Raw genomic sequence first — 57002 nt, 5'->3', positions numbered from 1 at the left:
CGACCACGCGATGTGGTTCCACCGGCCCGGCCCCATGGACGAGTGGCTCCTCTACGTCCAAGAAGCCGTCGCCGCCGACGCCGGTCGCGGCCTCGCCGTCGGCCGGTTCTTCACCACCACCGGTACCCACCTGGCCACCGTCGTCCAGGAAGGCCTGATCCGCAGCTCCTGATCCCTGCACGGCCCGCCCCCGGCCTGCGGAAAGGAACCTCCCGATGGACCCGCTGGACCAGATGGACCTCTCGCCCTCCGCCTATCCGGACACGTTCGCCCGCGACCACCTCCCGCCACGCGCCCAGTGGCCGGTCCTGGAGTTCACCACCGACGAACTCCGGTACCCCGAGCGCCTCAACGCCGGCACCGAACTCATCGACGTACCCACCGCCCGCTTCGGCCCCGACCGCCCGGCCCTGCGCACCCCGGAGGGCGAGGTGTGGACCTACAGCGAGCTGCTGCGCCGCGCCAACCAGATCGCCCACGTCCTCACCGACGACCTCGGCCTGGTCCCCGGCAACCGGGTCCTCCTGCGCGCCCCCAACAACCCCTGGATCGTGGCGTGTTGGCTGGGCGTCCTCAAGGCCGGCGGCATCGTCGTCACCACCATGGCGGCCCTGCGCGCCCGCGAACTCACCCCCGTCGTCGAGAAGACCCGCCCGACCGTCGCCCTGGTCGACCACCGCTTCACCGCGGACGTCGAGGCCGTACGCGACTCCGTCCTGCCGGACCTCACGATCGTGGCGTACGGCGGCGACGCGCCCGACGACCTGACGCGCCAAGTGGCGGCGAAACCGGCCGAGTTCACCGCGGTCGACACCGCCGCCGACGACGTCACCCTCTTCGGCCCCACCTCGGGCAGCACCGGCGTACCGAAGATCACGACCCACTTCCACCGCGACATCCTGTCGATCGACAACACCTTCGGCCGGCACACACTGCGCCTACGGCCGGACGATCTGGTGTCGTGCACCGCGCCGCTCGCGTTCACCTTCGGGCTCGGCATCCTGGTCGTCTGCGCCCTGCGGGCCGGTGCGTGCGCGCTGCTGACGGAGGCCGTGGCGCCGGAGCCACTGGCCGAGCTGGTCGCCGAAGCGGGGGTCACCGTGCTGGCGACCGCGCCGACGGCGTACCGGCAGATCCTCAAGGCCGGCAAGGCGGACCGCCTGCACGGTCTGCGCGCCGCGGTCAGCGCCGGGGAGCACATACCGGAAGAGGTGTGGCAGCAGCTCCACGAGGAGACCGGGATCAAGGTCATCGACGGCATCGGCGCCACCGAGATGATCCACATCTTCATCTCCGCCGCCGGCGACGACATCCGCCCCGGCTCGACCGGCAGGCCCGTCCCCGGATACCGCGCCACCGTCCTCGACCTGGACGGCGAGGAGGTCGGCCCCGGTGTCGAGGGGCGGCTGGCCGTGATCGGCCCGGTCGGCTGCCGCTATCTCGACGACCGGCGCCAGGAGAACTACGTCGTGAACGGCTGGAACGTCACCGGCGACACCTTCGTCCGCGACGAGGACGGCTACTTCTACTACCGCACCCGCACGGACAACATGATCGTCTCCTCCGGGTACAACATCGGCGGCCCCGAGGTCGAGTCCGCGATCAACACCCACCCGGACGTCGTCGAATCGGCCGTGGTCGCCAAGCCCGACCCCGAACGCGGCTCCGTCGTCTGCGCGTTCGTCGTCCTGGCCGAGGGAGTCGTCGGCGACGACGCCAAGGTCAAGGACATCCAGGACCACGTCAAGGCGCACCTGGCGCCGTACAAGTACCCCCGCGCGGTGCGTTTTTGCGACGCGCTGCCCCGCAACACCAGCGGAAAGCTTCAGCACTTCCTGCTGCGTCAGATCGTCGAGAAGGAGAACCAGGCATGAGGATCGCGATCGTGGGCGGCGGGCCTGGTGGGCTGTACCTCGCCGCGCTGATGAAGCAGCTCGACCCCACCCATGAGATCACCGTGTGGGAGCGCAACGCACCCGACGACACCTTCGGCTTCGGCGTGGTCTTCTCCGACGAGACCCTCGGCGGCATCGAGAACGCGGACACCGTCGTCCACGACGCGATGGAGAGCCGGTTCGCCCGCTGGACCGACATCGACATCGAGTTCGACGGCCACCCCTTCACGGTCGGCGGCCAGGGCTTCGCGGCGATGGCCCGCAAGGACCTGTTGCACATCCTCCAGGAACGGGCCGCCGAACTCGGCGTCACCGTGCACTACCGAACCCTCGCCCCGGAAGTGGACGAACTGCGCGGCTCCTACGACCTCGTGGTCGCGGCGGACGGCATCAACTCGGCCGTGCGCACCAAGTACGCGGACGCCTTCGCCCCCTCCCTCGATCAGCGCACGAACAAGTACATGTGGCTGGGCACCGACCGGGTCTTCGAGGCGTTCCAATTCCTCGTCAAGCAGACCGAGTTCGGGACCATGCAGATCCACGGCTACCCCTTCTCGGACTCCGGTTCGACGTTCATCGTCGAGATGGCGGAGGACGTGTGGCGCAAGGCCGGCTTCGACGCGACGGAGGGTACGCAGTTCCCGCCCGGGATCAGCGACGAGGAGTCGGTGGCCCGGATCCGCGAGATCTTCGCCGGTGAACTCGCCGGACACGCGCTCCTGACGAACAACTCCCGTTGGCTGAACTTCACGACGGTCCGCAACGAGCGCTGGCACCACCACAACGTGGTCCTGCTCGGCGACGCGGCCCACACCGCGCACTTCTCGATCGGCTCCGGCACCAAGCTGGCCATGGAGGACGCCCTCGCGCTCGCCGCGTGTCTGCACGAACACCCCACCGTGGACGAGGCGTTGACGGCGTACGAGACCGAGCGCCGCCCCGTGGTGGAGTCCACCCAGCGCGCCGCCCAGGCCTCGCTCGAGTGGTTCGAGAACATCGGCCGCTACGCCGACCAGGACCCCGCGCAGTTCTGCTTCAACCTGCTCACGCGTTCCCGCCGGATCACCTTCGACAACCTCAAGGACCGCGACCCCGGCTTCGCCGACCTGATCCAACGCGGCTTCGCCGAAGCCCAGGGCCTCACCGAGTCGGTCCCGGCGATGTTCCAGCCGTTCTCCATCGGCGGCCTGGAGTTGAAGAACCGGATCGTGGTCTCGCCGATGGACATGTACTCCGCCGTCGACGGAGTGCCGGACGACTTCCACGTCGTCCACCTCGGCTCCAAGGCGCTAGGCGGAGCCGGCCTGGTGATGACCGAGATGGTCTGCGTCTCCCCCGAGGCCCGCATCACCCCGGGCTGCACGGGCCTGTGGAACGACACGCAGCGCGACGCGTGGATCCGGGTCACCGACTTCGTCCACGGGCGCAGCACGGCGAAGATCGGTCTCCAGCTGGGGCATTCGGGCCGCAAGGGCTCAACTCGGCTCATGTGGGAGGGCATTGACGAGCCTCTCACCGAGGGCAACTGGGAGGTCGTGGGCCCGTCCCCGCTGCCCTACGGCACGGGCTGCCACACACCGCGCGAGATGACGCGGGCCGACATGGACGCGGTCGTGGCCGACTTCGTGTCCGCCGCCCGCCGAGGCGCCGAAGCAGGCTTCGACCTCCTCGAAGTACACGCGGCCCACGGCTACTTGCTCTCCTCTTTCCTCTCCCCCGTCGCCAACCACCGCACCGACGAGTACGGCGGCGACCTGACGAACAGGCTGCGCTTCCCGCTGGAGGTCTTCGACGCCGTACGGTCCGCCTTCCCCGCCGACCGCCCGGTGACGGTGCGCATCTCCGCCACCGACTGGATCCCGGACGGCAACACCGAGCACGACGCGGTCGAGATCGCGCGGGCGTTCGTCGCGCACGGCGCCGCGGCCGTAGACGTGTCGTCGGGGCAGGTCACCAAGGACGAGAAGCCGGCGTACGGGCGCTCGTACCAGACGCCGTTCGCCGACCGTATCCGGCACGAGGTCGCCGCTCCGGCAGGGGCGGCCGTGATCGCCGTAGGAGCGATCTCGTCCTACGACGACGTCAACTCGATCCTGCTCGCCGGGCGGGCCGACCTGTGCGCGCTCGGCCGCACCCACCTCTACAACCCGCAGTGGACTCTTCAGGCAGCCGCCGAGCAGGAGTACCGCGGCCCGGGTGCCGACTGGCCGACGCAGTTCGCGGCGGGCCGCCGCAAGCCCCCCACGTCGCGCACCGACGCGGTCCGCCCGCGTCTCGCGCTGCTGCGGGAGACTCCGCGGGACGCCGTGCACCTGCGGTGGACGCCGGGCGGGGCAGCGGAATGAGCGTCCCGTACGGCGTCCATCGTGCCCGCGTGGAGTGGATCGACACCGACGCGGCCGGGATCTACCACAACACCACCGTCGTCCGGTTCGCCGAGGCGGCGGAGGCTGAACTGATGCGCAGGTACGACATCCCGGGCTACTTCCCGGTGGCACCGAGGGTGCGGTACGAGGTGGAGTTCGAGGCGTCGATCCGGTTCGGCGAGGAGGTCGAGACGCGGGTCGAGCTGATCCGCCTCGGCCGGTCCTCGATGACCTTCGGTTTCGAGGTGTGGCGGAGCACGGAGGACGGCAAGCCGGACCGGCGTGCCGCCCGGGGCAGCTATGTCACCGTGCACGTCCCCGACAAGGAGACCGGGGGCAGCGCGCCGTGGCCGGCCGCCTGGCGCGCGGCGCTGGACGCGGCGGGCGCCGCAGGCCGGGCGGAGCCGGACGGCGCCAGTGCGCACTAAAATAATCCGATCATGACGGCAAGCGATCTCGTTGACGACAGCCCGGGCCAGCCCGCACCGCCGCGATCCCTGATCGTGACGGTGTACGGCCTCTACGCGCGCGAGGTCGGCGGCTGGATCAGTGTGAGCACCCTGATCCGTCTGCTCGCCGAACTCGACGTCGACGCCCAGGCGGTCCGCTCGTCGATCTCCCGGCTGAAGCGCCGCGAGATTCTGGTGGCCGAGCGCCGGGAAGGCCGTGCGGGCTACGCGCTCTCGCCGTACGCCCGGTCCGTCCTGGAGACCGGTGACCGCCGTATCTTCGAACGCCACGCCGCCACCGACGACGGCTGGGTCATCGCCGTCTTCTCGGTGCCGGAGAGCGAGCGTCAGCACCGGCACCAACTCCGGTCACGGCTGGCGTGGTTGGGCTTCGGCACGGTGTCGTCGGGGGTGTGGATCGCCCCGGCCCACGCCCTCGACGACACCCGCGACCACCTGCTGCGACACGGCCTGGACCAGTACGTCGACCTGTTCCGCGCCGACTACGTGGCCTTCGGCGACCCTGCCGAACAGGTGGGCCACTGGTGGGACTTGGACGCGCTCCAGAAGCTCTACGACGATTTCGTCGCCGAGTTCACGCCGATGGCCGGGCGTTGGGCCGGGACCGGCGAGGTGTCCGACCGGGCCGCGTTCATCGACTACGTCCATGTCCTCACCGCCTGGCGCCGGTTGCCCTATCTCGACCCGGGGCTGCCCGGCACCCTCCTCCCCGCCACGTGGTCCGGCGCGACGGCGGCGGATCTCTTCGCCACCCTCCGGCAGGCCCTGGCGGACCCGGCGCACGGGTTCGCCCGGGGCCTGCTGGCCGAATCCCCTTGATCCGGTGGCGAGTTCATACGCTCACTTTCCGAATGCCTGACGGAACTCCCTGATGGTCGCGGCATCCGCGCCGTTCGCACCGCACGGCGGGACGACGCCGTCCTTGGTGGCGCCCACGATGTAGTGGTCGCCTTCCGAGAACGTCAGCGTCTCCGGGATGCTGGTGTCGCTGACGAGGACGACCGTGTCCGCGTCGCCGCCCTTCAACCACTGGTCGACACGGAAGGTGGTGGTCGAACCGTTGACGGAAGTGACCGTTCCTTCGAAGAGCGTGGGGTATTTGCCGAGGGTGTCGGGGCTGGGTTCCACGCACTTGGCGGAGCCGCCCTCGGCGGTGAGCCGCAGCGCACCGGCCGGGGTCGAAGGACCCTTGGCGACGCTGTTGTGGTCGTCGTTCGCCATGATTCCTCCGGCTACGCCGCCGCCGACCATCAGCAGGGCGGCAGCCGCCGCGAGACCCAGGAGATGACGGCGTGCCCATCCCACGGTCGTGGTGCCGGCGACGGCGGTCGCCGACTGCAGCGCGGTGTCGGTGTTCAAAGTGGCCTCCACAAGACGGTTGATGTCGGGCGGCGGAGCTTGGGTGGTCAGTGCGGGGTCCGCAGACTTCAGCCGGGCCAGCAGCTCGTCGTCATTCACTGACTGCTCCTTCCTTCATCCCTCTTGTGTCCGGTCGGTTCGGCATCCTTTCGCCCCAACTGTGCGGCGAGTTTCTTTTTCGCCCGGTGGAGCCGGATGCTCACCGCGTTGGAGGTCATCCCGGTCGCCTCCGCGATCTGACGCGGCGCCAGCCCCTCCCACGCCCACAGCTGGACCACCTCGCGGTCCTGCGGCGCGAGGGCGTCGAGCGCGGCGTGCAGCTCGCCGTGATCGGCGGCCTGGGCCGGTGACTGCTCGTGGCTCCGGATCAGCCGCTCCACCAGCCGGAGTCTGCGCCCGTCAGCCCGACGGGCGTTCGCCAGGCACCCCCGAGCCACCCCGTAGCACCACGGCAGCACGTCATCAGGATCAGGATCGGGCGCGGAACCCGTTCCCAGCCCGGGGACTTCGTCAATGCGACGCCACAGCACCAGCATCGTCTCGGACAGGATGTCCTCGACCGTGTCGGCGCTCGTCCGTCGCAGCAGATACCGGTGCAGCGGTTCCACCACCACGCGCGCCAGCCCTTCGAAGCGCGCCTGCTGCTTCCGGCGCGCCTCCTGTTCCGTCATGGATTCCACAACCCGTACTGTCCGGCACCCGCCGGTTCCTTTCAGCCCTCGATATTGATTCAAGCTACAGGTAAGTGCATAATGTCATTATGCATAAGCGCGTTATGGATCTGTCGGCCTCCGAGGCCTCCCCGGAGGACCTGATCGTCGCCGTCGAGAAGATGGTCCGCTACGTCCGCCAGAGCGCCGTCACCGGCGGTCTGAGCATGGCGGCCTCCGCCGTCCTCGGCCGCCTGGGACGCGAGGGCCCGTGCCGACTGACCGATCTGGCCCGCGCGGAGGGCGCCTCCCAGCCGAACATGACGCAGCTCGTCACCCGGCTGGAGCGCGCGGACCTGGTACGGCGCACCGCGGACCGCAGCGACGGCCGAGGCGTACTCGTGGAGGTGACTGACACGGGACGAGAGGTCTCCCGACAGCGGCGCGCCGAACGCGCCCAGGCCCTCCACCTCCTCATCGAGGAACTGACCGAGCCGGAGCAGCAGGCGGTGAAGGTCGCCCTCCCGGCCCTGGCCCGAGCGATCGAGGACCGTCAGTCGCACTCCTGAGGTCGCCGCCTCACCCTTCAACTCCCTGGAGGAAAAGCACACATGAGCTCACCACACGGAAATGCCGCAAGCCCGTTCCGGCAGCCCAGGGCCGTCTGGGCCGTCGCGTTCGCCTGCGTCATCTCCTTCATGGGGATCGGGCTCGTCGACCCGATCCTCCCCGCCCTGGCGAAGAACCTGCACGCCACACCGAGCCAGGTCTCCCTGCTGTTCAGCAGCTATCTGATCGTGACGGCGGTGGCGATGCTGTTCGTGGGCTGGTTCTCGAGCCGGTTCGGCGCCAAGCGCACCCTCGTCATAGGCTTGGCGGTCATCGTGGTCTTCGCCGCCCTGGCCGGCACCTCCGGTTCCATCAACGGCATCGTCGGCTTCCGCGCGGGCTGGGGGCTGGGCAACGCCCTGTTCATCGCCACCTCCCTGGCCGTCATCGTGGCCTCGGCCAGCGGCGGGTTCGGTGGCGCGATCATCCTGTACGAGACGGCGCTGGGCCTCGGTATCGCCGTAGGGCCGCTGCTCGGCGGTGAGTTGGGCGGCATCAGCTGGCGCGGCCCGTTCTTCGGCGTCGCGGTCCTGATGGCCATCGCGCTCGTCGCCACGGCCGTGTTCGTGCCGGACCTGCCCAAGCCGAAGCACGTCACCTCGCCCCTCGCGCCGCTGAAGGCACTGCGCCATCGCGGTCTGCTGACGATGGGCATCATGGCGCTGCTGTACAACTGGGGCTTCTTCACCATGCTGGGCTACGCCCCTTACCCCATGGAACTGAACGCCCATCAGCTCGGTCTCGTGTTCACCGGCTGGGGTCTGCTCGTGGCCGCGTTCAGTGTCTTCTTCGCCCCGCGCCTGCAGGCCCGGTACGGCACCGCGCCGGTCCTGTACGTCAATCTGGCCGGTCTCTCCGTCGTGATGGCCGTGATCGCCGCGGGCGTCGCCACGCCGACCGTGGTGATCGTGGCGGTCATCGTCAGCGGCGCGTTCATCGGCATCAACAACACCCTGACCACCCAGGCCGTCATGCTCGTCTCGCCGGTGGAGCGACCCGTCGCCTCGTCCGCGTACGGCTTCCTGCGCTTCATCGGCGGCGGCCTCGCCCCGTACGCGGCCGGCAAGCTCGCCGACGCCACCGACCTCAGCGTCCCCTTCTACCTGGGCGCCGCCACCTTCCTGCTCGCCATCCCGGTCCTGGCCAGCGGACACCGGCTGCTCCGCGAGGCCGAACAGCACACCGGCGAGGGCGAGTCCGTCGCCCCGACGCTCATCCCGGTCGGCAAGGCCGCGAGCGGGAGCGCACCCGCGGTCATCGTCGCCGTCGCCGCCCATGACGAAGCCCCCGCCATCGTCGACGCGGCGGCCCGCATCGCCCGCGACACGCGCAGCCCGCTGGAGGTCGTACACGTCCAACTGACCGCAGTGGTCGAGGAATTGGCCGCTGACACAGAGACGCGCGACCAGGCCCGCGCCGCCGTGACCGCCCACCTCGACCGTCTCGCGGAGCGGGGCGTCCAGGCGACCGGCCAGATCCTCACCACCGTCGGCGACCACGCCGCCGCCGGCCGCGTACTGGCCCGGCACGCCGCCGACACGGGTGCGCGCGCCATCGCCGTCGGCCGCTCACCGCACGGCCCGCTCACCCAGTTCGCGGAAGGCAGCTTCACCACTGCCCTCACCCACGCGGCCACCTGCACCGTCGTCCTTGTCGCCCCCGACAACGCACCACGGCAACTGACGTCGGCCAGCCTGCCGGCGCTGCGCGACGGGGCGGCCTGACTGCCACCGCACACCGGCAACGACACGTGGCGGGCCCGACAACCGACGGGCCCGCCACAGTCGTATGCAGATCCTCTCGACAAGCGCCCTTCAGCGATCGACATACGAAGCCGAGGTCAGGTCGTAAGTTCGCGATTTCCCCGACGGGTCGTCATGAAATAAGCGTGTTAACTCGGCGGCCGCCCCCTTGCCAAGCCGAGATAGTACGTGCTCGGATTATCTCTGTCGGGCGGTACCCCACCGCCGCGAATCCGCTGCTCAACCATGCACCGCGGGGCCTGTTCGCCCTGCCTCCGCTCCCCGACTCCCCCCTCTCGCCTCCTCTCCTCGCTCCCCTTCCGTCGCCGTGCCCGGAGCGTGTCTGCGTCATGCCCGCAGCCCGTCGAAGCATGCGATCGGTACCCCTCAGCGATATCTGGAGAAGCCCGTGTTCGATCTTTCGTCCGTCGACCTGCTCGACGCCTTCACCCGCGAACTGAAGCTCTGCAAGCTGCGCAGCGGCGAGCACGTCGTGGTGCTGTCCGAACCAGGCAGCCGAGGCGATTACGTCGCCGCCGCCTTCGGTGCCGCCAAGGCGTGCGGGGCGCATGTCATCTCCGCGACCGTGCCGGGCGGCAGCCCCGCGCCGATGCCGAGCACCCACACCGGTGCGGGTCCCGGCCTGGTCTCGGTGCTCAACGACAGCACCGCGCAAGACCTGTTGAAGTCCGCCGACCTCGTCGTCGACCTGACCCGCGAGGGATTCATCCACGCACCGGTCCAGCAGGAGATCCTGCGCGCCGGCACCCGCATCATCTTCGTCTGCGACGCCCCCGACGTGCTGATCCGCAACCTCCCCAAGGAGGGCGACAAAGCAGAGGTGTTGGAGGGCGTCGACCTGCTTGAGCGGTCGTCCGTCATGCGGGTCACCTCGGACGCGGGAACCGACCTCACCGTCCAACTCGCAGGCGCCAAGCCGGAGTTCCAGTGCGGCTTCGCCGACGACCCGGGCCGCTGGGACCACTGGCCGAGCACGATGGTGCTGTGCTGGCCGGAGATCTCCGACGGGCAGATCGTGCTCGCCGAGGGCGACATCCTGCTGCCCTTCAAGGAGTACGTCCGCTCCCCCGTCACCCTCCAGATCGCGGGCGGGCACATCGAGAAGGTGTCCGGCGGCGCCGAGGCCGAACTGCTGTCGACCTTTTTCGAGGACGCCCGGGACCAGTGGGCGCGCAGCCTCTCCCACATGGGCTGGGGTCTGATGCGCACGGCCGACTGGTTCGCCACGGCGATGTACGGCAAGGACGACCTGATGGGCATGGACGCCCGCGCCTTCGCCGGCAACTTCCTCTGGTCGACAGGCCCGCACCCGGTCCTCGGACGTGAGTCGTACGCCCACCTCGACATCGCGATGCGCGGCTGCACCGTCACGGTCGACGACGTCGAGGTCGTCACCGCCGGGAAGCTGACCGGCGACTGAGCACGCCGCTTCGCTCCCCCGAACCACCCGTACCCGCACGCGAGTTGGAGGAAGTGTGGCGCCCAGCCAGTCGTACGAAGTCACCGTCGTCGGAGGAGGTCTCGGCGGGCTCACCACCGCGTTGGCACTGCGGCAGCGCGGTCTGCGGGTCACCGTCCTGGAGCAGGCGTCCGAACTCGGCGAGGCCGGCGCGGGCATCCAGACGGCCCCCAACGCGAGCCGCGTCCTGATGGGACTCGGGCTGCGCCCGCAGTTGGAGGCCATCCACACCGAGCCGCTCGACCAGGTGCGACGGCGGTGGCAGGACGGCCGCATCATCGGGCTGACCTCGCTCGGGCAGCGCTGCAAGGACCAGTTCAACGCCCCGTACTGGCACTACCACCGGGCCGACCTCCATCGCATCCTGCTGGACGCGTGCGTCGACCCGGCCGGCCCCGGCCCCGTCGTCCAGGTGCACACCGGGAGCAAGATCGTCGAGCTGGACCGCACCGACCCCGAACGTCCCGTCGCGCTCACCGAGGACGGTCACCGGTACGCCGGCGACGTGCTCATCGGCGCCGACGGCATCCGCTCGCGGACCCGCGATCTCATGGGCGCCCCCGACACTCTGCAGTTCTCCGGCGAGATGGCCTACCGGGCCCTGATCCCAGGGGAGTTGATCGCCGCCGACCCGGCGACACGCTGGCTCGTGGACCGCTTCCAGAGCACCATCTGGTACGGCCCCGACCGGCACCTCGTGCACTACATGATCCGTGGCGGCGAGTACCTCAACGTCGTGGCCTGCGTGCCCTGCACGGACGAGGTCGCCGAGAAGTGGAGCCTGTCCGCGACCGCACAGGATCTCGTCGACGCGTTTCCCGGCTGGGACGACCGCGTACCGGCCATGCTGTCCAAGGCGAAGGAGGACGTCTCCGCCTTCGCACTCCACCACCGGCGCCGCGACCCGGTGTGGACCGACGGCCGGGTCGCCCTCCTCGGCGACGCCTGCCACGCGATGCTCCCCTACCAGGCACAGGGCGCCTCCCAGGCCATGGAGGACGCCGCCGTACTGGCCGAGGAACTCGGCGCGGTCACGTCCGCCGGCGTCGAGGGAGCGCTGCGCCGCTACGTCGACCGGCGCGCCAAGCACGCCGGCATGGTCCAGGACGCGTCCCTGCGCAACAAGACCTTCTACCACCTGCCCGACGGCCCCGAACAACGGGCCAGGGACGAGAAGTTGAGGACCTTCGACGGCGAGTCGGACCTCTCCTACGACTGGCTGTGGTCGGGCACGCCGCTCAACGACCCGGATCTCGGCGCGTTCTCCTACCAGTTCGCCCGCTGAGTCTCTCCGCCCTTCCCCTCAAGAACGTCAACGCGACCCCGTGGAGCGCACGTGAAAACAGGCGATCAAATCGTTCAGGAACTGCCCTGGAGATGGCCGGTCCAGGGAAAGATCTTCATCATCGGCGGCCTCGGCTACCTCTTCGACGCGTACGACATCGCCCTCAACGGCTTCCTGATGCCGCTGGTGGGTGAGCACTTCGACCTCTCGCTGAGTGATCGCGGGTACGTGGCCACCGCCAACCTCGTCGGCATGGCCGTGGGCGCCGTCGCCTGGGGCTCGGTCGCGGACCGGATCGGCCGGAAGAAGGCCTTCAGCGTCACGTTGCTGATCTTCGCCGTCTTCTCCGTCCTGGGTGCGCTCTCGCCGACGTATCCCGTGTTCCTCGCGCTGCGCTTCCTCGCGGGTATCGGCCTCGGCGGTTGCATCCCCGTGGACTACGCGCTGGTCAGCGAGTTCTCGCCGCGCAAGTACCGGGGCCGGGTGCTGACCGGGCTCGATGTGTGGTGGCCGGTGGGCGTCACGCTGTGCGGGTTCGTGTCGACGGCGCTGCTGTCAGTCGACGGGAACTGGCGCTGGATGCTGACGACGATGGTCGTGCCCGCGCTGCTGCTGTTCTGGGCCCGCCGAGGCATCCCGGAGTCGCCCGTCTACCTGGCGAAGAAGGGCCGCGAGGTGGAGGCCAGGCAGGTCATCGACGACCTGGTCGCCCGCACCGGCACGCCCGCCGTGCTGTACACGATCCCGGAACCCGTCGCCGAGACCGGCCCGCGCGGAGTGGCCGCAGCGGCCGAACAACTGCGCCGCGTATGGAAGTTCAGCCCGCGCATCACCTCTGCCGCCTGGTTGTTGTTCGCCACGATCATGCTGGTCTACTACGCGGCCCTGAGCTGGATGCCGACGATCCTCAAGGACGAGGGCCTCGGTGACACGGCGGCCTTCATGAAGACCACCCTGATGAGCGGGGTCGGCATCATCGGCGTGCTGGTCTCCACGGCACTCGTCGACATCGTCGGCCGCAAGTGGCTCCTCGGGGTCTCGGCGCCGGTCGCCTCGCTCGCGCTGGTCGTGTTCGCGCTGGTGATGGACATGCCGACCGGGTCCGTCGTGGCGATCGCCGTCTTCGGCTTCCTGATCCAGCTCACGATCCCCGCCTTGTACGCGTACGCCTCGGAGCTGTACCCCACCGAAGTACGGGCCAGCGGTTTCGGCTGGGCCTCGTCGGTCAGCCGGGCGCTCACCGGGTTCGCCCCGATGCTGTTCGGCTCGCTGATGTGGCCCGCGCTGGGGCTGCCGACGACCTTCGCGGTGCTGGGAGTCGCGGTCCTGCTGGCCGTCGTATGGATGGCGTTCGCGGCACCGGAGACGAAGGGCCGGGTCCTGGACGCCGACGAGGAGGAGCCGCCGGTCCTCACGCGGCTGAGCGTCGCCGAGCAACCGGCCCTCTGAAGCACGGCCCTCCCAGGCCGCCTGACTACATACGGAGGACCATGAAGCCCGCCCCCTTCCAGTACCACCGGGCCCGCGACGTCGACGGAGCCGCACGGCTGCTCGCCGAACTCGGCGACGACGCCAAGGTCATCGCCGGCGGCCAGAGCCTCGTCGCGATGATGAACTACCGGCTGGCCCGGCCGCGCCACCTCGTCGACATAGGCGGCCTGCGCGAACTGGACCGGATGCACCGGGACGCCGCAGGCGGACTGCACATCGGGGCGCTCACCACCCACCACACGGTGGAGACCGACCCGGCCGGGGTACTGAGGGCGGGCTTCGAGGTCCTGAAGAAGGCCATGACCTGGATCGGGCACCTCCCGATCCGCACCCGTGGCACGGTCGGCGGCAGCATGACGCACGGCGACGCCACCGCCGAGTGGTGCCTGCTCGCGGTGGTGCTTGACGCGGAGTTCGTGGCGCGTGGGCCGCAGGGTGAACGCACCATCCCCGCTGGGGACTTCTTCCACGGCTACTACACAACGGCCCTCGACCCGGACGAGATCCTCGTCGAGATCGTCTTCCCCCGTCCCGCACCGCACGCCGCCCTCACCGAATTCGCCGAACGTCGCGGGGACTTCGCCCTCGTGGCCGCCGCCGTCGACCTCGATGTGGCGGAGGGCGAGGTGCGCGGGGGCCGGGTGGCACTCGGCGGGGTGGCGGCCGCCGCCGTCCGAGTGCCGGAGGCGGAGGCCGTGTTGACAGGCGGGGGCTCCTTCGAGGCGTGTGCGTCGGCTGCGGCGGAGGCCGTGGAGCCGCCCGCCGACGCGTCCGGCAGCACGCACTACCGCAAGGAACTCGTCCGGACCCTCGTCCGGCGCGCCTGCGAGGAGGCGGTCTCCCGATGAGTGATGTCCCCATGAATGAACGGAAGTTGGTGGGCAAGGCGGTTCGCCGTCGCGAGGATCCGCGCCTGCTCGCCGGGCGCGGCCGGTTCGTCGACGACATCGCGCTGCCCGGCATGCTGCACTCCCAGTTCGTCCGCAGCACGGTCGCCCACGCGGAGCTGGCCTCGGTGGACGTGTCGGCGGTGCGAGAAGTCCCGGGCGTCGTCGCGGTGTTCACGGCCGAGGATCTCCAGCTGGGCGACATCGTGGCTCAACTGGGGCGCCCGCTCTCGGAGTTCGTCCCGACCGCGATGCCGATCCTGGCCCGCGACAAGGTCCGCTACGTCGGCGAGCCGATCGCGATCGTCGTTGCCCGTGACGCGTATGCGGCGGAGGACGGCCTGGAGGCGGCGAAGGTCTCGTACGCCACGCTGCCCCCGGTGATGTCCGAGGAGGCGGCGTTCGCGGACGGCGCCCCGCTCGTCCACGTCGAGGCCGCGCACAACACCTTGGTGGACGTCTCGCTGTTCGCGACGGAAGGCATCGACCGGATCTTCGACGCGGCCCCCTGTGTCGTCGAGGTCGACGCCAGGACCGGACGGCAGAACGCCCTGCCGCTGGAGACGCGGGGCGCCGTGGCGCACTGGGACGACCGCGAGGAACAGCTCATCGTACACACCTGCACCCAAATCCCGCACCAGGTAAGGACGGTGGCGTCCCGCTGCCTGCGTCTCGACGAGCGTGCCGTGCGGGTCGTGGTGCCCGACATGGGCGGCGGGTTCGGCCAGAAGTGCGTCGTGGGCCGCGAGGAGATCGCCGCCGCGGCAGCCGCGCTGAAACTCCGTCGACCGGTCAAGTGGATAGAGGACCGCAAGGACGCCCTGTCCGCGTCCTTCCTCGCCCGCGAGCAGCACTATCGGGCACGCGCGGCCTTCGACACCGAGGGCAGGATTCTCGCGCTCGACGCGGACGTGGTCTGCGACATGGGCGCGTACTCCTGCTACCCCTTCACAGCCGGCATCGAGCCGCTGATGGCGTCCGCCGAGATGCCCGGCGTCTACAAGGTGCCCGCGTACCGGGTGCGGGGCCGGGCGGTCACCACCAACAAGGCGCCCACCGGCCCGTATCGCGGAGTGAGCCGGCCGCAGTACGTGATGGTCATGGAGCGGCTCTTCGAGCGCGCCGCCCGCGAACTCGCCCTCGATCCGGTCGAGATCCGCCGCCGCAACGTCATCACCGACTTCCCGTACAAGGGCGTCAACAACATCACCTACGACCCCGGTTCCTATCTAGAGTCGCTGAACCTCTGCGAGCGGCTCGTCAAGGACGAGGGCTGGTACGAGAAGCAGACAGCGGCGGCGGCCGAGGGCCGGCACATCGGCATCGGCTACTCGTGCTTCAGCGAGCGCACCGGCTACGGCTCCGCGGCCTTCGCGCAGCGAAAGATGCAGGTGGTGCCCGGCTTCGACATCTCCGAGGTACGGATGGACACCAGCGGCGCGGTCACCTTCACCACCGGCACCATGAACCACGGCCAGAGCCACGAGACGACGATGGCGCAGATCGTCGCCGACGAACTCGCCCTGGACATCGGCAAAGTGAGACTCCATCAGGGCGACACCGATCGCATCACCTATGGCTTCGGCACCTTCGCCAGCCGCTCCATCACCATCGGCGGCAGCGCGGTACGCCTGGCCGCCGCGAAACTCGGCGACAAGCTGCGGGCGATCGCCGCCTCCCGCTGGGGAGTCGCCCCGGACGAGGTCGAGTTGGCGGACGGCGCCGCCCGCCGCCGTAACACCCAAGACGTTCTCCCCTACACGGAGATCGCCGACATCGCCTATCTCCAGGCCCACTTGCTGCCCAAGGACATCGAGCCGGGCCTCTCGGCCACCGCCACCTTCGACGTCTTCAACGACGGCACCTTCTCCAACGCCACCCACGCCTGCGTCGTCGAACTCCACCCGGGCACCGGTCAGGTGGAGATCCTGCGGTACGTGTGCGTCGAGGACTGCGGGGTCGCCATCAACCCGCAGGTCGTGGAGGGGCAGTGCCGGGGCGGCATCGCGCAGGGCATCGCGGGCACGCTGTTCGAGCAGGTGACGTACGACGCCCAGGGCGAGCCGTCGGCGACCGGCTTCATGGACTACAAGGTGCCCACCGCGCACGAGATCCCCGATGTGCTGATCCACCACCTGGAGACGCCCTGCGCGTTCACCGAGACCGGCGCCAAGGGTGCCGGCGAGGGCGGCACTATCGGGGCGCCCGCCGCCGTACTCAACGCCGTCAACGACGCCCTGCGCCCGACCGGCGTCGAACTCGACCACACACCCATCACCCCCGAGACCGTCCACCGCGCGCTGAACGGCGCCCCGAGCCTGGAGTCGTCCTCATGAACACCGACCCCGTGGCGACCCACGCGGACCTCCAACTCGTCACCCTCGACGTCAACGGCGAGCAGCACGACGTCATCACCGAGCCCCGCCGCACCCTCGTCGACGTACTCCGCCACGAACTGCGGCTGACCGGTACGCACGTCGGATGCGAGCACGGGATCTGCGGCGCCTGCACGGTGCTGGTCGACGAACGGCCCGTGCGCGCCTGCCTGATGTTCGCGGCGCAGGCCGAGGGGACCTGTATCCGCACGGTCGAGTCGTTGTCGGAGGACGGCGGCGGTGAACTCAACGACCTGCAACGGGCGTTCACCGAACACCACGCGCTGCAATGCGGGTTCTGCACCCCCGGGTTCCTGATGCTCGCCGAAGGGTTCCTCGCCGAGCGGCCCGAGGCGACCAAGGAGGAGATCCGCGAGGTGGTCGCCTCCAACCTGTGCCGGTGCACCGGCTACCAGACCATCGTCGAGGCGATCGACGCATGCGCGACGGCCCGGCGCGGAGCCTGCGCGCAGCGCTGCGAGAGCAAGGAGCACTGACCCATGCAGCTCACCAACACCGTGCCGATCAAGGCCTCCCCCGACGACGTCTTCGCCCTGATGAACGACGTCGAACGGGTCGCCTCCTGCATGCCGGGCGCCACGCTCGACGGGCAGGACGGCGACACCTGGCGGGGCCGGGTGAAGATCCGGGTGGGCCCCATCAGCGCCTCCTACGCGGGCACCGTCCGCTTCCTGGAGATCGACGCCGAGAAGCGGCGACTGCGCGTGCACGCGCGCGGTACGGACACCCACGGCAGCGGGGACGCGGAGGCGGAGGTCTCTCTCGACATCCTCGCGGCGCCCGAGGGAGCGCTGCTCCAGCTCTCCACGGACCTGGTGATCCGCGGCAAGATCGTCCAGTTCGGCAAGGGCGCGATCGTCACGGTGTCGGACCGGATCCTTCAGCAGTTCGCACGGAACCTGGGAAGCCTGCTGGACCAGGACAGGGTCGTAGGAACTACTCCTGTCGTGTCCCCGATTGCTCCCGTCGTGGCGCAACCTGCGGTCCCACAGGACTCCGACCTCGACGGCTTGGCGATGCTGCTCGGCCCGCGGGCCGCCAAGTACGGCCTCGTAGCAGGCGCGTTCGCCCTCGGGGTCCTCGAAGGTTGGCTGCTCGGTCGACTCGCCTCCCAGGCACGGGAGTTGCGGGCCCTGCGGAGGACGTCATGAGTGAATCCGGGTACGGTCGGGAGACTGAACAGACCTACGCGCGAGCCGGGTTCGGCGCACCGGTCCGACGCGGCAGCCACCCCGCTCTCGTCGTCGTCGACCTCACTCGCGGCTTCACCGAAGCGAGCTTCCCCTCGGGTGCCGACCTCACCGAAGTCGTCGCGGCCACCGGCAGGTTGATCGCGGCGGCGCGTCCGGTCGGCGTACCAGTGGTGTTCACCGCGATCGCCTACACCCCGGCCGAGGCGGCGGGCGACGCCGTCACCTGGCTGCAGAAGGCGCGGGGCATGCGGAGCCTGGTCGAGGGCAGCGAGGAGGTCGCGCTCGACCCGCGGCTGCCCCGGGTGCCGCAGGACCATCTGATCGTGAAGAAGGGCGCGTCCGCGTTCTTCGGTACGTCCCTGGCCGCCCTGTTGACCGGACTCGGCTGCGACACGGTACTGGTGTGCGGCGCGACGACGAGCGGTTGCGTACGGGCCACCGCCGTGGACGCCGTGCAGTCCGGCTTCTCGGTGCTGGTGCCGAGGGAGTGCGTGGGCGACCGCGCCCCGGGACCGCACGAGGCGAGCCTCTTCGACATCCAGGCCAAGTACGGCGACGTGATCGACGTGAAGGACGCCGTCGGCTATCTCGACGGACTGCCCAGGACAGCCCCGTAACCCCAACTGCCCTGCATCATTGGAGAACCCGATGCCCCCACCCCCACCCACCCGCCTGCTCGCGCAGTCCGCACTCGCCGATCTCGCCGACGTTCCCGCCACCAGCCGCTGGGTGCGCTCGGGCGGTACGCGCCTGCACGTCCTGGACTACGGCGGTGACGGCGTCCCGCTGGTCATGCTGCCCGGTATCACCAGTCCAGCCGTCGCGATGGACTTCGTTGCCCGTGAACTGACGCCGTTGGTAAGGCCGTTGGTGGTCGACGTTCGTGGGCGCGGACTGTCCGACGGGGGCAGATCGTACGGTCTGGAGGAGTACGCCGAGGACACCGAGGCGATCGTCGCGGGCCTGGGCCTGCACCGGCCGGTCCTCTTCGGGCACTCCATGGGTGCGCGGATCGCGGCCGTGACCGCCGTCCGTGCCAAGGTGGCACTGCGGGGCACCGTGCTGGGCGACCCACCGATGAGCGGCCCCGGACGCGGGCCCTATCCCACACCCCTGGACGCCTTCCTCGACCAGCTCGCGCAAGCGCGGCGCGGCACCGACGCGGACGAGGTGGCCCGGTCCTGGCCGCGTTGGGCGCGCCGTGAGCAGGAGTTGCGGGCGCGCTGGCTGGCGAGTTGTGACGCGGAGGCCGTCGCGGCCACGCACCGCGGTTTCGAGAGCGAGGACTTCTTCGAGTGGTGGCCGTCCGTTCCGGGCCCCACGGCGCTCTTGTACGGCGCCGACAGTCCTGTCGTCACCGCGGAGGGCGCGGCGGAGGCGGCCCGGTTGCTGCCGTCGGCCGTGCTGGCCGAGATCCCGGACGCGGGCCACATGCTGTTCTGGGACAACCCGTCCGCCGCGCTCGCGGCCCTGCGCCAGGTACTGCGCCCGATGCTGGTGTGAGGCCGCCGCGCGGGTTCGCGGAGATCACCGGTCCGGCTGACGACTCGATCAAGTGCTGTGCTTAAGTGGGCTCCATGGGTGACGAAACCGCAACCCCGACGTCCACGCCCGCCGGGCCTCCCCCGGCGCTCACCGCCGCGCCCGGCTACCAGGTCCGCCGCCTGTACCAGGCGTATCTCGCGGTCTGGATCCGTGCCGTCGACCCGACGCTCACGGGTCCGCAGTTCGCGGTGCTCCAGGCGGTGGAGGCGGCACCGGGGAGCGACCAGCGTTCCATGGCGTCCGCGGTCTCCCTGGACACGTCGACGATGGCGGACGTCGCCCGGCGGCTGGAGAACCGCGGTCTGATCGTGCGCAGGACGGCCGCGGACGACGGTCGGCGCAAGCTGCTCCATCTGACCGAGGAGGGCGAGCGGACCCTCCACGACGCCAACCTCCGCGCCCGCCGGCTCGACGAACGGCTCCTCGCGCCGTTCGGACCGGAGCAACGCGAGGAAATCATGCGTCTGTTCACGTCCCTCGCCGATCACTGGGAGGGACTGGCCGAGGACTCCTGACCCCGCCGGCGGCGGTCGGCGGATCCCCGGTCGCCGACGACCACACGTACCCCGTACGCCGGACACCCGGAGGATCCCGTGACCGATCACCACATCGGCATGATCGTGCCCAGCTCGAACCTGACCATGGAGACGGAGCTGCCGCGGATGATGCGGGAGCGCGAGTCCCTGGTTCCGGAGGACCGGTTCGTCTTCCACAGCAGCCGTATGCGCATGCGGCACGTGACGCCCGAGCAGTTGCGCGCCATGAACGCGCAGACCGGGCGCGCGGCACTGGAACTCGCCGACGCGCGGCCCGACGTGGTCGTCACGGCCTGCCTCGTGGCAATCATGGCGCAGGGGCCGGGGTATCACTGCACCGCCGAGGACCAGATCACCGGCGTGCTGCGCGCCGAGGGCTCCCGCGCCCCCGTGGTGTCGAGCGCGGGCGCCCTGCTCGACGGCATCGGTGCCCTGGGTGCCCGGCGGGTCGCGATCGTCACGCCGTACATGAAGCCGCTCACGCGACTGGTGGCGGACTACATCGAGGACGCGGGCGTCGAGGTGGTGGACGCGCTGAGCCTGGAGGTGCCGGACAACCTGGCCGTCGCCCGCCTCGACCCTGACGACCTGCGCGAGCACTGGCGGCGCCTTGACCTGTCGCGGGCCGACGCGCTCGTCCTGTCCGCCTGTGTCCAGATGCCTTCGCTGTCGTCGATCCAGCCGGTGGAGGAGGCGTCCGGGCTGCCGGTGCTCTCGGCGGCCACCGCCACGGCCTACCGCGTCCTCGTCGAACTGGGCCTGCCCACGGTCGTGCCCGGCGCGGGCAGTCTGCTCGGCGGCCAGGTCCCCAGCACGACGGGTGTCTGAACGAGGCAACAGGCCCTCCAACACACCCTGCGCCTCAGGAAATCTCCAGGGCGGCGGCTTCCAGATCGGCGACGCTGCCCGACATGATCGTCCGTACGTGCTCGGTGATGTGCGGCGCGGGCCAGTCCCACCAGGCCACCGCCAGCAGGCGGGCGATGTCTTCCTCGCTGTACCGGGTGCGGACGAGGCGGGCCGGGTTGCCTCCGACGATGCCGTAGTCGGGTACGTCCGCGGTGACCACGGCCCCGGCGCCGATGATCGCGCCGTGTCCGATCCGCACGCCGGGCAGCACCGTCGTGCCGTAGCCGAACCAGACGTCGTTGCCGACAACCGTGTCCCCACGGTTGGGCAGACCGGTGAGCAGGTCGAAGTGTTCCGACCAGGAGCCGCCCATGGTGGGGAAGGGGAAGGTCGAGGGGCCGTCCATGCGGTGGTTGGCACCGTTCATGAGGAACCGCACGCCCGTGCCCAGCGCGCAGAACCTGCCGATGATCAGCTTCTCCGGCCCGTAGTGGTACAGCACGTTGCGCGTCTCGAAGGCGGTCGGGTCGTCCGGGTCGTCGTAGTAGGTGTACTCCCCGATCTCGATCAGCGGGGACTTCACCAGCGGCCGGAGCAGCACCACCCTCGGCTGCTCGGGCATCGGATGCAGGACCGTCGGATCGGCGGGCACGGGCATGACGAGTGATTCCTTCCGGGCTGCGGGTCGGTATCCGTTCCATGATCGCGGTACCGGGCTTGCCGGGACACCGATTTACGCCTGAACGAGCAGGCGCCTGCTGCGCCGCGGGTTCAGACGGTGAGTTCCTGTTCGGTGACTCCGACCTCCAGGACGGTCGCACGGAACGAGGCGACGACCGGGCGGAGATCGATCTGGTGCCAGGCGGCCCACAAGCGCACGGACCTCTGGAACCAAAGGAGTTCGCGGACCGTGACGCCTGGCGTGTCTCCCTGCAGCGCGCTCTTCTGGACGATCGCCGCACCGAGCCCGGACGCGACGAGGCCGAGGGCGGTGAGTGATTCCGGGGCCTCGAAACGGATGTCGGGGGTGAACCCGGCGGCGGCACAGGAGGCGACGAAACCGTCCCGCCAGGCCTGGTCCTGGCTGTTCTCGATGGCGATCCAGGGCTGGGTGTCCAGGTCCGCCGGCAGGATCTCCGTCGCGTCGGCGAGGGCGTGACCGCTCGGCACGGCGAGGAGCAGCGGGTCTTCGAGGAGGAGGGCGCTGCGCAGGTCCGGGTCCGTCTCGGGCGGCGGCTCCTGGACGAGGGCGATGTCGAGGCTGCGTTGGCGCAGTCCCTCGAACTGTTGCGACGCGGTCAGGTCGTAGAGGGCTACGTGGATTCCGGGGCGTTCGTCGTGCAGGGTGCGCAGGGCGCGGGGCAGGAGGCCGGTGTGCATGGCGTCGCCGACGTATCCCACGCACAGGCCGCCCTCCTCGCCCCGGCCGAGGCGTCGGCCCAGGTTCTCCAGTCGGTCCGCGTGCCGGAGGAGGGCCGTGGCCTCGGTGAGGAAGACGCGGCCGTCGGAGGTGAGCCGGATGCGCTGCTGGCTGCGCTCGAACAGCGTCAGGCCGAGGGCCTTCTCCAGTTGGGCGATCTGCCGGCTCAGCGGTGACTGCGAGATGTGGAGGCGTTCGGCGGCCCGGCCGACGTGTTCCTCTTCGGCGACGGCCACGAAGTATCGGAGTTGGCGCAGGTCAAGCACGTAAGACCTCTCGGGACTCAAGTGTGTCCAAGCAAGTCTTGGACAGTCTCATCCCTCGACCCTAACCTCGACAGAGCAAGAGCCCCGGATCGGATAAATCCTCCCGAACTCCGCGTCACGGCACGTCACATCATGGAGCGAAGGATCTTCACCATGGGCATCAAGTCCCTTCTGCCGGGCACCCTCGGCTTCGGTACGGCCCCGCTCGGAAACATGTTCCGCAGCATCCCCGACGAGGAGGCCGCCGCCACCGTCGAGGCCGCCTGGGACCAGGGCATCCGTTACTTCGACACCGCCCCGTTCTACGGCGCCGGTCTGGCCGAGCTCCGGCTCGGCGAGGTGCTGGCCGGCCGTCCGCGCGACGAGTTCGTGCTCAGCACCAAGGTCGGACGGGTCATCCTCGACGCGCTGGAGGATCCCACCGCGCGGGACCTGGGCGAGAAGGGCGGCCTGTTCGAGCACGGCCGCCCGAACAAGATGATCGACGACTACACGGCCGACGCCACTCTGCGCTCCATCGAGGACAGCCTCACGCGCCTGAGGACGGACCGCCTCGACATCGTCTGGGTGCACGACATCGCCCAGGACTTCCACGGCGACGACTGGCTGGCCGTCTACGAGACCGCGCGCACCGGCGCCTTCCGTGTCCTGCAGCGGCTTCGCGACGAAGGCGTCATCAAGGCCTGGGGCCTCGGCGTCAACCGCGTCGAGCCGATCGAGCTCACCCTCGACCTGGACGAGCCCCGGCCCGACGCGTTCCTCCTTGCGGGCCGCTACACCCTCCTCGACCACGACCGTTCCCTGCAGCGTCTGCTGCCCGCCGCCACCGAGCAGGGCGTCGACATGGTCGTCGGCGGCCCGTACAGCTCCGGCATCCTCGCCGGCGGCCGGCACTTCGAGTACCAGGAGGCCCCGGCCGAGATCGTCGCCAAGGTCGAACGGATCAAGACGCTCACCGCCGAGCACGGGGTGAGCATCAAGGCGGCCGCGCTGCAGTTCGCGCTGGCCCACCCGGCCACGGCCGCCGTCGTCCCCGGCGCCACCCGCCCCAGCCGCATCGCGGAGGACGTCGCCGCCCTCGCCGAGGACGTACCTGCCGCCTTCTGGGCCGCCCTGCGCGAGGAGAAGCTCATCTCCGCCGACGCGCCCACCGCCTGACACACCACAGCACTCCGCAGGAAGCACTCACCAAGCCCACCAGCACCCTTGGTCGCCAACGGCCGGAAAGCAACGCCTGCCTGTGGGGAACACGAGAATTTGTGTGATCCCCGCACACCTGGGCAGACGCCGCCGTTATGAGCACCCTCCATCGGAGCACGGTAGACGAGGCCACGGAACAGAGCCCTGATGTGCGTACGGCGCCGCCGTACGTCCCCTTGTCCGCGGGACGGAGCAGAGGCGGCGGGCAGGGCTTCTCGTCGGCGCCGCGTGGTGGTGGGCGGGTGGCGGGGCTGGACGGCTTGCGGACGGTCGCGGTCGTGCTGGTGATCGTCTATCACGTGGAGCCGGACCTGGTGCCCGGCGGCTCGGTGGGCGTGGACGTGTTCTTCACGATCAGCGGATTCGTCATCACCCGGCTGCTGGTCGGCGAGTACGCACGCACCGGCGGCATCGGCCTGTGGTCGTTCTACCGGCGCCGATGGCTGCGGCTGATGCCTGCCCTGCTGGTGATGTGTGCGGTGACCGCCTTGTTGTCCGTGGCGTTCGCGCTGCCGCTGTTCCGTGGGGCGTGGGTGGCGGCGGCGCTGGCCGCGGGTTCGGTGGTCAATCTCGTGCGGGCGGGGGACGCCGGAACGTACTCGGATCTCACCGCGCCGCTCAGCCACACCTGGTCCCTGGGAGTGGAGGAGCAGTTCTATCTGGCCTGGCCGCTCCTGCTGCTCGTACTCCTGCGGCACGCGACCGCGCGGGCGGTGCTGATCTGGGTCGCCTTCCTGTGCGTCCTGCCGGTGCTCTGGCGGACCGTCCTCTGGGACCCCTCGGCCGCACACCGCATCTACAACGGCCCCGACACCCGCGCCGACCAACTCCTCATCGGCGCCCTGCTGGCCCTCGTCCTGGCCCGACTCCGCGCAGACGACCCCCGCCTGGAACTGCTGCGCCGCTGGGCGGGTCGGCTCTGCTGGCCCGCGCTCGCGCTGCTGGGACTGATCGCCTGGCAGATCCCGATCACCGAAGTGAGCGGGTGGAATCCGGCCTGGTACACCGTCGGCTTCCTCGCCGCCGCCCTGCTCACGACCTGCGTCGTGGCCGCGCTCGCACTGTGCCAACAGTCATGGCCCACCCGCCTGTTGTCGCTGTCCGTTCCGGTCTGGATCGGACGCAACCTCAGCTACGGGATGTACCTGTGGCACTACCCCGTCATCCGGCTGCTCTCCAACCTCGGTGTGCACGGCGACCAGTTGCTCCCCGCCGGCCTCACGGCGACGCTCGCCGCGGCCCTCGCTTCGTACGCCCTCGTCGAACGGCCCCTGCTACGACGCCAGCGCGTCCGCGTGCGCCGACTGGAGCCGGTTGCCGCCGCGAAACGTGCGCCTGCCCTGTGACGCGGGCGAACTCCCGTTGCTCGTACGGCGTCCGCCGGAGCTACACCGTGTCGGCCGCCGCGGCACTCGGCGCCTGCGTCCCCGCGCTGCCGAAGCGGATGCCCTTGGCCTCCTTGCCGACCGCGCTCAGCACGATCACCAGGACCAGGGCGGGCGTCACGGTCCACGCCATCGCCGCCGGATAACCGTGCCGCTCGGCGAGGGCCTCCTGGATCGGCAGGTTGAGGGCGGCGATCAGGTTGCCCAGCTGGTACGTGACGCCGGGGTAGAAGCCCCGGATCTTGTCCGGGCTCATCTCGGTCAGGTGGGCGGGGATGACGCCCCAGGCTCCCTGGACGCAGAGCTGCATCAGGAAGGAAGAGAGCATCAGCCGGCCCACCGCGGTGGACAGGACAAAGAAAGGCACCACGACCAGGCCGGCGGCCGCCGCGATCATGATCGTGCGACGGCGTCCCAGCCGCTCGGAGTAGGCGCCGAGCACCATGCCGCCGATGATGGCGCCGATGTTGTAGACCACGGCGATGGCGATCGCGGTGTCCGGGGACAGACCCAGGCCCTTCTTGACGAAGGTGGGGTAGATGTCCTGGGTGCCGTGCGACATCCAGTTGAAGGCGGTCATCAGCGCCACGAGGTACACGAAGCGCCGCAGTACCGCCGGGTTCTTGAACACCTGGTACGCGGGAGTGCGGTTGAGTCGGACGCTCTTCTCCCACACCTCGCTCTCCTCCACCCGGGTGCGCACCCACAACGCGACCAGGGCGGGTACGAGGCTGAAGGCGAACAACCCGCGCCAGCCGAAGGCCGGTTCGATCCCGAAGAACGCCACCGCGGCGAGCAGATACCCCAGCGAGTAACCGCTCTGCAGCAGGCCCGACCAGAAACCGCGCCTCTCCGCGGGGATCTTCTCCATGGCGAGCGCCGCGCCCAGGCCCCACTCTCCGCACATTCCGATGCCGTACAGCAGGCGCAGCACCAGCAACACCGTGTAGTTCGGGGCGAAGGCGCAGGCGAATCCGACGACCGAGTAGAAGGCCACGTCGACCATGAGCGGGGTACGGCGGCCTTTGCGATCGGCCCACCTCCCTCGGTCCGCAGGTCAGGCTAGGTCGGAGCGATGCAGCGGGCAACGCATGCACCGGCAAAACACCCGCCACAATTAGCCAAAGCGAACGCCTGGTTCGCCCAACTCACAGTGAACCGCCCCGGGACAGAGGCACGTTGGCCTGTCCCGGAGCGGTTCACTGCGGCGCCGCGCGCCAACGAGGCACCCTACGAGGTCAGTTGCCGCGCAGTTCGCTCACGAAACTGTGCTCACCCGCACCGAGGCCCGCGACCGTGACCGTGCCGTCGACCACGCTCACGTCACGGCTCGACGCCCGCCGCCCGTCCCAGAGCGTCCGTCGACCGGAGCTCACCCGAAGCCCCTGCGCGTCACCGGGCAGGGCGACCGAACCTTGGGTGTGCCTGGGCACGCGGACGGTGAGCCGGAAGACGCGTGCACTGTTCTCCCACTCGACGCCCAACGGGCCGTGCGGCGTGGGCAGTTGACCCGTCGCCCAGTCGACACCGCCGGGCTGCGGGCGCACCTCCCAGGTCGCATACCCGGCCGAGGTCGGCCGGGCACCCAACAGATGGTTGGTCAGGGCCGGCAGGACGCCGGTGGACCAGCCGTGGGCCATGCTGGTGTAGGCGTCCTCGTACAAGGACCCACCCGGCCCGATGCCTTCCCAGTGGGTGATGCCCGGGTCGTTCTTGTCCATCCAGCCGTACATACGGCGGATCTGGTCGAGCGCGGATTCGGCCTGCCCGGTCAGGAAGCGGGCCTCGATCTCCGGATAGGAGGTGAAGGCGTAGACCCGCTGGGAGGCCTGGTCGAAGAGGGTGTCGTTGTCCATGAACGCGTTTCCGTACGGCCGTTTCGTCGTCGCGTCGAGATGGGCGAGCGCCGAGGTGGCGCGGTCGGCGCTCGCGATGCCGGTGACGACGGCGAGGGAGTTGCCGTCCTGGGCGTGTCGTACCGCGCCCGTCGAGGAGTCCAGGTAGGCACCCGTGTCGGCGTCCCACAGCAGGGAGTTGACGGCCTGGGCAACGTTGTCGGCCCGCGTGCTCCAGCGCGTGGCGTCGGCCTTCTGACCCAACAGGCGGGCCAACTCGGCGGCGTTCTGGAGGGCTTGGACGTAGAGGGCGTTGTAGTAGGTGACGCGGCCAGTGCGGCCCAGGAACGCGTAGTCGCCGTATCCGCCGGTGCCGTTGAGGCCCTTGCTGAGCAGGCCGGCGTCGTCCGTGACGCTGGGGAACCAGGTGTCCAGGACCTTCACCAGGGTCGGGTAGTAGCGGGTCGCGTACTGCTGGTCCCCGGTGTAGAGGACGTAGTCCCAGCTGCAAGTGACCCAGTACAGCGGATAGTCGAAGAGGGGCAGGGTGTAGTTGCCGATGGAGGCGGGCGGGATCCAGCCGTCGGCGCGCTGGTGGTCGGCGAGGTCGGCCAGGACGTTGCGGGCCGCAGCTGCGGCGTCGTCGTGGGTCAGGTACAGGGTGCGCGCGGAGACGGCGAGGTCGCCGACGTACGGGTCGCGGTCGCGCTTGGCACCGTCCTGGAGGACCAACTTCCCTTCCAGCGTGGCGCTCCAGGCGTTGCGGGGATCGACGTCGTCCTGGCGGAAGGTGTCGGTGACCAGTTCGTTGGTGTATGCGGCGCCGTACCAGTAACGATTCAACTCGTCGTCGGAGCACAGGAACCAGCCGCGGTAGGTGCTCGGTGTACCCAGATAGGCGGTGAACTGCAGCGCCACGGAGTCGATTTCCACCGTCCCCCAGGGCTGCGCGGCGGGGCTGTCCGAGGCGAGCGCGTCGAGGCTGATCTTGACGTAGCGGAATCCGTGGAGGCCGTCCGCGAACACCTTGTCGCCGGCCTGGAAGCCTTTGTGGTCGGTCCAGTTGGCGCCCTTCGCGGGTACGGCGAACTGGTCCGTGCCCTGTCCGGCGCCGCCCGCCTGGTCGGAGCGGGTGAAGTCCGAGCGGTCGGTGAGGAATTGGCGGGTCTCGGAGAACGCCACGCGCACGCCCGGGGAGTTGGCGGAGGCGGAGGTGAACCGGATCTGCGGATATCCGACCACGACCTTGCCGAAGTCCACCGTGACACTCGGCACGGGGATCGGCTCGACCGGTGCGGGCCAGACCTCGTTGATCCGGGTGAAGTTGCCGTGCGAGGTGTCCTGCGCATGGGTCACCGTGATGCGTACGCGATCGGTGCTGACCTGCTCCGCGAACGGCACGGCCTTCTGCACCGCGTCGTTGCCCGTGACCGTCGCGGCGGTGTGCCAGTCGCCCTCGCGCCACACGTCGACGGTGTAGTCGGTCGGCACGCCGTCGCTGTTGGAGATCACGGTGATGCCCTGCAGGGGCGCGACCTGCGGCGCGGTGATGGTGAGGACGTCGGGGAACACCCCCAGCGTGTCGTCGTTCCAGAAGGTGTCCGGGTTTCCGTCGATCGCGTTGGTGGCGACGTAGGTGCGCGGCTGACCGTCGTTGCCGTTGTTGCCCGCGTGGGCCGACGAGGCCTCCGCCGTGGTGCCGGCGGGCCAGGCGGGTGCCGCCGCGGGCTGCGGCCGCCGCAGGACGGATCTGGCGCCGCCCGGCTTGAGCAGCGCGTCGGGGTTCTTCACGTCTCCGGTCGTGGCGACGATCCGCACCGGCCGGACCGTGCGCGAGGACGGCCCCTGGACGTACCGGTGCCATCCGCCGGCGTGCCGTGACGGGCTGCCGGTGAGGGAAGCGGAGGCTTCCTCGGCGGGGAGCGCCTCCGCCGAGGGAAGTCCGGTGGAGAGGGACACCGCGGTGAGCCCGACGGTGCCGGCTGCTGCCAGAGCTGTGCGACGGGAAATGCCCTTGTCCGGTGTGCTGTTCGACGCCATACCGTCCCCTTGAGCGACAATGGATTGAATCGTTTCACTCGGCAGCTGCGTGGTGACGCTATCTCGAACACGGGACAGCCGTACAGCGTTGGGACAGAAGTAATCGGGACACCGGTGGCCGGTTTGCCGAGTGACGAGAAGGCACTGGAGCGGCCACGCGACGGCCCCGTCCCGGCGACAGGGCGATCAAACAGGACACTGATCGGTCGCTGACAGAATCTTCATACGGGGACGGCAAGTTGACGCCATGTCCTCCTTCACCTCTCCACTCCCTCGCGGCATCACGGGTCCCGTCCTGACCGTCGTCGCGGCGGGTGCCACCCTCGTGCTGCTCACCTCCTGCGGCGACGGCGGGAGCGGCACCCGCGATGAAGGTGTCGCGTCCCTCGCCACCCCCTCCGCGAGCGCCGGAAGAACCGCGGACCCGGACGCCGGACACGTTCGGATCCGGCTCGACGACAACCAGCAGGACATCAACAGACTCTGGGACGCCTGGTCGCACTGTCTCCGGGAACACGGTGTGCCGGCGGACCGGAAACCCGCGGCCGACAGCCCCGCGCTCAAGGCGTGCGCGTCGATATACCCGCTCCAGCCGGTGGAGATGGACCCGGCGGAGAATCCGCGCTACAGCGACGGGGTGCGGGCGATGGTGAGGTGCATGAACAGCCACGGGATCAAGAGCGTTGTCTCCGAGGGGAATTGGGCCATGGTCAGCGGAGACAGCATGAACCTGCCCAACTACGACAAGTACAGGGTCGAATGCCAGGTCAAGTCCTTCAGTAACACCGGCTGACCGACGCGGAAGCCACTCACGAGCGACCCCCGTCGAGCCCGCGTGACGCGCGGACCGTACGACTTTGGTCGCTCACGTATGCGACGAACGGATGCTGTACGCGCGGGCGGAGGTGTCTACCGTTGGCGCGTGAACGCGAAGACGATGGCCCTCGATTTCCGGATGCACCTGGGCACGGTACGGATGTGGCCCCGGCGGCGGATCGTCGGCGAGACGGTGCTGGCCGTCGTCCTGGCCCTGGTCGCGGCCGCGACCCTGACGGGCGACGGCGCGCTGCGGATGACCGCGGCGGCGGTGGTCACCGCGGTGCTCTCTCCGCTGCGGCGGTTGTTCCCGGCGAGCATCCTGGTGGTCACCGGCGCTCTCGCCGGTCTGTTCGGTGGTTTCGGGGTCGTGCTGATGGTCGTGAGCTGGTCGGCGGGGGCGCGGATCGATGCGCCACGGCGGGCCCTCGCGCTGTTCACGGGCACGTTCGTCGTCTACATGGGGCTGTCCGTCCACCACCCGACGCAGCCGTTGTCGGTCGCGCAGACACTGGTGTTCAGCACACTCGCGTTCCTGGCGACGACGGTCGTACCCGGCCTCGCCAGCCGCAACCGCACTCAACGCCGCACGCTCCTGCACGCGTTGCACGAGCACAACGCCCAACTGCTGCGCGAACGCGAGATGATCGCGTCCCACGCGCGCCTGCGGGAACGGCAGCGCATCGCGCAGGACATGCACGACAGCCTCGGCCACCAACTGGCGCTGATCGCCGTCCACACGGGCGCGCTCGAGGTGGACCGCGACCTGACGGCAGGGCAGCGTGAGGTGGTCGGCGTGCTGCGGGACGCGTCCGTGGCCGCGATGCACGAACTGCGTGAGGCCGTCGGCATCCTGCGAGACGGCACGCCTGAGCAAGTCCCCGCGCGCGAGGGCGACTTGGAGCTCGCGACCCGGGGTGTGGCGGGGATAGACGGCCTGGTGGACGCCTCGCGGGGCGCGCGGGCGGACGTAGCGCTGCGGCGTACGGGCCAGGTCCGGCCGCTGGCTCCCGCCGCCGACCACGCGGCGTTCCGGATCGTGCAGGAGGCGCTGACCAACGCCCTGAAGCACGCGCAGGGTGCCTCGATCGCCGTCGAACTGCGCTACGAGCCGGACTCCTTGGTCGTCGAGGTCGCCAACGGGCCGGTATCCGCGCCGACTTCCGCCGCACGACGGCCCGTGGTGAGTGGCGGGCAGGGACTGACGGGGCTTCAGGAACGGGCCCGCCTGGTCGGCGGCATGGTGCATGCGGGGCCCGCGACCGACGGGGGGTTCCGGGTCGCGGGCGTACTCCCCTACGGTCCCCGCTCGCCTCGTACGTCGGAGGGCGGCGGGTGGCGAGCGGACGCGAAGCCGGTCGAGGCGACCTTCGTCGATGCGGCGAACGACTTCCGGGGGCAGAGCGAAGGGGTGGTGCCCGGCGACGGTGGTGCGGACATCGACTGGTCCGGTCCGCCGGACAGGCAGAAGGAGTTCGACATCGCCATGGGACGGAAGAAGAAGGGCATCATGATCGGATGCGGCGGCGCGCTGCTGGCCTTCGTGGTTCTCGGGGTGCTTGCCGTCGTGCTGGTCGTCAACCTCGTGAAAGAGGAGTCCCACAACCTCATGCTGAAGCCGTCGGTCTACAACTCGGTGAAGGTCGGAGACACGGAGACGGCCGTACGGGACAAGCTGCCGCACGGCAAGTCGTTCGTGGCCGGGGCCCTGGACGACAAGGGGCCCGCCGTACCGCGGGGAGCGACCTGCTCGTCCTACCTCTCGACGGGGGACTGGCCCGAAAAAGGGGATAGGGTGCCCGCCTACCGCCTCTGCTTCAAGGACGGCAGACTGATCGAGAAGCGGGCCTTCATGGCCAAGTCGTAGTCACGGACCGTCAGTTGTCCTCGCCGCACGTCTTGCAGGAGAGTTGTGATCAGAGTCCTCGTCGCGGATGACGAACCGCTCATCCGGGCGGGCATCAGGATGATCCTCACCTCCGCCGACGACATCGACGTCGTGGCGGAGGCGGCCAACGGCCGCGAGGCGGTCGACCTGGTCCGCGCCCACGCCGTGGACGTGGCCCTGCTCGACATCCAGATGCCGGTGCTGGACGGGCTGTCCGCCCTGGCCGAACTGCGGCGAGCGGCGCCGACCGTACGTCCGCTGATCCTGACGACGTTCGGCGAGCGGGAGAACGTACTGCGTGCGCTGAGTCAGGGAGGCGCCGGGTTCCTGCTGAAGGACTCGGCGCCGGCCGAACTGATCCAGGCGGTACGGGCGGCCGCGGCCGGGGACGCGTATCTGTCGCCCGGTGCCACGCGGCACGTGGTCGACACGCTGGCCTCGGGGCAGGCCGCGGCGCGCGGCGAGGAAGCGCGCCGGCGCCTGAAGACGCTGAGCACCCGGGAACTCGAGGTGCTCGCGCTGCTCGGTGAGGGGCTGTCGAACGCCGACGCGGGCGAGCGGATCCATGTGAGCGAGGCGACGGTGAAGACGTACGTCAGCCGGATCCTGACGAAGCTGCGCTGCGAGAACCGGGTGCAGGCGGCGCTGTTGGCGCGGGACGCGGGGTTGGGACCGAGCTGACCTGTCGGCGGGTCGGACGCCGAACTGCTCCATGAGGGAGAAGAGGTTGGCCACACCCCCGCGCTCGGCAGTCCACCCCATGACTTTAGTGCTCAAGTAAATGAGGAGCGTGAGACTGCCGACGCGACGAGTGAGACAGCCTGGATCAGCCGCGCTCAGCGCACCGGCGAGTCGATACGTTGCAGGATGCGCTCGGCGTCCAGGCCGAGTCGGCGCAGGCGCTCGCCGGACAGGTTGTCCACCACGAGGTGCCGTACGTGGGCCACATGGGCGGGCGCGGCGGATTCCAGCTTCCTCATGCCGTCGGGCAGGAGGATGGCGTTGGTGAAGCGCCCGTCGCTCGGGTCCGGTTCGCGCCGGACGTAGCCGCGGCTCTCCAGTCGTTTCACCAAGTGTGACAGCCGGGACAGCGAAGAATTGGTGTGCTCGGCCAGTGCGCTCATGCGCAGGGTCCGCTCGGGAGCCTCGGCCAGCATGGCGAGGCTCATGTACTCGACCATGCTCAGGTCCGCGTCCCGCTGCAGCTGGGCGTCGACGGCCCAGGGAAGCCTGGCGGTCAGGCGGACCAACGACATCCACGAGGCCAGTTCGGCCTGCGTGAGCCACAAGTCGGCGTGCTCGTCGACCTGCTGGGACTTGTCGGGGATGGTCATTTCGCGAGGGTACCAGCCCGGTCCGCCGCGACCAGAGGGGTGGCCGCGCCGACGGGCAGGCACCGCCGACCGATCCCGCATGACTTGAACGTTCACGTGAATCCGGCATATCGTGGACGTTGAACATTAAACCTTTCAGGGATCTCGGCGTGAACAGGGAGCACACCATGAGCACACTGCTGACACCCACGGTGGACGTACGGCGGGCCGGTGACCGGCTCACGAGCAGGTTGTCGTGGCTCGACTCCAAGCACTCGTTCTCCCTCGGCACACACCGGCCGGACCCCACCAACACGCACCACGGTCTACTGCTGGTCAACAACGAGGACACGGTGCAGCCGGGCACAGGCTTCGAGACCCACCCGCACCAGGACATGGAGATCGTCACCTGGGTTCTTCAGGGCTCCCTGGTCCACCAGGACTCCAGCGGCCACTCCGGCGTGATCTACCCGGGCCTGGCCCAGCGGATGAGCGCCGGCACCGGCATCCTCCACTCGGAGAAGAACGACTCCTACCGGTCGCCCGGCGAGGACCCCACCGACCCGGTGCACTTCGTCCAGATGTGGGTCCTGCCCGACGAGGCCGGGGTGACTCCGGGCTACGAACAGCTGGAGATCGACGGGGAGTTGCTGGCCGGCGGGCTGGTCACGGTGGCGTCCGGCATGGACCGGCACAAAGACGCGAGCGCCATCCGGATCCAGAACCGGCACGCCGCGCTGTACGCCGCACGGCTGCGCCCCGGGCAGCACGTGACCCTGCCCGAAGCGCCGTACGTGCACCTGTTCGTCGCCCGCGGCTCGGTGGACCTGGAGGGCGCCGGCGCGCTCGGCGAGGGCGACGCCGCACGATTCACCGCCACGGGCGGACACAAGGTCAGCGCCGTCGAGCCTGCGGAGATCCTCGTCTGGGAGATGCACGCGACCTTCGCGATGTGATCCAAACAAAATGCACACTTGTGCATTTATTCTCAGCTGTATAACTTGACCGCATGCAGCTCGAACCGATCCAGGACTCCGGCACCCAGGACAGAAGGGTCCGGCGCTCCCGCTCAGCCCTGATGGCGGCGGCCGTGCGTCTCGTGTCCGAGCGCGGCACCACGGACATCGCGGTCACCGATCTCGCCGAGGCGGCGGACGTCAGCCGCCGCCTCGTCTACCTGCAGTTCGGGGACCGCGACACCCTCCTGACGGAGGCCGCGATCGACCTGGTGCGACGGGAGCTGCTGCCCCAGGCCGGCGACGCCTCCGAGGGAGCGGCGGCGATGGCACGGCACTTCGCGGAACACCGCGCCTTCTATCGCCCGATGCTGACCGGATCGTGCGCCTTCGCGATGACCAGAACGCTCAACACACTCTTCAGCTCCCTCAACAGGACCTCCCTCCGAGAGCTGTTCGGCGATCTGGACCAGGGCACGGCGGACGACCTCTCCGAGTTCGTCGCGGGCGGCGCGGCGACGCTCGTCCACAACTGGGTGATCGACGGCCCGGACACCCTCGATCCCGAGGAACTGACGAACCGGCTGCTCCGCCTGGCCTCCGCCCTCACCTTCAGCCGCCGAGCCACCACGGACGGAGACCGCGCCCGATGAACCTCAGCAGTCACCTCATCCAGCGCCTGCTCCACCTGCCCCCGCCCGCGACCAGGCACCTGACCGTCGAGAACGATCTCCGGGTACCGATGCGCGACGGCACCGTCCTCCTGGCCGACCGCTGGACCCCCGCATCCGGCTCGGCGAACCTGCCGACCGCGCTCGTCCGTATCCCGTACGGCAGGACGGGCATGATCGCCGCACAGGTGGCCAGGCCGCTGGCCGAGCGGGGATTCCAGGTGCTGATCCAGAGCACCCGCGGCACCTTCGGCTCAGGCGGTGTCTTCGACCCCCTGCGCCGCGAACGCGAGGACGGTCTGGACACCCTGGAGTGGCTCGTCGAACAGTCCTGGTGCGGCGAGGCGATCGTGCTCTACGGCGGCAGCTACCTCGGGTTCGCCCAGTGGTCGATGGCGGGCCAACTGCCGCCGCAAGTAAAGGCATTGATCCCGTCGGTCTCCGAGTCCGCCTTCACGCTCGAGTTCCTCCGCAAGGAATCGTTCTCCCTGGAGGCGACCTTCGGCTGGGGCCTCCAGGTCGCGGGCCAGGAACGCCGGGGAGCGATGCTCCACCAGGCGCTGCGGATCCGAAAGGAACGGCGTGCCTGGTACACGTTGCCGCTGAACGAGGCGGACATCGCCGCCGTCGGCCGCCGCTCCGACTACTTCCGGAACACCCTCGACCACGACGCCGAATCCCCCTTCTGGTCCGCGCTCGACCACAGCTCCCGGGTCGCCGACCTCACCGTCCCGGTCAGTACGGTCGGCGGCTGGTACGACATCTTCCTGCCCGGCCAACTCCGCGACTACCAGGCACTGCAGGGGGCGGGACGCGACGCCAGGCTCACGGTCGGCCCGTGGGCGCACATCTCCATGGGCGTCGGCGCGACGGCGACCGCCGAGGCCCTCGACTTCGGCCTGGCCCACGCCCGCGGCGAAAAGCCCTCGTCACGCGCTCCGGTGCGCCTGTTCGTCATGGGCGAGGAGACCTGGCGCGACTTCCCGTCCTGGCCCCCGCCGGGCTACAACTCGCAGCGCCTCCACCTCCACCCCGCCGGCGCCCTGTCCGCCGACCCGCCGCCCGAGTCCGCCCCGGACACCTACCACTACGACCCGGCCGACCCCACCCCTGCGGTCGGCGGCGTCCGCATGGCCGTCGGCGTCAAGTCGGGCCGCGTCGACAACACCGCGCTGGAAGCCCGCCCGGACGTCCTCACCTACACCACCACAGCGCTCGATCAGGACACCGAGGTCGTCGGCGAGGTCAGCGCCGACATCTGGTTCCGCTCCAGCCTGCCGTACGCCGATGTGTTCGTCCGGCTCTGCGACGTGGACGAGAACGGCCGCTCGACCAATGTGTGCGACGGCCTGGTCGGCCTGTCCGACGCCGACGCGACGACGTGCGCGACCGTCCAACTGTGGCCCACCGCCTACCGGTTCAAGCGCGGTCACCGCATCCGCGTCCAGGTCTCCAGCGGCGCTTTCCCCCGCTACAACCGCAACCTCGGCACCGGTGAACCAAGAGCGACCGCCACCACCCTCCGCGCCGCCGACCAGCAAGTACTCCACACACCCACACACCCCTCGGCGATCGTCCTGCCGCTCCGGCGGGTGACCTGACACCACGGCGGTGCGGGATTCCCCTTACGACCTCAGGCCGATGTGACGCGAGGGACAGGAGGCTTCAATGGCGCACATGCCTCCCGAGTTGCAGCGCCTGCGCGCCGACCACGCCCCGGCGGTGCTGGCCTTCGAGTTGGCGAACCGCGCCTACTTCGCCGCCTCGATCTCCGACCGCGGCGACGACTACTTCGACCAATTCACCGAACGGTACGACGCGTTGCTGGCCGAGCAGGAAGCCGGCATCTGCGCCTTCTATCTGCTCGTCGCCGAGGACGGCTCGGTGCTCGGCCGGTTCAACCTCTTCGACATCGTCGAGGGACAGACCGCGGACCTCGGCTACCGAGTGGCCCAGCACGTGGCCGGGCACGGCGTGGCGACCGCGACCGTCGAGGAACTGTGCCGGCTGGCGGCGACCCAACACGGACTGCGCACCCTCAGAGCGGCCACCTCCCACCAGAACATCGCGTCCCAAAAGGTGCTGGCCAAGGCCGGGTTCACCCCGGTCGGCCCCGCCCTTCCGACCGACCTCGGCGGCAAGCAGGGCACCTGGTACCAGCGCGACCTAGGGGCCGCCGTGCTCACCCCAGCAGAGCAAGAAGCGGCGCCGCAGGCAACGGATATCGCGTGTGCCCGTACGGACCCGTGACGACGGTCGCCGTCAGCAGCGAATTGAGCACCGCCTCCTCTACGGCGTCCAGCACGGCGCCGAAGAGGGGATCGAGCCCGGCATCGGGCACGACCGTAGGCCCGGCGGGTGTGCCCAAGGGGCGGGTGCCGAACGCGAGGCCGTAGTCGCCGCTGCCGTGGCTGTAGCCGGCGCCGACGCGGGCCAGTGCGTAGACGGCGCGGCGGGCGAGCCGGGTCAACTGGCGGGCGTCCAGGGGTGCGTCGGTGGCGACGACGATCATGCAGGAGCCGGCCTCCGGGCCGAGGCCGGGTTCCTCCGCGGGGACGCCTACGTCGGCGGGGGCGATCGTACGGCCCAAGACCCGCAACGTACCGGCGAAGTTGGCCTGCACCAGCACCCCGAGCGTCACCTCCTGGCCCGCGAGCGGCAGCCGCCGCGAGGAGGTGCCGATGCCGGCCTTGAAGCCGAGCGCGGTCATCCCGGTGCCCGCGCCGACCGATCCCTCGGCGACCGGCTCGGCGGACGCGGTCCCGAGTGCGGCGCGGACGTGTTCCTCCCGCACGGGCCGGGAGCGGATGTCGGAGAGGAGGCCGTCATTGCACTCCCCCACCACCGGATTCAGGCTCCGTGCGTCCGCTCCCTCGGGCTGCTCCAGGATCCAGCCGACGAGGGCGTCCGCGACGCGGAAGGCGGACAGGGTCGAGGTGAGCAGCACGGGTGTCTCGAGCGCGCCGAGTTCGGTGATCTGCGTGGTGCCGAGGAGTTTGCCGTAGCCGTTGCCCGTGAACACCCCGGCCGGCAGCGGGCTCGCGGGGCCCACGCCGTCGGGCACGATCGCGGTGACACCGCTGTGCACGCGCGGCGGTCGGATCAGCGTGGTGTGCCCGACACGGATGCCGGGCACGTCCGTGATCGCGTTGTACGTTCCCGTGGGCAACTCACCGATGCCGAGCCCGAGTTCACGGGCTCGGCGGGGCACGATGGTGCGGGACGGATCCGGCATGGAATGCGGGTGCATGGCCAGACCCTAACGACACCACCGGCCGGGCCGGACGGTCTGTCAGCCGGCGGCGAGGAGCTGCAGCGTGTCGATCACCCGGTTGGAGAAGCCCCACTCGTTGTCGTACCAAGCGACGACCTTCACGTGGCGGCCGTCGACACGGGTGAGGGCGGAGTCGAAGATCGACGAGGCCGGGTTGCCGGTGATGTCGGAGGAGACGAGCGCGTCCTCGGAGTATTCGAGGATGCCCGCGAGGGGTCCCTCGGCCGCGGTGCGGTAGGCCGCCAGCACGTCCTCGCGGGTCACGTCGCGGGCGACGGTGGTGTTGAGCTCGACGATCGAGCCCACCGGCACGGGCACGCGGATCGAGTCGCCCGACAGCTTGCCGTCGAGGTTCGGCAGGACATGGCCGATCGCCTTGGCGGCACCCGTCGTGGTCGGCACGATGTTGACCCCGGCGGCCCTGGCACGGCGGGCGTCCCGGTGCGGGCCGTCCTGCAGGTTCTGCTCCTGCGTGTAGGCGTGCACCGTGGTCATGAAGCCGTGCTCGATACCGGCGAGTTGGTCGAGCACCGCGGCGAGGGGTGCCAGCGCGTTGGTCGTGCAGGAGGCGTTCGACACGATCGTGTGCGTGGCCGGGTCGTAGGCGTCGTTGTTGACCCCGAACGCGAGCGTGACGTCGGCGCCGTCCGAGGGCGCGCTGACGAGCACCTTCCGCGCACCCGCGTCGAGGTGGGCGCGGGCGGCCTTGGCGGACGTGAAACGGCCCGTGGCCTCGAGCACGAGGTCGACGCCCAGCTCGGCCCAGGGCAGGTCCGCCGGTTCGCGCTCGGCGAGCACCTTGATGCGCCGGCCGTCGACGACAAGGGTGTCCCCGTCGACGGACACCGGGCGCCCGAGGCGGCCGGCCGTCGAGTCGAAGGCGAGCAGGCGTGCCAGGGTGGCGGGCTCCGTCAGGTCGTTGACGGCGACGACCTCGAGGTCGCTGTCGCGTTCGAGCAGGGCGCGCAGCACATTGCGTCCGATGCGGCCGAATCCGTTGATGGCAATGCGAGTCATGAGTATGTGTCCCTTCGGTTCCCCACCAGGCTCGCGCGCGGGAATCGTCGGTGACAGTGGCGCGATCGCCATGGTTCAAAAGGATCTCGCCACAGGGCGCCGAGGGCGCGGCTACTCCCCCTGGGCGAAGGTGCGCCGGTATTCGCTCGGCGTCGTACCGAGAAGACGGTGGAAGTGCAGCCGGAGATTCGCGCCGGTGCCGAGACCGACGTCGGCGGCGATCTGTTCGACGCTGCGCTCGGACCGTTCGAGCAGTTCGCGGGCCATGTCGATGCGGGCGCGCATCACCCACTGCATCGGCGTGTACCCGGTCTCGTCGACGAAGCGCCGCGAGAACGTGCGCGGTGAGACCGCCGCCTGCCGGGCCAGCGTCTCCAGGGTGAGAGGCTCGCCGAGCCGGTGCAACGCCCACTCCCGAGTGGCGGCGAACCGTTCACCGAGCGGCTCGGGCACACTGCGCGGCACGTACTGTGCCTGACCGCCGCTGCGGTAGGGCGCCGCGACCAGGCGCCGGGCCGCGTGGTTGGACGCGGCCACACCGAGGTCCCCGCGCAGGATGTGCAGGCACAGGTCGATCCCGGAAGCGGCACCCGCCGACGTCAGCACGCTCCCCTCATCGACGAAGAGAACGTTCTCGTCGACCTGGACATGCGGGTACTTCGCCGCGAGCGCCCGCGTGTAGTGCCAGTGCGTCGTCGCGCGCTTGCCGTCGAGCAGACCGGTGGCGGCGAGCGCGAAGGCTCCCGTCGAGATCGCGGCGAGCCGCGCGCCCCGGTCGTGCGCGGCGATCAACGCGTCGAGGACTCCCTGCGGCGGGTCCTCACGGTCCGGGAACCGATAGCCCGGGAGGAAGACGATGTCGGCCCAGACCAGCGCGTCGAGGCCGTCGGCGACGTGGTACGACAGCCCGTCGCCCCCGGTCACCAACCCGGGCGCCGCACCGCACAACCGCACCTCGTACGGCATGCTCGCCCGCGTCGTGAACACCTGCGCGGGGATACCGACGTCGAGCGGCTTGGCGCCTTCGAGTACGAGGACGGCGACACGACGGAGGCGGGCGGCTGACACGGGAACAGCCTACGCAGAGGTACGGCCTCCCCGATCACTCAAGGACTCGGCGCAGGTCAGACCTTCCAGGACCGCAACTGGTCGGCGACGGCGAGGACCCCGACGCGGGTGTCACGGATCTTGCGGACAAGATCGGAAAGGGCGCCGTAGGGCGGATCGATCCCTTCACCGGACTGCCCCATGTACTGGGCGGCGACGAACGCGGCGTACAGGCTGTTGCGGTGCGGCAGCGGCTCCAGGCGCACGATGGTGTGCATCAGGGCAGCCGCCCGCCAGGCCGCGTCCGGATCGGCCGCGGCGAGCGTCGGCAGCTTGGTCTTGTGGCGTGCTACGGCGGCCACGAGCGCGGAGTAGTCCGAGACCGACATGTCCTCGTCGGAAAGGGCGGCCTCCTGGACGTCGAGCAGCCAGGAGACGTCGATGTACAGGTGCATCAGGCGGCCGCGGCCCCGTCACGCTCGGAAGGCGGCACCTCGTCGGGGAAGGCGTCGTCGAACTCACCGCGCAGCCGCTCGGCCCACGCGGACGCACCGGCGACGAACTGACCGCGCTGCATCTCACGCACACCGAGGTCGTGCAGGTACTGCTTGAGGCTCTTCCCCTCGGCCGCGGCGGCCGCGCGCACTCCGTCGAGTTCCTCTTCTGTGAAGGACACATTCAGCGATGGCATACAAGGATGGTACCTAGTTGGTGCCGTGGGTGCGAGAGGCCTTCGGTATACGCGGGAAACAACGGGTTCGCCTATCGAGCAGACGCCTCCTAAGCTGCCGAGATGATCTCGCGCGATTACCTCTTCGAAAAGTTCTCCCTGGACGGCCTGGTCGCCGTGGTGACGGGTGGCAGTTCCGGCATCGGTCGGGCTGTTGCCGGGTCTCTCGCGCGGGCGGGGGCGAGCGTGGTCGTAGTGGCACGCAAGGAGCAGGAACTGGCCGCCACGGTCGACGAGTTGGTGGCGGACGGATGTCGGGCGGCCTGGGTGAGCGGCGACTTGGGAACCCGGGACGGGGTGCGGGCAGCGGCGGAGGCAGCCGTGGAAGCGTTCGGGGAACCGGACATCCTCGTCAACAGCGCCGGGATCAACCTGCGCCCGCCGATGGGCGAGTTGAGCGAGGAGGTGTGGGACACCACGATGGCGCTGAACCTGGAGGCGCCCTACCTCCTGGGCCAGCGCTTCGGCCCCGGCATGGCCGAGCGGGGCTTCGGACGGATCATCCACATCACCTCCCAACAGGCACACCGGGCCTTCGTGCAGAGCGGCGCCTACGGGGTGTCCAAGGGAGCGTTGGAGTCACTGGCCCGTTCACAGGCCGAGGCGTGGTCGCCGTACGGCGTCACCTGCAACACGCTGGTGCCGGGTTTCGTGATGACACCGCTCAATACGCGCCTGTCGTCCGACCCGGAGAAGGTGGCGGCGCTGGCCGCGCGCACACTTGTCGGGCGCAACGGCCTGGCCGAGGACTTCGCGGGTGCGGCGGTGTTCCTGGCCGGCCGCGCTTCGGCTTATGTCACCGGGCAGTCGGTGTTTGTCGACGGCGGGTTCTCCGTGCACTGAAGCCTGTTGAGAGAATCGGACCCATGGCTGAAGCACCCGACGTCGCGACTGCCTGGAGTTGGCTCCTGGAGCGCAGACCCGGCACACGGGGGGCCATGAACGACTCCCTACTCACCGTCGCCGAGGCCGCGCACGCCGAGCCGCGCCTGCGCGAGCTGTATCCGTTCCCTACACACGGGACCCTGCACTTCCTGCTCGTCGCCCCACCGCCATGGCCGGAATCGGACGGCGAGCAGCTGCCGTTCATCGTCTGCGGTGACCCCCCGTACAAGGTCTACACGTCCGGATACGCCAGCCTCCTCGGCGAGGCCGGGACACCCGCGGAAGCCGCCAGACTCGTGGCGAACAATCTGCCTCCGAAATAGGGCGCTTCGTCCTCGCGCCACCCCGCGCCCGCCCCCCTCGGCCGGATCGACCACCCGGTCACGTCGCGGCCTCGGCGTCCTTGCCGGGTACGGCACTGTGCCGTGCTGCTCGGAGTCGTAGCGCCTCATGGCGCAGCGCCTCCACCGTCGCCGTCACCTCGGGGGCACGGTCGCGGATCGTGACGGCGACGACGGCCCGGCCGAGCCAGGCGGGGTCGTCGACCTGGACGGTGCGGACGCCGTGGGGGACGGCTGCGGCGGCGATTTCGGGGAGTACGGCAATGCCGAGGCCGGCGGCGACAAGGCCCAGGCGGGTGGGCCATTCGCGGGCGGCGTGGGCGACCCGGGGGTGGTCGAGGGTCGGCCAGGCGCCGAACTGGGGGTCGTCGCGGAGGCCCTTGCCGATGATCCAGGCCTCGTCCCGGAGTTCGGTCACCGGGATCGTGCCGCGGCCGGCGAAACGGTGGTTCGCGGGTACGGCGAGCAAGAGGCGGCCGTCCAGGAGGAGTTCGCGGGACAGGCCCTCGAAGTCGTAGGCGGGCAGGTCTGGTCCCACGCCGATGACCGCGATGTCGATGCGGTGGGCGCGGAGTTGGCGGAGTTGGGTGGGCGAGGACGCCTCGCCCAACTCGACGATCAGGCCCGGGTGTTCGTCGCGGAGGCGGGCCAGCGCTCTGGGGACGAGCACGGCGGTGGCCGCCGGGAACGCGGCGACGACGACTCGTCCGGTGAGGTGGTCGTGCAGCCCCGCGAGGTCCGCGCCGACGGCGTCGATCTCGTTGATGACCGCCGCGGCCCGCCGGGCGAGCACCATGCCCGCCGGGGAGGGGGCGACCCCGCGGGCACCCCGGACGAACAGCGGCGCACCTGCGGCGGCTTCCATCGCCGCCACCTGACGGGACACCGCCGACTGCGTGTATCCGAGCGCGTCGGCCGCGGCGGTGAACGATCCGGTGTCGACCACGGCCTGGACGACGCGCAGGCCGGTAAGGGTGAAGTCGGCCATGCCGTCATCCTGACACATTCCCGGAACGCATGTCTCCTGTGCGAGATCATCGCTGGTGGAATGCCTCGCCGCGCGGCACGGTGGAGTGGCGACAGCAAGTCGTCCATCCACAGGGAGCACTGATCATGGCGAAGACATGGTTCATCACAGGCAGTTCGAGAGGGTTCGGCCGCGAGTGGGCACAGGCCGCGCTGGAACGCGGAGATCACGTCGCGGCGACGGCCCGGGACGTCAGCCTGCTGACGCCGCTGGTCGAGCGGTACGGGGACGCCGTACTGCCGATTCCGCTCGACGTGACCGACCGTTCGGCGGTGTTCGCGGCGGTGCAGCGTGCCCATGCGCATTTCGGTTCACTGGACATCGCCGTCAACAATGCGGGCTACGGGCATTTCGGCATGGTCGAGGAGTTGGACGAGGCCGAACTCCGGGCGCAGCTGGAGACGAACTTCTTCGGCGCGGTGTGGGTCACCCAGGCCGTACTGCCGTTCATGCGGGCCCAACGATCGGGCAGGATCCTCCAGGTGACCAGCGAGGGCGGCGTACGCGCGTTCCCCGGCATCGGTGCGTACCACGCCTCCAAGTGGGCTCTTGAGGGACTGTCGGAATCCCTGGCCCAAGAGGTGGCGGCCTTCGACATCCACATCACCAACGTCGAGCCCGGCCCCTACGCCACCGACTGGCTGGACCGCGGTGCACGACACAGTGAGCCGCACCCGGACTACGCCGAGGTCCGCGCCATCACTGCACCGGATTTCGAGGTCGGCGACCCGCACGCGACCCGCGAGGCGATCCTCCGGATCGTCGACGCGGACAAGCCTCCGCTGCGGATCCTCCTCGGCAAGTCCTTCACCGACGTCGCCGCGCTCTACGAGGAGCGGCTGAGCACCTGGCGCCAGTGGCAGCCGGTCTCCCTGGCAGCCTTCGGCTGAGCGGCGACACCGCCCGGTGCACTGCCATCGTCACGGGAACGCGCCGCGTGAGGTCATCCCGGCGAGTGCTGTGAACGGCGTCGACGGTAGGCCGCGGCGTTGGCGCGTCCGCCGCAGGTCTGCTTGTCGCACCAGCGGCGGCTCCCGGAGCGGGAGTGGTCGACGAACAGCCGGGTGCACTGCGAGTCCGCGCACGACCGGATACGCCGGTGGTCAGGGCCGCCCAGCAGGACACACGCCTGGTGGGCGACGGTCGCCAGCACCTGCTCGACGGTGCCGTGCCACACCGCGCGGCCCAACTCCTCGAGCACCGGCGTGACTTGCTTACCGGCCGCCGTCCTGCTGATCAACCGCAGGTCCCCGGCGCGGGGCGGCCGCTCCAGCGGATCCGCGGACGCCGTGCGGTAAATGGCCTCGCGCAGCTCCCGCATCCGCTCGACATCGGCGGCACCGACACGCCCGGCCACGTCTCCGAGCCCCGCCTGCTCGATCCACGCGGACAGGTCCTGCGGACCGGCCAGCAGCTCAATGGGATAGGTACTGCGCCAAGTCAGCGTGGCGGCCAGGTCCAAGGCCAAGTGACCACTGACGAAAGTGAACTCCACCCAGGCAGTGTCGCCCATCCCGGCATACATCGACAAGATCGTGGAATCAGACCCTTGACCGATGACGCTCGCGAAAGTCCGGGGTCGGCTCCGCCTCCCCTTATGGCCCCCTGATGACGGGCAGGACTCCGATGGCCGCAACCATCGCAACCCCCTTCACATCCGCCCCCGTCGCCGCGCCCCTGGCCTGCTACCTCGGCGTGGCGATACCGGCGCGCCTGGCCGACGAGGGAGCGCGCGTCGCGCTGGTTCTGCTGGCCCTGGCACGCGAACACAGTGCGAGTCTCGGCGGCCTCCTGGTCGCCGCGTTGATGGTGCCGCACGTGGTCGCGGCTCCCGTGGCCGGTGTTCTCGCCGACCGGGTCCGCCACCGCAGGCTCTTTCACGGTCTGGGCCTGGCCGCCTACGGCACCGGCCTGGCCGCGACCGCGTGGGCGTTGGGCCGACTGCCCACGCCCTTCGTCCTGTTCCTGGTCCTCGCGGCCGGCTGCTGCGCTCCCCTGGTCACCGGCGGTCTCACCAGCCTGCTCGCCGAACTCCTCCCCGAGCGGGCCCTCACCCGCGCTTTCAGCATCGACTCCACCACCTACAACCTGGCGGGCATCCTCGGCCCCGCCCTGGCGGCGACTCTGGCCACCACGATCGGACCGGGCGCGGCACTCTTCACCCTCGGCGCGGCCGCGCTCACCGGTGCCTGCGCCGTGGCCCTGCTGCGGCTGCCCACCCGCCCTCGCTCCAAGCACCGTGCGACCGCCGCGCTACGGCCCGCCGTCCTCGCGGCCGGTGCTCGGGAGATCGCGCACAACTCACCGCTGCGGTCCGTGACTTGGGCCAGCAGCATCGGTCAGATCGGCATCGGAGCCCTGCCCGTCATCACCGCCCTGCTGGCCACCGAACGCCACGCCGGCTGGGCGGCGGGCGGCCTGATGACCGCCTTCGCCGCCGGCGCGATGGCGGGGTCCCTCACCTACGCCGTCAGACCGTGGAGCCGCACCCGGCCCGAACGCGTGGTACTGCTGTGCCTGCCCCTCACCGCACTCCCCCTGGCCCTGGCCGCCTGTGTGCCCGGGATGGCACCGACCACGGCGCTGTTCGCCCTCGCGGGCTGGGCGACCGGCCCGCTGTTCAGCGCCCTGCTCATCGCGCGCGAACGGTATGCCCCCCAGCCGTTGCGCACCCAGATCTTCACCCTGGGCGCCGGTCTGAAGAGCACGGCGGCCGCGGCCGGAGCAGCCGGGATCGGTGCCCTGGGCGGACTGGGAGCCGCACCCCTCCTGGGACTGGCAGCCTCCGCCCAGATCGTGGCGGCAGGCATCGGCGCCGTCCTGCTGACGCACTCCGGGCGAAGGCATCCAGCACAACAGCACGAGGAGCCGCACGGGAGCCCCCGCTAAACGACCTCCCGCACCCGCGGAAAGTGGCAGGCCGCCCCATCCCCGTCGAGCACCGGCACCTCCCGACCGCACCGCTCGCGGTCTCCCTCCCCCAGCTGTGCCTGGAGAGGGCAGCGTCCCCGGAACCGGCAGCCGTCGTAGCGTCGTGTCGGGCTCGGTGGGTCCCCGGCGAGCAGGATGCGCGCGCTCTGGCGTTGCCGTTCGCGGACCGGATCCGGAAGGGGTACGGCGGAGAGGAGGGCCTGGGTGTAGGGGTGCCGGGGGCGCTCGAAGACCTCGTCGACCGGGCCGGCCTCGACCGTGCGCCCGAGGTAGACGACGCTCACGCGGTCGGCGATGTTCCGTACGACGGACAGGTCGTGGGAGACGAAGAGATAGGCGAGCCCCAGCTCCTCCTTGAGGCGTTGCAGCAGCTTGAGCACTCCGGCCTGGACCGAGACGTCCAGCGCCGAGACCGGTTCGTCGAGGACGAGCAGTTCGGGTTCCACCGACAGGGCGCGGGCGATGCCGATGCGCTGGCGCTGTCCGCCGGAGAACTCGTGCGGGAAGCGCTCCGCGTGTGCCGGGTCCAGGCCTACCTGGGTGAGGAGTTCGGGCACGCGGCGGCCGATCGTCACCCGGTCGGCGCCCTGGGTGCGCAGCGGTTCGGCGACGATGTCGCCCACGGGCATGCGCGGGTCGAGGGAGGCCATCGGGTCCTGGAAGACGATCTGGACGCGGCGGCGCAGAGCCTTGGTCTCCGTCGCGCTGAGCCCGCCGAGTCGCTGCCCGAACAGCTCGATCGTGCCGCCCTCGGGCCGGGCCAGTTCGAGGAGTTCGAAGAGCGTCGTCGACTTCCCGGACCCCGATTCACCGACGAGAGCAAGGGCCTCGCCGCGCCGGATGTCGAGGTCGACGCCGTCCACGGCGTACACGGTGCCGATCCGGCGCTTGAAGGCCGTGCCCTTGAGGACGGGGAAGGTCCTGGTGAGCCCGCGCACCTTCAACACCTGTTCCCCGACCGGTGGTTGGGGTGCGCGTGGGGCGTCGATCCGGGGTACGGCCGCCAACAGCTGTTTCGTGTACGGCTCTTGAGGGCGGGTGAAGACATCGACGGCCGTGCCCGACTCGACGACCCTCCCCTCGTGCATCACGGCCACCCGGTCGGCCGCCCCGGCGATCACACCGAGGTCGTGGCTGACGAGCAGCATCGCGGCCCCGGTCTCACGCTGGGCGGTGCGCAGGACGTCGAGCACCTGGGCCTGGATGGTGACGTCGAGGGCGGTGGTGGGCTCGTCGGCGAGGATGACGTCGGGGTCGTTGGCCATCGCCATGGCGATCATCGCGCGCTGGCGCATCCCGCCGGAGAACTCGTGCGGGAACGCCCTTGCCCGCAGGGCGGGTTCGGGTATCCCTACGAGGTCCAGCAGCTCGACAGCCCGTTCCAGGGCCTGTTCGCGGGAGACGTCCTGGTGGGCGCGTACGGCCTCGGCGACCTGGTCGCCGATCCGGTAGACGGGCGTGAACGCGGACAGCGGGTCCTGGAACACCATGGAGACCCGGCTGCCGCGAATCCGCGTGAGCTGCTTGTCCGAGGCACCCACGAGTTCCTGGCCGTCGAGCCGTACGGACCCTCTCACGACCGCGTTGCCCGGGAGCAGCCCGAGGACCGCGAGCGCGGTCGCGGACTTGCCGGAGCCCGACTCGCCGACCAGGCCGAGGACTTCACCCCGTTCGAGGGTGAGGCCGACCCCTCGCACGGCGGGCCGACCGCCGAAGTCGACGTCCAGATCGGTGACTTGGAGCAGCGGGCTCACCGGGAGGCTCCTTTCGCGGTGGGGTCCAGCGCGTCCCGCAGCCCGTCGCCCACCAGGTTCACCGCCAGCACGAACACGACCAGCAGTCCGGCCGCGAAGAAGAACATCCAGGGGTACGTCACGGCCGCACCCGTCCCGTCGGCGATCAGTGTGCCCAGCGACACGTCGGGCGGCTGCACTCCGAAGCCGAAGTACGACAGGGCGGTCTCGCTCATCACGGCGCCGCCGACCTGGATGGTCGCGTCGATGATGAGGAAGGAGGCGATGTTCGGCAGCACGTGCCGCCAGATGATCCGGAACGGGCCGACGCCCATGTACCGCGCGGCGCGCACGAATTCACGTTCCTTCAGGGAGAGGGTCATGGACCGCACGACCCGGGCGGTGATCATCCAGGCGAAGAGCCCGAGCAGTCCGACGAGGGCGAACCAGCCGCTGGAGTTCAGCCGGGGCGAGACGATCGCGATGATCAGGAAGGACGGGAAGACCAGCAGCAGATCGACGAAGAACATGAGCAGCCGGTCGGTCCACCCGCCGAAGTATCCGGCGCAGGCCCCGACGAGCGAGGCGAGCCCGGTCGACAGCACGGCGACGAGCAGCCCGATGATCAGCGACTTCTGCAGTCCGCGCGCGGTCTGCGCGAACACGTCCTGACCGATCCGGTTCGTCCCCCACCAGTGGTCGGCGTCGGGGGCGGCCCGCAGCGCGGTGTAGTCGATGTGGCTGTACGACCACGGGGTGACGTACGGCCCGACGAAGGCCAGCAGGAAGAGCAGCACCAGGACGACGGCTCCGGCGAGGGCGGTGCGGTTGCGCAGGAAGCGGCGCAGGACGACGGTGGCGCGGCCCGCGGGCGGAGCGGCGACGGGTGCCTCTTCTGCGATGACGGTCGTGGTCATGACGCCTGCCGGATACGTGGGTCGAGGGCCGCGTGCAGGATGTCCGCGAGGAAGCCGGAGCACAGCACGGTGACGGCGGCGAAGAGGTTCACGGCGACGACCGAGTTCACGTCGTTCTTGCCGATCGACGCCACGAACCACTCCCCCATGCCGTGCCAGCCGAAGATCGTCTCCGTGAAGGTGGCGCCGGTGAACAGCGCGAGGAAGCCGTACGAGAAGTAGGTCGACATGGGGATGAGCGCCGTACGCAGTCCGTGCTTGAGGAGGACCGTGCGCTGGGCGAGGCCCTTGGCCCGCGCGGTGCGCAGATAGTCCGAGCCGAGGACGTCGAGCATCGTGTTGCGCTGGTAGCGGCTGTAGCTCGCGACGGCGAAGAGGGCGACGGAGAGGGTGGGCAGCAGCAGGTGCACTGCCCGGTCCTCGACGACGGTCCAGAAGCCGCCGGTCAGGCCGGGGCTCTTCTCTCCCGTGAACTGGATCAGGTCCGTGCCGGTGGTCTGGTTGAACCAGATCGCGCCGGTCTTGAGGAGAATCGCCAGCAGGAACACAGGAGTCGAGAGCAGCGCGAACGAGGCGAGGGTGACGGCCCGGTCGCTGAACCGGTACTGCCGTACGGCCGTCCAGGCCCCGACGAGCACGCCCGCGACCGTGCCGAACACTGTCCCGGTGAGCAGCAGCCGCAGGCTGACCCCGAGTCGGCGGCCGAACTCGGCGTTGACGGAGGTGCCGTCGATGGTCTGCCCGAGGTCGCCGCGTACCGCGTGCCCGAACCAGCGCAGGAAGCGATGCGGGAGCGGGGTGCGGTCGTTGACGCCGATCTCGTCGAGATGGTGGTTCACCGAGGCCACGGGTATGGGCGGCTGCCGGCCGGCGTAGTACTCGCGCGGGTCGAGCGCGAGCGACGCCAGCAGGTAGGAGAGGCAGACGGCGGCCAGGAGCAACAGGGCGTAGTAGCCGAGTCGTTTGGCCAGGTAGGCAGGCACAGGAGAAATGGTCCAGGCCTCTTGTTGCCACATCATGAAGAGAACATGTCAGATGTCCAGGCGGTCTCCCCCGGGGGTCGTAGGCCGTTCTACGTTCGATGCATCCACCGATGACCACCGGCCTCACGAAGGACACCGACATGCGCCAACTCCCCGCCACGGCCTGGGTCGCCGCCACCGCGGCCACCGCGTTGCTGGTGACCGGTTGCGGCTCCTCGGACGACGGCAAACCCGTCGCGCAGCGGAGCGCGGCCCCGGCCGGCAGCCAGGCGATCAACGCCCGTCCGCCGAGCGACGTCGCGCAGGGCGGCACGCTCAAGCTGGCGATCTCGCAGTGGATCGCGGACTACAACCGCTACACCGCCAACGGCAACCAGGGCGACGCGACGGACATCAACGAACTGGTGGAGCCCCGGCTGTTCTGGGCGGACGCCCAAGGCGAGTCCCGCCCCGACACGGACTTCCTCCTCTCCGCCTCGGTGACCTCGACCAGCCCGCAGACGATCGTCTACAAACTGAACCCCAAGGCGAAGTGGTCCGACGGAAAGACCATCGGCTGGCGGGACTTCGAGGCTCTGTGGAAGGCGAACAACGGCACGAACAAGGCGTACGAGGCCGCCGACACCTCCGGCTACGAACAGATCAGCAAGGTCGAACAGGGCGCCGACGCCCACCAGGTCGAGGTCACCTACTCCACGCCGTACGCCGACTGGAAGCACCTCTTCAACCCGCTGCTGCCGGCCGCCGGGATCGACACCCCGGACAAGTTCAACAAGGGCTGGACCCAGCAGATCCCGATCACCGGGAACGCCTTCAAGATCTCCTCGTACGACAGGACGGCCCAGACCATCACGGCCGTCCCGGACCCCAACTGGTGGGGAACGAAGCCCAAGTTGGACTCGATCGTCTTCCGCGCCCTGGACTACTCCGCCTGGACGGACGCCTACCTCAACAAGGAGATCGACTCCGCCTCCGCGCTCCTGCCCGAGGACTACAAGCGGCTCTACAAGGCGGCCGGCACCGACATCCGCGTCGGCGCCCGCTGGGACGAGGTGCACATCGAGTTCAACGGCGCACGTGGCCCGCTCAAGGACGTCCGCGTCCGCCAGGCCCTCCAGCACGCCATCGACCGCAAGTCCATCGCCACCGCCTTCGGCAAGGACCTCCCCGTCCAACTCAAGCCGTACGGCAGCCACTTCTTCATGCCCAACCAGGCCGGCTATCAGGACAACTCCGGTACGTACGGCACGTACGACCTGAAGAAGGCGGGCGAACTGCTGGACGCGGCGGGCTGGAAGCTCCAGGGCGGCAAGCGGGTCAAGGCCGGCAAGCAGCTCACCCTCGGCTACACGCTCAGCGCGGGCTCCACCTCCGCACAGGTCGACCAGTCGGAGCTGGTGCAGGCCCAACTGGCGCAGGTCGGCATCAAGTTGAACATCGTGAAGGTGCCGTCGAACGACTACTTCTCCAAGTACGTCACGATCGGCAACTTCGATCTGACGAGCTTCCGCTGGGTCGACCAGATCTTCCGCTCCCAGGCGTACCCGATCTACCGCGAGCCGTCCGGCAGGAACCTCTACCAGAACTACGGCTCGGTCGGCTCCCCCGAGATCGACGCCCTGCTGAAGAAGGCCACCGAGACCACGGACACCACCGAGGCGAACAAGCTCTACAACGAGGCCGACGCCAAGATCTGGGCACTGGGCCACTCCATCCCCGTCTACCAGCGCCCCCAGGTCCTCGCAGTCCGCTCGACCCTCGCCAACTACGGCGCGAGCGGCCTCGCGGACGTCGACTACACGAAGGTCGGCTGGCTGAAGAAGTGACCTTCCGGCGGCAGATCGGCCGGCTTCGTGCCGATGCGGCGGAGACCTCGGACAGGTCTCCGCCGCATCGGTTCAGGCACGTTCGGACTAGCGGCGCCCACTGCGGCGGTCCGCGAGCCGGTGGACCGCCGCGATCAGCGTGTCCACTTCCTCGTGCGTGTTGTAGAAGGCGAACGACGGCCGGACCGTGGCCTCCAGGCCGTACCTGCGCAGGATGGGCTGCGCGCAGTGGTGGCCCGAACGCACCGCGATTCCCTCCTCGTTGAGGGCGGTGCCCACCTCGGCCGGCTCGTAGCCGTCCAGGACGAACGACACGATGCTCGCCTTGTTCGGAGCCGTGCCGACCAACCGCAACCCGGGCACGCACCGCAGGCCTTCGGTGGCGTGCTCGACCAGGGTGTGCTCGTAGGCGGCGATGTTCGGCAGGCCGATGCGTTCGACGTAGTCGATGGCAGCGGCCAGCCCCACCGCGTCGGCGATGTTGCCGGTGCCGGCCTCGAAGCGTCCCGGCGGCGGCTGGTAGCTGGACTTCTCGAAGGTGACGTCGGTGATCATGTTGCCGCCGCCCTCCCACGGAGGCATGTCCTCAAGGACCTCGCGCTTGGCGTAGAGGACGCCGATCCCGGTCGGTCCGAACAGCTTGTGCCCGGAGAAGACCAGGAAGTCCGCGTCCAACTCCCTTACGTCGATCGGGAGATGCGGGACCGACTGGGCCGCGTCGACCAGGACGCGTGCCCCGGCCCGGTGCCCGATCTCGATGACCTGCTCGACCGGTACGACGGTGCCGAGCGCGTTGGACATCTGGGTGACCGCGACCAGCTTGGTGCGGTCGGACAGCAGGGCGGTGTACTCGTCGAGCAGCAACTGCCCGGAGTCGTCGACCGGGATCACCTTGATCACCGCACCGGTCTGCTCCGCCAGCATCTGCCAGGGCACGATGTTGGCGTGGTGCTCCAGGTGGGAGATCACGATCTCGTCGCCCGCGCGGATGTGCGCGGGTCCCCATGCCTTGGCCACGAGGTTGATCGCCTCGGTGGTGCCCCGGACGAACACGATCTCCTCGGCGGAACCCGCCCCGATGAACCGGGCAACGGTCTTCCTGGCGCCCTCGTAGGCGTCCGTCGCCCGGGCCGCCAACTCGTGCGCCGCCCGGTGGATGTTGGAGTTCTCCCGCGAGTAGAACTCGACCAGCCGGTCGATCACTGCCTGCGGCTTCTGCGTGGTCGCCGCGTTGTCCAGCCAGATCAGCGGACGTCCGTTGACCAGCTCCGACAGGATCGGGAAGTCCCGCCGGACCGCCCGCACGTCGAACGCCGGGTGCGGGTCGAGCGGCAGGCCTGTCGGCACATCGGATACGTCGGGTTCCTGAACGAAGTAGTACGGCGCGGTCGTGGCTGTCAGCGGCTCGGGCTCGGGGAGGGGCGGCAGTCCGAGGTGCCCGAAGCCGGGAAGCTCCGGCGCCTGAGCGGGGTATCCGGGTGCCTCGGTGAGGAAGTAGTACGGCTCGGGGTTCGAGAGCTGGGCCGGTGCAGCGGGCGGGGGTACCGGGATCACCGGCGGGGCCGGCGGCTCCGGGGTGGGCGCCGCGACGCCGGGCGCGCCCAGCGCAGGAACGCTCGGCGCGTATGTGGCCGGGGCACTGGTCGGTGGCGGCCCGGAAGGCGGGCTCATTCCGGCGGTCGGCGCCGGGGGCGGCGGGTCCATGGCCGGGATACCGGTCGGCATCGGAGGCAGCGGGTCCGCGGTCGGCACGCTGGTGGGCGTAGAAGACAGCGGTGTCGCGGCCGGCAGACCGGTCGACGCCGAGGGAGACGGCGCCGTAGCCGACGGACCGGTCGGCACCGAAGGAGACGGGCCGGCAGCCGACGGAGGCGTCGGCACCGGAGGAGAGGGGTCGAAGGCCGGCAGACCCGTGGGCGTCGGCCATTGTGACGGGCTGTCGAGGACGGGAGCCGCCGTGTCCGCCGGCTGGCCGGGGAGTGCTCGGAAGAACTCCCCGGCCAGCCGGCTCAGCGTCTCCTCGTCCGGCAGCCACGCCGGAGCGGCTTCGTTACCGGTGGTTGGGGGCGTGGTCATGGTTACCGGTAGCTCGGGGCGTAGTCGTGGAACTTGTCCACCTCGACGTCGTCGAGCACGGCGAGCGCGTCCTCGGTGAGCACCGCGAGCGAGCAGTACAGGGAGATCAGGTAGGAGGCGATGGCGCTGCGGTCGATCTGCATGAAGCGCACCGACAGGCCCATCCCCTGCTCCCCGGAGAGCCCGGGCTGGAACAGTCCGACCACGCCCTGGCGCGACTCACCGGTGCGCAGCAGGATGAACTTGGTCTTGCCGTTCTCCAGCGGGACCTTGTCCGACGGGATGATCGGCAGGCCGCGCCAGGTCAGGAACTGCGAGCCGAACATGCTGACCGTGGCCGGCGGTACGCCTCGCCGGGTGCACTCCCTGCCGAACGCGGCGATTCCTTCCGGGTGAGTGAGGAAGAAGGCCGGCTGCTTCCACACCTTGGTGATGAGGGCGTCCAAGTCGTCCGGCGTCGGCGGTCCCGCCATCGTGGAGATCCGCTGTGTGTCCGCCACGCTGGCGAGCATCCCGTACTCCGGGCTGTTGATCAGCTCGCCCTCCTGGTGCTCCTTCACCGCCTCGATGGTCAGCCGCAGTTGCTGTGCGGTCTGGTTGTGCGGGCTGGAGTACAGGTCGGCGATCCGGGTGTGCAGGTCCAGGACCGTCTGGACGGCCTTGAGGCGGTACTCCCGGGGCTCCTGCGAGTAGTCGACGAAGGTGTCGGGCAGCGGCGACTCGTCGTAGTTGTCGCACTCGATGCGCACCGACTCGGGGTGGACGACCTTGTTCACCCGGTAGATGCCGGCCTCGACCGGCACCCAGGACATCAGGTGCACCAGCCAGCGAGGGGTGATGGAGCCCATCTGCGGAACGGTCTTGGTGGCGTTCGCAAGGGTCCGCGCCGCCTTGTCGCTCACCGACATCGATCGCGACGGTGGATTCACAGCCGTGGTCATACGACATGTCCTTTCCGCGCCCTGAGGCCGGGCACGCGTGTGGGGGTGAGGTCGCCGACGGGAACGCGTGCGGTCGAACTCTCTCGCACCAACTATCGATTCACCCTCGCAGCGACCCTGGTAGCGGTCCAATGCGTGTTTTCGAGGCTGTCATCGACGCGGGCTATGATTCGCAAATGATCGACTTGAGTCGGCTGCGGGTACTGGTGGCCGTCGCCCGTGAGGGTTCGATCACCGCGGCCGCCGAGTCGCTGCACTACGCGCAGCCGTCGGTGAGCCATCAACTCGCGAAACTCGAGGCCGAGGTCGGCGTACCGCTGTTGCAGCGGATGGGGCGCGGTATCCGGCTCACCGAGGCCGGTCGGCTGCTGGTGGACCGCGCCGAGTCGATCCTCGCGCAGGTCGAGTCGGTGCACGCCGAACTGGACGAGCTGGCGGGGCTGCGCACCGGCCGGGTCCGCCTGGCCGCCTTCCCCTCGGCGCTGGCCACCCTGGTGCCGCTTGCCGCCGCCCGTGTCTCCGCCCAACATCCCGGCATCGAGCTGACCTTGCGCGAAGCCGAACCGCCGGACGCGATCAACGCCCTGCGCAACAACGACGTCGACGTGGCGCTGGTCTTCGAGCACGGGGACCCACCCCAGCGCGATCGCCGCGACACCACGATGACCCCGCTTCTCGACGAGCCGTTGTACGTGGTCACCCCGGCGGACCGCTCCTGGGACGGCCCCCGCGCGGAGCTGGCCACCTACGCCGACACGCGCTGGATCGCCGGGTGCGAACGCTGCCGCGAACATCTCGTCGCGGCCTGCGGGCGGGCCGGTTTCTCACCGATCGTCGAGTTCGAGACCGACGACTACGTGGCCGTACAAGCGCTCGTCGCCGCCGGCCTCGGCGTAAGCCTGCTGCCTGGACTCACCCTCCTCGCCAACCGGAACCCCGGGGTCAGACTCCACCGAATCCCCGGCATGCGCAGACAGGTCGTGGCCGCCGTCTACGGCAAGCCGCCGGCGTCCCAGCCCGCGCAAGTACTCCTCGACGCCCTCAACGCGACCATCTCCGAGCCGGAATGGCCGTCCTGACGAGACATGCGGGTGCATGCGCAGGAGAACGGACCGAGCGCGGCGATCTTCCCGATCACCGCGCTCGCCGTACCGTACGGGTTTGGTCAGGCCGGTACCGGGTCCGGCTCCTTCGAGGGTTGGGCGGCGTCCGGACGCGCGGGTTGCAGCAGACGTTCCGCCAGGGGGCCGAAGATCAGGCCGATGGCCGCCCAGAGGATGAGCTGCGCGGCGACCGAGTAGAAGCGGAAGTCGAACAGCACGTCGGCGGGGAAGCCCGGGTAGACGATGGTGCCCTTGGAGTCGGTCAGCGGCAGCGGGGTCTCGGTGGCGTGGTTGCCGAAGTTGGCCTTGTTGTACGAGAGATGGCCGAGCTGCGGCAGGAGCAGCATGACGATCCCGATCGCGACCACGAACGCGGCGCCTGCCAGGAGTGAGGCGTTCCAGTTGCCGAAGCGTGCCTGGAGCCGCTTGCCGAGGTAGACGGCTCCGGCGAGGAAGGCCACGGAGCACACGATCATGATCAGATACAGGGCGCTGCGCTGCTGGATGGTCTCTTCGTGGCCGATCGCGGGCGGGTTGGCCGGGTACTTCAGGAACGGCACCAGATACATGCCGAGGAAGCCGCCACCGGCGACGAGAAGCGCCAGGTTACGGGCCCGCAGACCACCGGTGCGGCCCAGGCAGACGGTGTAGGCGACGGCGAACAGGGCGCCCATCGCCATGCCGAAGAAGATCATGCCGACGCCGATGCCTACGTTGGCCTGGATGGTCCGGCTGAACAGGTCGGGGTCGGCCGCCTCGACGGGCATGCCCGCCGCCTTGTCCAGGGCGTTCTGGGCGGCGTCACGGCCGCTCTCGTAGTCGATGGCCTTGGCGATCTGTGGTTCGGCGAAGATCCGCGCGAACACGAACGCGAGCAGGCCCGCCACTGCGCCGGCGATTATGCCGCGCAGGATGAGCTTCTTTTCCATGTCGAGTTGTCCGTACGTCCAGGTGCCGGCGGAGGGTCAGTGGCAGGGGAAGCCGAGGAAGTGGCGGGCGTCGTGGACGAACTCGTGGACGTGCATGTCGTTGCCGAACACCGACACGGCGCCCTGGTCGACACCGATGAAGTAGTAGACGGCCAGCGCGATCAGCGCGGTGCCGACCAGCCAGACGATCGACTTCGAGACCGGCAGGACAACCGGCGTGGACACCGGACGGGATGTGGAAATGCTGCTCAAGGTGAGCCCTCCTTCGGGATCGTGCGTCCCTTGCGTGTACGGGCGAGTGAGGGTTCAGTGTCTGACTCGCCCACCACCTTCCGGCGGCGGGCTCACAGTGGCGCGACCGTGCTGGAATTCCACCAGCTTCCTTATGCCATCACTACAGGGGGAGAGTACGGCGCGTCTCTCCAGGCCGTCAATCAGGCCCGTTCCCACAACCGGTTGGTGCTACGGCCCCGGTCACGGCGTATGAGGGGACGTCGGGTGGGTCAGCCGTAGGCGCACTGTTGGCATGGCAGGGGCGGCACTAGGCTGCTGCCGAGGCCCGAGTCCCCGGCCGCGCAGCCCAGTTGCTCCGCCCCGGGGAGACACGTGGTGCACGTGGGTCTCAACAGTGCCTCCGTGAGCCCTCGTTGGGCCGGAGCGGACATGACCGCCGGGCATCGACGGCGCCGCCCGGACGGT

53 protein-coding genes, 1 pseudogene and 1 riboswitch (1 of these 55 cut by a window edge) are annotated in these 57002 nt (G+C 69.8%); of the genes and pseudogenes, 33 read left to right on the top strand and 21 right to left on the bottom strand.

What is annotated here, in order from left to right; translation table 11 throughout:
• The 5 genes in view from OO70_RS02600 to OO70_RS02580 are tightly spaced (at most 43 nt apart) and all read left to right on the top strand, a layout consistent with a single transcriptional unit that may run on beyond the window.
• Nucleotides 1-172, top strand: partial view of an acyl-CoA thioesterase gene (locus tag OO70_RS02600; protein WP_043663046.1) — the end only. The gene continues 782 nt to the left of window position 1, outside the view; the window shows 172 of its 954 coding nt (coding positions 783-954); its start codon lies beyond the left edge, outside the window; it ends in the stop codon at nt 170-172.
• A 43-nt stretch (nt 173-215) separates the two neighbouring features.
• Nucleotides 216-1874: an AMP-binding protein gene (locus OO70_RS02595; protein WP_043663042.1), complete on the top strand. Its 1659-nt coding sequence runs from the start codon at nt 216-218 to the stop codon at nt 1872-1874.
• Nucleotides 1871-4240, top strand: coding sequence for a bifunctional salicylyl-CoA 5-hydroxylase/oxidoreductase (locus OO70_RS02590; protein ID WP_043663039.1), 2370 nt, complete (start codon nt 1871-1873; stop codon nt 4238-4240). The genes OO70_RS02595 and OO70_RS02590 overlap by 4 nt, the downstream gene beginning before the upstream one ends.
• Nucleotides 4241-4269: 29 nt before the next feature.
• On the top strand, nt 4270-4689 hold the full coding sequence (locus OO70_RS02585) for an acyl-CoA thioesterase (protein WP_234336669.1): 420 nt from the start codon (nt 4270-4272) through the stop codon (nt 4687-4689).
• A gap of 12 nt (nt 4690-4701) precedes the next feature.
• Nucleotides 4702-5550, top strand: coding sequence for a PaaX family transcriptional regulator (locus OO70_RS02580; RefSeq protein ID WP_043663036.1), 849 nt, complete (start codon nt 4702-4704; stop codon nt 5548-5550).
• A 21-nt stretch (nt 5551-5571) separates the two neighbouring features.
• Here OO70_RS02580 and OO70_RS02575 read toward each other — a convergent pair whose 3' ends face one another.
• Together OO70_RS02575 and OO70_RS02570 are read right to left on the bottom strand one after the other, a co-directional pair.
• Entirely contained in the window at nt 5572-6189 is a 618-nt protein-coding gene (locus tag OO70_RS02575) for a hypothetical protein (protein ID WP_043663033.1), read from the bottom strand.
• Nucleotides 6186-6761, bottom strand: coding sequence for an RNA polymerase sigma factor (locus OO70_RS02570; protein ID WP_234336689.1), 576 nt, complete (start codon nt 6759-6761; stop codon nt 6186-6188). Before OO70_RS02570 ends, OO70_RS02575 begins: the two co-directional genes overlap by 4 nt.
• An 89-nt stretch (nt 6762-6850) precedes the next feature.
• On the opposite strand from OO70_RS02570, the gene OO70_RS02565 reads away from it, so the two are divergent.
• The 13 genes from OO70_RS02565 (at nt 6851) to OO70_RS02505 (ending at nt 20732) form a co-directional block, all read left to right on the top strand.
• On the top strand, nt 6851-7309 hold the full coding sequence (locus tag OO70_RS02565; RefSeq protein WP_043663027.1) for a MarR family winged helix-turn-helix transcriptional regulator: 459 nt from the start codon (nt 6851-6853) through the stop codon (nt 7307-7309).
• Nucleotides 7310-7351: 42 nt separating this feature from the next.
• The gene (locus tag OO70_RS02560; protein WP_043663025.1) at nt 7352-9073 is read left to right on the top strand and encodes an MFS transporter; all 1722 of its coding nucleotides are present in this window, start codon (nt 7352-7354) and stop codon (nt 9071-9073) included.
• 427 nt (nt 9074-9500) lie between these two features.
• Entirely contained in the window at nt 9501-10532 is a 1032-nt protein-coding gene (locus OO70_RS02555; RefSeq protein ID WP_043663022.1) for a hypothetical protein, read from the top strand.
• A 55-nt stretch (nt 10533-10587) separates the two neighbouring features.
• Nucleotides 10588-11856, top strand: a complete 1269-nt coding sequence (locus tag OO70_RS02550; RefSeq protein ID WP_043663019.1) for an FAD-dependent oxidoreductase — start codon at nt 10588-10590, stop codon at nt 11854-11856.
• 51 nt (nt 11857-11907) lie between these two features.
• Nucleotides 11908-13305 carry an MFS transporter gene (locus OO70_RS02545; RefSeq protein ID WP_043663016.1) on the top strand — a complete coding sequence of 466 codons (1398 nt, stop codon included), beginning with the start codon at nt 11908-11910 and terminating at the stop codon, nt 13303-13305.
• Nucleotides 13306-13346: 41 nt separating this feature from the next.
• Complete coding sequence (locus OO70_RS02540) at nt 13347-14195, top strand: FAD binding domain-containing protein (protein ID WP_043663013.1); 849 nt, start codon at nt 13347-13349, stop codon at nt 14193-14195.
• The gene (locus OO70_RS02535; protein WP_043663006.1) at nt 14192-16570 is read left to right on the top strand and encodes a xanthine dehydrogenase family protein molybdopterin-binding subunit; all 2379 of its coding nucleotides are present in this window, start codon (nt 14192-14194) and stop codon (nt 16568-16570) included. Before OO70_RS02540 ends, OO70_RS02535 begins: the two co-directional genes overlap by 4 nt.
• Nucleotides 16567-17106, top strand: coding sequence for a (2Fe-2S)-binding protein (locus OO70_RS02530; RefSeq protein ID WP_051740508.1), 540 nt, complete (start codon nt 16567-16569; stop codon nt 17104-17106). The genes OO70_RS02535 and OO70_RS02530 overlap by 4 nt, the downstream gene beginning before the upstream one ends.
• 3 nt (nt 17107-17109) lie before the next feature.
• A complete protein-coding gene (locus OO70_RS02525) occupies nt 17110-17781 on the top strand; it encodes an SRPBCC family protein (RefSeq protein ID WP_043663004.1) in 672 nt (223 codons plus the stop codon).
• On the top strand, nt 17778-18440 hold the full coding sequence (locus OO70_RS02520) for an isochorismatase family protein (protein ID WP_043663002.1): 663 nt from the start codon (nt 17778-17780) through the stop codon (nt 18438-18440). The genes OO70_RS02525 and OO70_RS02520 overlap by 4 nt, the downstream gene beginning before the upstream one ends.
• 31 nt (nt 18441-18471) lie before the next feature.
• Nucleotides 18472-19326 (top strand): alpha/beta fold hydrolase, encoded by an 855-nt coding sequence (locus tag OO70_RS02515; protein ID WP_043662998.1) that lies wholly within the window; start codon nt 18472-18474, stop codon nt 19324-19326.
• A gap of 74 nt (nt 19327-19400) precedes the next feature.
• Nucleotides 19401-19883: a MarR family winged helix-turn-helix transcriptional regulator gene (locus OO70_RS02510; RefSeq protein WP_043662995.1), complete on the top strand. Its 483-nt coding sequence runs from the start codon at nt 19401-19403 to the stop codon at nt 19881-19883.
• A 78-nt stretch (nt 19884-19961) separates the two neighbouring features.
• The gene (locus OO70_RS02505) at nt 19962-20732 is read left to right on the top strand and encodes an aspartate racemase/maleate isomerase family protein (RefSeq protein ID WP_043662993.1); all 771 of its coding nucleotides are present in this window, start codon (nt 19962-19964) and stop codon (nt 20730-20732) included.
• Between the two features lie 34 nt (nt 20733-20766).
• Here the strand turns inward: OO70_RS02505 and OO70_RS02500 are convergent, their stop codons facing one another.
• Nucleotides 20767-21411: a CatB-related O-acetyltransferase gene (locus OO70_RS02500; protein WP_043662991.1), complete on the bottom strand. Its 645-nt coding sequence runs from the start codon at nt 21409-21411 to the stop codon at nt 20767-20769.
• A 113-nt stretch (nt 21412-21524) separates the two neighbouring features.
• The gene (locus tag OO70_RS02495; RefSeq protein WP_043662988.1) at nt 21525-22439 is read right to left on the bottom strand and encodes a LysR substrate-binding domain-containing protein; all 915 of its coding nucleotides are present in this window, start codon (nt 22437-22439) and stop codon (nt 21525-21527) included.
• Between the two features lie 153 nt (nt 22440-22592).
• Here OO70_RS02495 and OO70_RS02490 point away from each other — a divergent pair, with 153 nt between their 5' ends.
• Together OO70_RS02490 and OO70_RS02485 are read left to right on the top strand one after the other, a co-directional pair.
• Entirely contained in the window at nt 22593-23597 is a 1005-nt protein-coding gene (locus OO70_RS02490) for an aldo/keto reductase (RefSeq protein ID WP_043662985.1), read from the top strand.
• Between the two features lie 137 nt (nt 23598-23734).
• Nucleotides 23735-24985 carry an acyltransferase family protein gene (locus OO70_RS02485; protein ID WP_078651201.1) on the top strand — a complete coding sequence of 417 codons (1251 nt, stop codon included), beginning with the start codon at nt 23735-23737 and terminating at the stop codon, nt 24983-24985.
• A 40-nt stretch (nt 24986-25025) separates the two neighbouring features.
• Here the strand turns inward: OO70_RS02485 and OO70_RS02480 are convergent.
• Together OO70_RS02480 and OO70_RS02475 are read right to left on the bottom strand one after the other, a co-directional pair.
• Nucleotides 25026-26057 (bottom strand): annotated as a pseudogene (locus tag OO70_RS02480) (MFS transporter); the annotation flags it as partial.
• Between the two features lie 205 nt (nt 26058-26262).
• Nucleotides 26263-28899 carry an alpha-L-rhamnosidase-related protein gene (locus OO70_RS02475; RefSeq protein WP_043662979.1) on the bottom strand — a complete coding sequence of 879 codons (2637 nt, stop codon included), beginning with the start codon at nt 28897-28899 and terminating at the stop codon, nt 26263-26265.
• 247 nt (nt 28900-29146) lie between these two features.
• Here OO70_RS02475 and OO70_RS51055 point away from each other — a divergent pair, with 247 nt between their 5' ends.
• The 3 genes from OO70_RS51055 to OO70_RS02460 all read left to right on the top strand — a co-directional run bounded on the left by OO70_RS51055 (nt 29147) and on the right by OO70_RS02460 (nt 32284).
• A complete protein-coding gene (locus OO70_RS51055) occupies nt 29147-29692 on the top strand; it encodes a hypothetical protein (RefSeq protein WP_051740506.1) in 546 nt (181 codons plus the stop codon).
• A gap of 129 nt (nt 29693-29821) precedes the next feature.
• On the top strand, nt 29822-31582 hold the full coding sequence (locus OO70_RS02465) for a sensor histidine kinase (RefSeq protein ID WP_324604827.1): 1761 nt from the start codon (nt 29822-29824) through the stop codon (nt 31580-31582).
• 45 nt (nt 31583-31627) lie between these two features.
• Nucleotides 31628-32284, top strand: coding sequence for a response regulator transcription factor (locus OO70_RS02460; RefSeq protein ID WP_043662976.1), 657 nt, complete (start codon nt 31628-31630; stop codon nt 32282-32284).
• 155 nt (nt 32285-32439) lie between these two features.
• Here the strand turns inward: OO70_RS02460 and OO70_RS02455 are convergent, their stop codons facing one another.
• Nucleotides 32440-32937, bottom strand: coding sequence for a MarR family winged helix-turn-helix transcriptional regulator (locus OO70_RS02455; protein ID WP_051740504.1), 498 nt, complete (start codon nt 32935-32937; stop codon nt 32440-32442).
• A 167-nt stretch (nt 32938-33104) separates the two neighbouring features.
• Between OO70_RS02455 and OO70_RS02450 the strand changes: the two genes are divergently transcribed.
• The 4 genes from OO70_RS02450 to OO70_RS02435 all read left to right on the top strand — a co-directional run bounded on the left by OO70_RS02450 (nt 33105) and on the right by OO70_RS02435 (nt 36793).
• The gene (locus tag OO70_RS02450) at nt 33105-33872 is read left to right on the top strand and encodes a pirin family protein (protein ID WP_043662973.1); all 768 of its coding nucleotides are present in this window, start codon (nt 33105-33107) and stop codon (nt 33870-33872) included.
• Nucleotides 33873-33925: 53 nt separating this feature from the next.
• A complete protein-coding gene (locus OO70_RS02445; protein ID WP_043662971.1) occupies nt 33926-34525 on the top strand; it encodes a TetR/AcrR family transcriptional regulator in 600 nt (199 codons plus the stop codon).
• A complete protein-coding gene (locus OO70_RS02440; protein ID WP_043662970.1) occupies nt 34522-36144 on the top strand; it encodes a CocE/NonD family hydrolase in 1623 nt (540 codons plus the stop codon). The genes OO70_RS02445 and OO70_RS02440 overlap by 4 nt, the downstream gene beginning before the upstream one ends.
• Before the next feature lie 67 nt (nt 36145-36211).
• Entirely contained in the window at nt 36212-36793 is a 582-nt protein-coding gene (locus OO70_RS02435; protein ID WP_234336667.1) for a GNAT family N-acetyltransferase, read from the top strand.
• On the opposite strand, the gene OO70_RS02430 is transcribed toward OO70_RS02435, so the two are convergent.
• The 5 genes from OO70_RS02430 to OO70_RS02410 all read right to left on the bottom strand — a co-directional run bounded on the left by OO70_RS02430 (nt 36726) and on the right by OO70_RS02410 (nt 40572).
• Nucleotides 36726-37793, bottom strand: a complete 1068-nt coding sequence (locus tag OO70_RS02430) for a P1 family peptidase (protein ID WP_051740501.1) — start codon at nt 37791-37793, stop codon at nt 36726-36728. The genes OO70_RS02435 and OO70_RS02430 overlap by 68 nt on opposite strands.
• Nucleotides 37794-37835: 42 nt before the next feature.
• The gene (gene gap / locus OO70_RS02425) at nt 37836-38834 is read right to left on the bottom strand and encodes a type I glyceraldehyde-3-phosphate dehydrogenase (RefSeq protein ID WP_043662967.1); all 999 of its coding nucleotides are present in this window, start codon (nt 38832-38834) and stop codon (nt 37836-37838) included.
• Nucleotides 38835-38945: 111 nt separating this feature from the next.
• The gene (locus tag OO70_RS02420; RefSeq protein ID WP_043662965.1) at nt 38946-39902 is read right to left on the bottom strand and encodes a GlxA family transcriptional regulator; all 957 of its coding nucleotides are present in this window, start codon (nt 39900-39902) and stop codon (nt 38946-38948) included.
• Between the two features lie 56 nt (nt 39903-39958).
• Nucleotides 39959-40336, bottom strand: a complete 378-nt coding sequence (locus OO70_RS02415; RefSeq protein ID WP_043662963.1) for a hypothetical protein — start codon at nt 40334-40336, stop codon at nt 39959-39961.
• Complete coding sequence (locus tag OO70_RS02410; RefSeq protein ID WP_043662961.1) at nt 40336-40572, bottom strand: hypothetical protein; 237 nt, start codon at nt 40570-40572, stop codon at nt 40336-40338. Before OO70_RS02410 ends, OO70_RS02415 begins: the two co-directional genes overlap by 1 nt.
• A gap of 102 nt (nt 40573-40674) precedes the next feature.
• Between OO70_RS02410 and OO70_RS02405 the strand changes: the two genes are divergently transcribed.
• Entirely contained in the window at nt 40675-41454 is a 780-nt protein-coding gene (locus OO70_RS02405) for an SDR family NAD(P)-dependent oxidoreductase (RefSeq protein WP_043662960.1), read from the top strand.
• Nucleotides 41455-41477: 23 nt separating this feature from the next.
• Entirely contained in the window at nt 41478-41819 is a 342-nt protein-coding gene (locus OO70_RS02400) for a DUF6193 family natural product biosynthesis protein (protein WP_043662958.1), read from the top strand.
• A gap of 58 nt (nt 41820-41877) precedes the next feature.
• Here the strand turns inward: OO70_RS02400 and OO70_RS02395 are convergent, their stop codons facing one another.
• Nucleotides 41878-42825 carry a LysR family transcriptional regulator gene (locus OO70_RS02395; RefSeq protein ID WP_051740499.1) on the bottom strand — a complete coding sequence of 316 codons (948 nt, stop codon included), beginning with the start codon at nt 42823-42825 and terminating at the stop codon, nt 41878-41880.
• A gap of 125 nt (nt 42826-42950) precedes the next feature.
• Here OO70_RS02395 and OO70_RS02390 point away from each other — a divergent pair, with 125 nt between their 5' ends.
• Nucleotides 42951-43754 (top strand): SDR family NAD(P)-dependent oxidoreductase, encoded by an 804-nt coding sequence (locus OO70_RS02390; RefSeq protein ID WP_043662956.1) that lies wholly within the window; start codon nt 42951-42953, stop codon nt 43752-43754.
• A gap of 53 nt (nt 43755-43807) precedes the next feature.
• On the opposite strand, the gene OO70_RS02385 is transcribed toward OO70_RS02390, so the two are convergent.
• Complete coding sequence (locus tag OO70_RS02385; protein ID WP_043663613.1) at nt 43808-44359, bottom strand: CGNR zinc finger domain-containing protein; 552 nt, start codon at nt 44357-44359, stop codon at nt 43808-43810.
• Nucleotides 44360-44490: 131 nt separating this feature from the next.
• On the opposite strand from OO70_RS02385, the gene OO70_RS02380 reads away from it, so the two are divergent.
• On the top strand, nt 44491-45753 hold the full coding sequence (locus OO70_RS02380; protein ID WP_051740497.1) for an MFS transporter: 1263 nt from the start codon (nt 44491-44493) through the stop codon (nt 45751-45753).
• Here the strand turns inward: OO70_RS02380 and OO70_RS02375 are convergent.
• The 3 genes from OO70_RS02375 to OO70_RS02365 are packed head-to-tail and all read right to left on the bottom strand — an operon-like array spanning nt 45750 to nt 49428.
• A complete protein-coding gene (locus tag OO70_RS02375) occupies nt 45750-47549 on the bottom strand; it encodes an ABC transporter ATP-binding protein (RefSeq protein WP_043662955.1) in 1800 nt (599 codons plus the stop codon). The genes OO70_RS02380 and OO70_RS02375 overlap by 4 nt on opposite strands.
• Nucleotides 47546-48445 carry an ABC transporter permease gene (locus OO70_RS02370; protein WP_043662953.1) on the bottom strand — a complete coding sequence of 300 codons (900 nt, stop codon included), beginning with the start codon at nt 48443-48445 and terminating at the stop codon, nt 47546-47548. Before OO70_RS02370 ends, OO70_RS02375 begins: the two co-directional genes overlap by 4 nt.
• Nucleotides 48442-49428, bottom strand: a complete 987-nt coding sequence (locus OO70_RS02365; protein ID WP_043662952.1) for an ABC transporter permease — start codon at nt 49426-49428, stop codon at nt 48442-48444. The genes OO70_RS02370 and OO70_RS02365 overlap by 4 nt, the downstream gene beginning before the upstream one ends.
• A gap of 140 nt (nt 49429-49568) precedes the next feature.
• Between OO70_RS02365 and OO70_RS02360 the strand changes: the two genes are divergently transcribed.
• The gene (locus OO70_RS02360) at nt 49569-51254 is read left to right on the top strand and encodes an ABC transporter family substrate-binding protein (protein ID WP_043663610.1); all 1686 of its coding nucleotides are present in this window, start codon (nt 49569-49571) and stop codon (nt 51252-51254) included.
• 87 nt (nt 51255-51341) lie between these two features.
• Here OO70_RS02360 and OO70_RS56580 read toward each other — a convergent pair whose 3' ends face one another.
• Both OO70_RS56580 and OO70_RS02350 read right to left on the bottom strand, forming a co-directional pair.
• Complete coding sequence (locus tag OO70_RS56580) at nt 51342-53330, bottom strand: family 2A encapsulin nanocompartment cargo protein cysteine desulfurase (RefSeq protein ID WP_051740495.1); 1989 nt, start codon at nt 53328-53330, stop codon at nt 51342-51344.
• Between the two features lie 2 nt (nt 53331-53332).
• Entirely contained in the window at nt 53333-54271 is a 939-nt protein-coding gene (locus OO70_RS02350) for a family 2A encapsulin nanocompartment shell protein (RefSeq protein ID WP_043662951.1), read from the bottom strand.
• 176 nt (nt 54272-54447) lie between these two features.
• Between OO70_RS02350 and OO70_RS02345 the strand changes: the two genes are divergently transcribed.
• Nucleotides 54448-55350: a LysR family transcriptional regulator gene (locus OO70_RS02345; RefSeq protein WP_043662949.1), complete on the top strand. Its 903-nt coding sequence runs from the start codon at nt 54448-54450 to the stop codon at nt 55348-55350.
• A gap of 86 nt (nt 55351-55436) precedes the next feature.
• On the opposite strand, the gene OO70_RS02340 is transcribed toward OO70_RS02345, so the two are convergent.
• Both OO70_RS02340 and OO70_RS02335 read right to left on the bottom strand, forming a co-directional pair.
• On the bottom strand, nt 55437-56303 hold the full coding sequence (locus OO70_RS02340; RefSeq protein ID WP_043662947.1) for a CbtA family protein: 867 nt from the start codon (nt 56301-56303) through the stop codon (nt 55437-55439).
• Nucleotides 56304-56339: 36 nt separating this feature from the next.
• Nucleotides 56340-56555, bottom strand: a complete 216-nt coding sequence (locus tag OO70_RS02335; protein ID WP_043662945.1) for a CbtB domain-containing protein — start codon at nt 56553-56555, stop codon at nt 56340-56342.
• A gap of 57 nt (nt 56556-56612) precedes the next feature.
• A riboswitch (cobalamin riboswitch) is annotated at nt 56613-56686 on the bottom strand.
• Between the last annotated feature and the right edge of the window lie 316 nt (nt 56687-57002).

The sequence above is a fragment of the Streptomyces xylophagus genome (genome assembly GCF_000716435.1).
Taxonomy (GTDB): domain Bacteria; phylum Actinomycetota; class Actinomycetes; order Streptomycetales; family Streptomycetaceae; genus Streptomyces; species Streptomyces xylophagus.
Note: the sequence above shows the minus strand (reverse complement) of the source record. Positions and strands in the feature narration are given on the sequence as shown.

Bases quoted from the DNA above. Each gene is read 5' to 3' on its own strand.
- OO70_RS02595 (WP_043663042.1), top strand. From the start codon at position 216: ATGGACCCGCTGGACCAGATGGACCTCTCGCCCTCCGCCTATCCGGAC.
- OO70_RS02590 (WP_043663039.1), top strand. From the start codon at position 1,871: ATGAGGATCGCGATCGTGGGCGGCGGGCCTGGTGGGCTGTACCTCGCC.
- OO70_RS02580 (WP_043663036.1), top strand. From the start codon at position 4,702: ATGACGGCAAGCGATCTCGTTGACGACAGCCCGGGCCAGCCCGCACCG.
- OO70_RS02570 (WP_234336689.1), bottom strand. From the start codon at position 6,761: ATGACGGAACAGGAGGCGCGCCGGAAGCAGCAGGCGCGCTTCGAAGGG.
- OO70_RS02565 (WP_043663027.1), top strand. From the start codon at position 6,851: ATGCATAAGCGCGTTATGGATCTGTCGGCCTCCGAGGCCTCCCCGGAG.
- OO70_RS02560 (WP_043663025.1), top strand. From the start codon at position 7,352: ATGAGCTCACCACACGGAAATGCCGCAAGCCCGTTCCGGCAGCCCAGG.
- OO70_RS02540 (WP_043663013.1), top strand. From the start codon at position 13,347: ATGAAGCCCGCCCCCTTCCAGTACCACCGGGCCCGCGACGTCGACGGA.
- OO70_RS02535 (WP_043663006.1), top strand. From the start codon at position 14,192: ATGAGTGATGTCCCCATGAATGAACGGAAGTTGGTGGGCAAGGCGGTT.
- OO70_RS02530 (WP_051740508.1), top strand. From the start codon at position 16,567: ATGAACACCGACCCCGTGGCGACCCACGCGGACCTCCAACTCGTCACC.
- OO70_RS02525 (WP_043663004.1), top strand. From the start codon at position 17,110: ATGCAGCTCACCAACACCGTGCCGATCAAGGCCTCCCCCGACGACGTC.
- OO70_RS02520 (WP_043663002.1), top strand. From the start codon at position 17,778: ATGAGTGAATCCGGGTACGGTCGGGAGACTGAACAGACCTACGCGCGA.
- OO70_RS02515 (WP_043662998.1), top strand. From the start codon at position 18,472: ATGCCCCCACCCCCACCCACCCGCCTGCTCGCGCAGTCCGCACTCGCC.
- OO70_RS02510 (WP_043662995.1), top strand. From the start codon at position 19,401: ATGGGTGACGAAACCGCAACCCCGACGTCCACGCCCGCCGGGCCTCCC.
- OO70_RS02500 (WP_043662991.1), bottom strand. From the start codon at position 21,411: ATGCCCGTGCCCGCCGATCCGACGGTCCTGCATCCGATGCCCGAGCAG.
- OO70_RS02490 (WP_043662985.1), top strand. From the start codon at position 22,593: ATGGGCATCAAGTCCCTTCTGCCGGGCACCCTCGGCTTCGGTACGGCC.
- OO70_RS02485 (WP_078651201.1), top strand. From the start codon at position 23,735: ATGAGCACCCTCCATCGGAGCACGGTAGACGAGGCCACGGAACAGAGC.
- OO70_RS02475 (WP_043662979.1), bottom strand. From the start codon at position 28,899: ATGGCGTCGAACAGCACACCGGACAAGGGCATTTCCCGTCGCACAGCT.
- OO70_RS51055 (WP_051740506.1), top strand. From the start codon at position 29,147: ATGTCCTCCTTCACCTCTCCACTCCCTCGCGGCATCACGGGTCCCGTC.
- OO70_RS02455 (WP_051740504.1), bottom strand. From the start codon at position 32,937: ATGACCATCCCCGACAAGTCCCAGCAGGTCGACGAGCACGCCGACTTG.
- OO70_RS02450 (WP_043662973.1), top strand. From the start codon at position 33,105: ATGAGCACACTGCTGACACCCACGGTGGACGTACGGCGGGCCGGTGAC.
- OO70_RS02445 (WP_043662971.1), top strand. From the start codon at position 33,926: ATGCAGCTCGAACCGATCCAGGACTCCGGCACCCAGGACAGAAGGGTC.
- OO70_RS02440 (WP_043662970.1), top strand. From the start codon at position 34,522: ATGAACCTCAGCAGTCACCTCATCCAGCGCCTGCTCCACCTGCCCCCG.
- OO70_RS02435 (WP_234336667.1), top strand. From the start codon at position 36,212: ATGGCGCACATGCCTCCCGAGTTGCAGCGCCTGCGCGCCGACCACGCC.
- OO70_RS02430 (WP_051740501.1), bottom strand. From the start codon at position 37,793: ATGCACCCGCATTCCATGCCGGATCCGTCCCGCACCATCGTGCCCCGC.
- gap (WP_043662967.1), bottom strand. From the start codon at position 38,834: ATGACTCGCATTGCCATCAACGGATTCGGCCGCATCGGACGCAATGTG.
- OO70_RS02415 (WP_043662963.1), bottom strand. From the start codon at position 40,336: ATGCACCTGTACATCGACGTCTCCTGGCTGCTCGACGTCCAGGAGGCC.
- OO70_RS02410 (WP_043662961.1), bottom strand. From the start codon at position 40,572: ATGCCATCGCTGAATGTGTCCTTCACAGAAGAGGAACTCGACGGAGTG.
- OO70_RS02405 (WP_043662960.1), top strand. From the start codon at position 40,675: ATGATCTCGCGCGATTACCTCTTCGAAAAGTTCTCCCTGGACGGCCTG.
- OO70_RS02400 (WP_043662958.1), top strand. From the start codon at position 41,478: ATGGCTGAAGCACCCGACGTCGCGACTGCCTGGAGTTGGCTCCTGGAG.
- OO70_RS02395 (WP_051740499.1), bottom strand. From the start codon at position 42,825: ATGGCCGACTTCACCCTTACCGGCCTGCGCGTCGTCCAGGCCGTGGTC.
- OO70_RS02390 (WP_043662956.1), top strand. From the start codon at position 42,951: ATGGCGAAGACATGGTTCATCACAGGCAGTTCGAGAGGGTTCGGCCGC.
- OO70_RS02380 (WP_051740497.1), top strand. From the start codon at position 44,491: ATGGCCGCAACCATCGCAACCCCCTTCACATCCGCCCCCGTCGCCGCG.
- OO70_RS02370 (WP_043662953.1), bottom strand. From the start codon at position 48,445: ATGACCACGACCGTCATCGCAGAAGAGGCACCCGTCGCCGCTCCGCCC.
- OO70_RS02360 (WP_043663610.1), top strand. From the start codon at position 49,569: ATGCGCCAACTCCCCGCCACGGCCTGGGTCGCCGCCACCGCGGCCACC.
- OO70_RS56580 (WP_051740495.1), bottom strand. From the start codon at position 53,330: ATGACCACGCCCCCAACCACCGGTAACGAAGCCGCTCCGGCGTGGCTG.
- OO70_RS02350 (WP_043662951.1), bottom strand. From the start codon at position 54,271: ATGACCACGGCTGTGAATCCACCGTCGCGATCGATGTCGGTGAGCGAC.
- OO70_RS02345 (WP_043662949.1), top strand. From the start codon at position 54,448: ATGATCGACTTGAGTCGGCTGCGGGTACTGGTGGCCGTCGCCCGTGAG.
- OO70_RS02340 (WP_043662947.1), bottom strand. From the start codon at position 56,303: ATGGAAAAGAAGCTCATCCTGCGCGGCATAATCGCCGGCGCAGTGGCG.